Here is a 46796-nt window from a genome sequence, read left to right on the forward strand (position 1 = left end):
GCAGAAGTCGCTGTATCATGCGTGTCGCGTCTCAATTGCGGGAAGGTGGGATGGTGAGTCGGGAACGACTGTGCAGGATGCAGGCGGTGCTGGATCACCGTCAGCCCGACATGACCGTGATCATGGCGGGGGTCCACAAGGAACACAATGTTTCCGCGGTGCTGCGTACCGCTGATGCGGTCGGTGTGTTGGAGGTCCATGGCTTCGGCACGCAGTCGGTACCGGCACTCAAGCGCACGGCGCATGCCGGCGTCGGGCAGCGGGTCCGGCTGCATCACAACCCGCGGATTGCAGACGGTTGCCGCAGCCTTCGGCAGGCAGGCCTGCGCATCGTCGCCACGGCGCTGGCGCCCGGGGCCCGGGATTTCCGCGAACTCGACTACACGCGGCCGTTCGCCTTGATGCTCGGGGCCGAGCTGGAGGGGGTCCCGGACGAAGGCCTGGCGCAGGCGGACGAGGTGGTCACCATTCCGATGCTGGGCCTGACCGACTCGCTGAATGTCTCGGTGGCGGCCGCAGTCATTCTTTACGAGGCACAGCGTCAGCGGCTTCAGGCCGGGCTGTTTGATTGCCGACGGCTGGATTCGGCGACCTGCGAGCGCCTGTTGTTCGAATGGCTGCACCCGCGCATGGCGCGGCTCTGTCTGCGGCGCGGGTACTCCTATCCAGCACTGGATGCCGATGGCGATTTGCTGCATGCGCCCGGGCAGCCGGCGCCGCAGGAATAGGCGACAGCCTGGCGTCGGCTGATCAGGGATGCCAGCGTTCGGCCAGGGACTGGTACACCCGATCTGGATACCAGGTTTGCCCCAGGCTGCCGTTATAGCGGGCGAGGGCGCGGGTCAGGTTGCCGTTTTCCAGGTCCAGGTAATGTCGGAGGATGGTGCAACCGAAGCGTAGATTGGTGCGCACACGGAACAGGTTGTCGGTGCCATTGCCCAGAGTTTCCAGCCAGAAGGGCATCACCTGCATCAGCCCCCTGGCGCCGGCATGGGATAACGCGAAGCGGTCGAAATTGCTTTCCACCTCGATTACCGCGAGTACCAGCTCCGGTTCCAGGTTCGCCAATCGCGCCTCCTGGTAGAGCGCCTGCAGCATGGCTTCGCGGTAATCGGACTCGGGGACCCTGTTGCGCAGACGCTCCGACATCTCGGCCAGCCATTCGGCATCGGGCTGCCGGTGATCGCCGCCGTCGCGACTGGCCGCAATGATATCCCGCATCGCCTGGTAGAGACGCTCGCTGGTCTGCTGCTGCGCCGAATAGGCCGTCGCCGACCCCGGGAGCAGGATGCCGAGCAGCAGAACGACCAGGCAGATTCGGGGATTCATCGCGCAAGTCGCTCCTGAAGGCGATCCAGAACGCGTTCCAGCGGCCAGTCCTCGGATGTCTCGGCCTGACGTTGGCGATATTCAACATGGCCGTTTTCGAGGCCGCGGTCGCCGATCACGATGCGATGCGGGATGCCGATCAGCTCGATATCGGCGAATTTGACGCCGGGACGCAGGTCGCGATCATCCCAGCATGCATCAATGCCGGCCTCGCGCAATACATGGTAGAGCGTCTCCGAAGCGTCTCGTACCGCGTCCGATTTCTGCAGGTTGATTGACACGATGGCGACCTCGAACGGCGCGATCGGCGCGGGCCAGGCAATCCCCTTCTGGTCGTGATTCTGTTCGATGGCCGCAGCCACGATCCGGGACACGCCGATACCGTAGCAGCCCATCGGCATGGCCACGCTGCGACCATTTTCGTCCAGCACCGTGGCCCCCATCGCCTCGCTGTACTTGCTGCCAAGCTGGAACACATGACCCACCTCGATGCCGCGCGCGATAGCAAGCTGGCCTGTTCCATCCGGGCTGGGGTCACCGGCGACGACGTCCCGCAGGTCAGCGATTTCCGGCAGCGGCACATCGCGATCCCAGTTGATGCCGAACAGATGCTGTTCATCCTGGTTGGCGCCTGCGGCGAAATCGGCAAGTACGGCAACGCTGCGATCCACGACGCACGGCAGCGGCAGCGCAACAGGCCCCAGCGAGCCGGCGCCGGCGCCGATGGCGGCGCGGATTTCCGCGTCTTCCGCCATGGTCAGCGGTGCGGCCACCAATGGCAGTTTCTCCGCCTTCAGCGCGTTCAGGCCGTGGTCGCCGCGCACGATCAGCGCCACCAGCGGCTGTTCACTGCCGTGTACGATCAGCGTTTTCACGGTCCGTTCGATCGGCAGGTCGTGGTCCCGCACCAGATCATCGATGGTCTTCACGCCAGGTGTGTCGACCCGGCGCATCTCCTCTGCCGGCGCCGGCCGCGCCAGCTGCGGCGCGGCGGCTTCCGCCAACTCGACATTGGCCGCGTAGTCGCCGCTGTCGGAGAATGCGATCGCGTCCTCACCCGAATCCGCCAGCACATGGAATTCATGCGAGGCGGTGCCGCCGATGCTGCCGGTATCGGCATGCACGGCGCGGAAGTGCAGTCCGGTCCGCTCGAAAATGCGGGTGTAGGTATCGAACATCACCTGATAGGTCCGCGCCAGGCAATCCGCATCCAGATGGAACGAGTAGGCGTCCTTCATCAGGAATTCGCGGGCGCGCATGACGCCAAACCGCGGTCGTACCTCGTCCCGGAACTTGGTCTGAATCTGGTAGAAATTGACCGGCAGCTGCTTGTAGCTGCGCAGTTCGCGTCGTGCCAGATCGGTGATCACCTCTTCATGGGTGGGGCCAAGGCAGAAATCCCGCTCGTGCCGGTCCTGCATTCGCAGCAACTCGGGACCGAACTGCTCCCAGCGCCCTGACTCCTGCCACAGTTCCGCGGGTTGCACCCCGGGCATCAGCAATTCCACCGCACCGCTGCGATCCATCTCCTCGCGGACGATGGCCTCGACCTTGCGCAATACCCGCAGCCCCAGCGGCATCCAGGTGTAAAGGCCCGATGCGAGGCGCCGGATCATACCGGCCCGCAGCATGAGTTGGTGGCTGATGATCTCTGCGTCGGCGGGTGTCTCCTTGGTCGTGGCGAGCGGGAAACGGGACAATCGCATGGTTTCGGTTTTCCTTGTTGTTGCTTCTGCGCCGGGCTGAGCCTACCCGAACTGCCCGGTCATTCGCACCAGTCATCAATGAATGCGCGGGTCTCGGCGATCCGGCGGCTGCGCTCTTCCTCATCCAGCACGACGACTTCATCGTCTCCCACCTGAATGCGACGCACCGCAGGGTCCTCCAGGACCGCAAGGTTTTCCTGGTAGGCCACGCAGGCTTCATCAATCTGCTGGCGGCTGGTCTGCCCGGCATCGTCAGCGGTCTCTTCCTCGGCCGCTGGCTCGGTCTCGGCTGCCTGTTCATCCGCTGCGTCATCCGGCTCGGGCTGCTCGACGGGCCCGTCACGGGCGGGCCCGGATTCCGTTTCCAGGGGCACCGCCTCCACGCCCTCGGGCGGCAACTGGCCGTAATGCGTGCTGCCGTCGCTACCGGTCCACTTGTAAATGGTGGCGGCGTTGACGCTCCCGCTGACCAACAGGAGCAGAGCGGCAAGAATTGTCAGACACCTTTGCATACGGTGTTCCCCGGCGGTTGTGAGGTCGTTGTCGGCTATGGCCTGATTCTTGACCTCGTGGGTATTCCTGAGTAGTTTTGCAGCCTTTCGGCGATCCGTAGCACAGCATAACTCCGATGGCCGCGACGCTCGATGGCATCACGAAATCGGCACGCGCGCGCCCGGGTTGCTGATTGGGTCGCGATTCCACTGGCCCCTGGCGGGGCACCGGACGGTCTTCTCGCTATGCGGCATATCATTTCCATACTCGTCGAGAACGAGTTCGGCGCGCTCTCCCGTATCGCCGGGCTGTTCACGGCCCGTGGCTACAATATCGAATCCCTGACCGTCGCACCCACCGACGATCCGACCCTGTCGCGGATGACCCTGGTGACGGTCGGCAATGATCGGATCATCGAGCAGATCATCAAGCAACTGAACAAGCTGCTGGACGTGGTCAAGGTCATGGACATGACCGAGGGTGCGCACATCGAGCGCGAGATGATGCTGGTGAAGGTGTCGGCCGCCACTGGCGACATGCGGGAAGAGATCAAGCGGCTGAGCGACATCTTCCGTGGCCGCATCCTCGATGTCACCGATCGGATCTATACCATCGAACTGACCGGTATCAGTAGCAAGCTGGATGCTTTTCTCGAGGCGCTGGGCCAGACCGCGATTCTCGAGGTCGTGCGCTCCGGGGTGATCGGCATCACCCGTGGCGAAAAGCACATGCGGATCTGAGCGAAGGCTCGACGCCGTAGCGACCGCGGGCGGATCGACGCGGTCGGCAATCGTTTCATCTTTAAGGACATCGGGGCGCGCTGCGTTTCCCGGGTCATCCATTGAACGGGGGCAACATGAAAGTCTATTACGATAAGGACGCGGATCTCTCCATTATCCAGCAGCGCAAGGTGGCGATCCTCGGTTACGGATCCCAGGGGCACGCCCATGCCAACAACCTGAAGGAATCTGGCGCCTCGGTGGTGGTCGGGCTGCGCGAGGGTTCGGCATCGGCCGACAAGGCGCGCAATGCCGGTCTCGAGGTCGCGACCGTCGAGGATGCTGTGGCCCAGGCCGACCTGGTCATGATCCTGACGCCGGATGAGCATCAGGCGCGGATGTACCGTGACCAGATCGAACCGAACCTGAAGCAGGGCGCGACCATCGCCTTCGCCCACGGCTTCAACATTCACTACGGCCAGATCGAGCCGCGTGCGGACCTGGACGTGATCATGATTGCGCCCAAGGGCCCGGGGCATCTGGTTCGCTCCACCTACACCGAGGGTGGCGGTGTGCCGACCCTGATCGCCATCCACCAGAACAGCTCCGGTCAGGCCAAGGAAGTGGCGCTGTCCTACGCCTCGGCCAACGGTGGTGGCCGTGCAGGCATCATCGAGACCACGTTCCGTGAAGAGACCGAAACCGATCTGTTCGGTGAGCAGGCGGTTCTCTGCGGTGGCATCACCTCGCTGATCCAGGCCGGGTTCGAGACCCTGACCGAAGCCGGTTACAGCCCGGAGATGGCCTATTTCGAGTGCCTGCATGAGGTCAAGCTGATCGTCGACCTGATCTACGAGGGCGGCATCGCCAACATGCGTTATTCGGTGTCGAACACCGCCGAGTACGGTGATTTCGTCAGCGGCCCCCGGGTCATCAACGAGCAGTCCCGCGAAGCCATGAAGGGCATCCTCGAAGATGTCCAGAACGGCACCTTCGCGCGCAACTTCATCCTTGAGAATGCCGCCGGCGCCCCTACGCTGAAGGCGCGTCGTCGCCTCAGCAGCGAACATGACATCGAGGTCGTTGGCGAGAAGCTGCGCGACATGATGCCGTGGATCCGCAAGAAGCAGCTGGTCGACAAGAGCCGCAACTGAGTTAGCGCGGCTTCAACCAGTGTTTTCTGGAAGCCGCTGGCCTCTCGGCCAGCGGCTTTTTTCATGGAGAACGACATGCCGTGGGCCGGGCTGCTGTGCTACTTTGTGCAGCCACTAGGGCAGCCTTGAAGATTGCGACAGCCATGCAAGATGATGCGTCGCCCACGGGGCGAAAGCCGCGCCGTGGGATCTACCTGCTACCGAATCTGCTGACCACGCTGGGCCTGTTCTTCGGTTTCTACGCAATGATCGCGGGCATCAACCAGGATTTCCGTCTTGCCGCCATCGCCATTTTCATTGCCATGGTGATGGACAGCCTGGATGGGCGTGTCGCGCGCCTGACGAACACCCAGAGTGACTTCGGCGTGCAGTACGACAGCCTGTCCGACATGGTCTGTTTCGGCCTGGCACCGGCGCTGGTGGTGCACCAGTGGATGTTGGGCGACATGGACAGCCTGGGCGGCATCTGGAATCAGCTGGGCTGGATTGCGGCATTCACCTTCGCTGCCTGCGCAGCACTGCGCCTGGCCCGCTTCAACACCCAGGCGGGCGTGGCGGACAAACGCTATTTCCAGGGCTTGCCGAGCCCGGCTGCAGCGGCGGGGCTCGCCAGCCTGGTCTGGCTGGGCGAGCATCTCGGCGTCAGCGCCGGATACAGTGCCAGCGCCTTCGTCATCCTGGTGACCCTGTGCACCGGGCTGCTGATGGTCAGTAATGTCCGGTACTACAGCTTCAAGGAGTTCGATTTCCGCTACCGGGTGCCGTTCGTCGTGATCGTCGCGCTGGTGCTGGCCGTGGCCTTCCTGTCGCTTTACCCGCCGGTGGTGTTGTTCGCCGCGTTTCTTGTTTACGCGGTCTCCGGACCGGCCATGACCATTGCCAGCCGGCGTCGGCATCGGCTGGCGCTGCGTCGGCGGCGGGCACAGCAATAGGTTTCCGGATGGCGGATTTCATCCCGACCTGGTGGCAGGGGGCAGGCTGGCAGGCATGACCGTGTCCGCGCGACAGGCCCTGTATCTACGGCGTATGGGCATCGACCTGTGGCGCCAACGTGATCCGGCTGCGGCGCCCGCTGCCCCGGGCGCTCGGGTGGTAGCCGGGGAACCGGATCGTGGGCTGCCCGACGAGCAGGCCGATGACTGGACCGCCCTGCAGCAGCGCGTCAGCGGCTGCCGACTCTGCGATCTGTGCGAGAGCCGCCGGCAGACGGTGTTCGGTGTCGGTTCACCGAGCGCGGATCTGTTGCTAATCGGCGAGGCGCCGGGAGCCGAGGAAGATCGGCGGGGCGAGCCTTTCGTCGGCGCCGCCGGGAAGCTGCTGGACAACATGCTGCGGGCCATCGACCTGGACCGGCAGCGCGTGTTCATTGCCAACGTGCTGAAGTGCCGGCCGCCGAACAACCGCGATCCCAAGCCCGAGGAAGTCCGTTCCTGCATGCCGTATCTCGAGGCCCAGATCCGGCACCTGCAGCCGCGGGTCATCCTGGCGCTGGGCAAGGTTGCTGCCCAGTCCCTGCTGGAATCCGGTGCGCCGCTGAAGGCCATGCGCGAGCGCTGGCACCAACTGGGGCCGTTACAGGTGCCGCTGCTGGTAACCTACCACCCGGCCTATCTGCTGCGGCGCCCCGAAGACAAGGCGAAGGCCTGGCGCGACCTTTGCCGGATCCGCGACCGCCTGGGTGAGCGGACATGAGTGCGGTATCGCGCGAACCGGACATGATAGATGTCCGCCTGATGACCGATTCGGACCTTGCGGCAGTCCTGCGGATCGAGCAGGAAAGTTATGGCTTTCCGTGGTCCGAGTCGATTTTCCGGGATTGCCTGGGTGCCGGCTATGCCTGCTGGGTAGCGGAACGGGACGCACGTCTGCGGGGGTTTCTGATCATGTCCACGGCGGCTGGCGAGGCGCATATTCTCAATCTGTGTGTCGGTGCCGATGTGCGTCGCTCGGGCGTCGGACGACGTCTGCTGGTTCATGCGCTATCCGTGGCCGTGCGCTGCGGTGTCGACAGCCTGTTTCTCGAGGTGCGGCCATCGAATGTGGCGGCGGTGCGGTTATACACGGAGAACGGCTTCCATGAAGTCGGTCTAAGACCCGGCTACTACCCGCTGCCCGGCGGTCGTCGCGAGGACGGGCTGATCATGGCCCGCACACTGCGGCAGCCCGGCTCCGAGTCCCGGGGCCACCGTGGATCGTGAGCATCGCCGGTAGGCTGACTATTCCGATGAGTGGGGATTCCGAGATGTTTGCGAAGATATCGAAGGGGCGGGGGGACGGACCGCGGCAGGACCAGGACGAGACGAAACGTCCGGGTGTTCTTGCCGTTATCCAAAGCACACTCGCTGCTGCCTTCGGCGTCCAAAGCCAGAAGGCGCGGGAGCGCGACTTCAAGTACGGCCGGCCGCTGCCCTACATCATTGCCGGCACGATCTTCACCGTGGCGTTCATTCTGCTCCTGGTGCTGATCGTCCGGCTGGTCCTGAGCAGTGCAGGCCTGGACTAGGAATACGCAGAAGGCTGCGAGTGGTTTTCGGCTGGGTGGCCATGAGGCTCCGAGAACGATTCAGTCTTACAGCCGCTCAATCTTTTCGTACTGGGCCTGCAGCTTTTCCAGTGTGGCCTTGAACTCACCGAGGCGGGCCCGTTCCTTGTCGACCACCGCGGCGGGCGCCTTGTCGATGAAGTTCTGGTTCGCCAGCTTTTGTTTGGCCCGCTGCAGGTCACCGCTGGCGCGCTCCAGATCCTTGCCCAGGCGCTTGAGTTCGGCCTCCTTGTCGATCAGGCCCGCCATCGGCAGCAGCAGTTGCATCTCGCCGACCAGGGCGATGGCCGATTCCGGCGCCTCGTCCTTCGGCTCCAGCCAGGTGATGGACTCAAGGCGCGCCAGTCGTTCCAGGAACAGCCGGTACCGGGACAGACGCTGGCGATCGCTGTCGTCGCCGTTCTGCAGCAGCACCGGCAGCGGCTTGCCCGGGGCGATGTCCATCTCGCCGCGAATCCGGCGCAGGCCGAGGATGAAGGTCTGGATCCAGGCCACGTCGGCCTCGGCCTCCGCATCCTGTCGTGAAGCCTCGGCCTGCGGAAACGGTTGCAGGCTGATGCTGCTGCCGCGGACCCCGGCCAGTGGTGCGATCCGTTGCCAGATTTCCTCGGTGATGAACGGCATGAACGGATGCGCCAGGCGCAGAATCGTCTCCAGCACCCGCACCAGCGTGCGCCGCGTGCCGCGCAGTGCTGCGGCGTCGTCGGCACCGTTGAGCACCGGCTTGGCCAGTTCCAGGTACCAGTCGCAGTACTCGCTCCAGACGAAGTCGTACAGGGCCTGCGAGGCCAGGTCGAAGCGGTAGCCGTTAATCTGTCGTTCGACGGTTTCCTCGACGGCCTGCAGCCTGGAGATGATCCAGCGGTCGGCGACGCTCAGCGCGCAGTCGTCCCCATCCTGGCCGCAGTCCTCGCCTTCGGTGTTCATCAGCACGAAGCGCGAGGCGTTCCACAGCTTGTTGCAGAAGTTGCGGTAGCCGTCGACGCGGCCCATGTCCAGCACCACGTCGCGGCCGGTGGTGGCCAGCGACGCGAAGGTGAAACGCAGGGCATCGGTGCCGTGCGCGGCGATGCCGTCCGGGAAATGCTTGCGCGTGGCCTGCTCGATGCGTTTTGCCATCCGCGGCTGCATCAGACCGGCGGTGCGTTTCTGTACCAGGGTTTCCAGGTCGATGCCGTCGATGATGTCGATCGGGTCCAGCACATTGCCCTTGGACTTGGACATCTTCTGGCCATCGCCGTCACGCACCAAGCCGTGGATATAGATCTCGCGGAACGGCACCTCGCCATCCATGAAGTGCATGCCCATCATGATCATCCGCGCGACCCAGAAGAAAATGATGTCGAAGCCGGTGACCAGCACGCTGGTCGGATAGAAGGTGCGCAGCGCCTCGGTATCCTCGGGCCAGCCCAGGGTCGAGAAGGGCCATAGGGCGGAGGAGAACCAGGTGTCCAGCACATCGGCATCCTGCTGCAGCGGCACATCGCGGCCATGGTGCTCGCGTGCCTGGGCGAGGGCTTCCGCCTCGCTGCGGGCGACGAAGATGTTGCCCTCGGTGTCATACCAGGCCGGGATGCGGTGACCCCACCAGATCTGGCGTGAGATGCACCAGTCCTCGATCCTGCGCATCCAGTCGAAGTAGGTGTTCTTCCAGTTGTCCGGCACGAAGCGGACGTGGCCATCTTCCACCGCGCGAATTGCCGGCTCGGCCAGCGGCGCGGTGCGCACGAACCACTGATCGGTCAGGTATGGCTCGACCACGGCGCCCGAGCGATCGCCGCGGGGCACCATGAGCTTGTGGTCGTCAATCCGCTCCAGCAGGCCCTGGGATTCCAGTTCGGCGACAATCCGCTTGCGTGCCTCGTAACGGTCCAGGCCACGGTAGGCCGCGGGCACCGCGTCATTGAGCGCGGCGTCCACGGTCAGGATATTGATCATCGGCAGATCGTGGCGCTGACCCATCGCGTAGTCATTGAAGTCATGCGCCGGGGTGATCTTGACGCAGCCGGAGCCGAACTCGGGATCGACGTAGTCATCGGCGATCACCGGGATCTCGCGGTCGGTCAGCGGCAGCCGCAGCGTCTTGCCGACCAGCTCCCGATACCGCGCATCCTCCGGGTGCACCGCCACCGCGGTGTCGCCGAGCATGGTCTCCGGGCGGGTCGTGGCCACCACCAGGTGGCCGCTGCCGTCGGTCAGCGGGTAGCGCATGTGCCAGAGGTGGCCGTATTCCTCCTCCGACACCACCTCCAGGTCGGAGACAGCGGTGTGCAGCACCGGATCCCAGTTGACTAGGCGCTTGCCGCGGTAGATCAGTCCCTCCTCATGCAGGCGTACGAAGGTCTCGCGCACCGCCTCGGACAGGCCATCGTCCATCGTGAAGCGTTCCCGCGACCAGTCCACCGAGGCGCCCATGCGGCGAAGCTGATTCTGGATCGTGCCGCCGGATTCGGCCTTCCATTGCCAGACCCGGTCGATGAACGCCTCGCGTCCCAGGTCATGCCGGGTCTTGCCCTCGGCATTGAGCTGCCGCTCGACCACCATCTGTGTGGCGATGCCGGCGTGATCGGTGCCGGGCTGCCACAGGGTGTTGTCACCCCGCATCCGGTGATACCGGCTCAGGATGTCCATGATGGTGTCCTGGAACGCATGTCCCATGTGCAGCGTGCCCGTGACATTGGGCGGCGGGATCATGATGCAGAACGGTTCGCCGGCGCCGCTGGGAGCGAAGCAGCCATCGGCTTCCCATTGCCGGTACCAGTGCTGTTCGATACTGCCGGGGTTGTAGGTCTTCTCCATGAACTGCCTGTTCCGATCCGGGCGTCATCCTCCGGCGCCGGGGCGCGGGTTGAACGCAATGCCAATAAAAAAGGGCCGCAAAGTATACAACTCAGCGCCCCGGCGGTGAGAACGGTGGCCGGAACGCTCCGGACGCTGCGTCAGTATCGACGTGGTCGCGGGTTTTTACGGGTTTCGAAAAACGTCTTCAGGGCCTGGTCAATCCGTGCCTGCACCCGATCACGCAGCGCCGCCGAGCGATGGTGCAATTCATACGGCATGGCTCGGGACCAGTCCGGATTCCGTGCCTGCCCGTCAGCGGATTCGCCCGGGGCATCCCGCAGTGGCAACCAGAGCCCGTGGTCACGCAGTTCCTCGCCGGGGCAGGCGATCCGGGTCAGGGTCGGGACATCCGTCTGGCGCCTGCTCATGCCGGCGACTGCACCTTGTGGTTGGCCGGCTCGACGCCCTGGCTACGGTAATGCCGAAACCGATCCCGGGTTCGCGCCAGGCGCTGCGGTTCACGGCTGCTGATCTCGGCGATACGCTTCCAGCTGGCGAGATCCGCGGCTGGTGCATCGTCGAGATTGACCAGCACCTCGAAGCCGGTGGTCACCGTGTCCTCGGCGCCGGCGATCAGGATGGGCGCATCGATGCCGGAGGTGGCCGTGGCATGGGGCAGGAAGCTTTCCTGGCGAAAGGTCCACAGCAGGCGATCGAGACGGGCCTGCTGTGCATCGTCCCGACTGCGTACAAGCACCCGATGGCCGCGCGACCAGGCCTTGTCGATCAGGCTGCAGGCCACCGCCTCGGCGGCCTGCTCCGCCTGGCTGTCGACAATATAGAAGTCGATTCGGCAGTCCGCTGTCATGATCCGTTCAGGCTCCGGCCCGATCTTTCAGGTACTGCACCAGCAGCGGCACCGGGCGACCGGTGGCGCCTTTCTGATCACCGGATTTCCAGGCCGTGCCGGCGATATCCAGATGCGCCCATTTGTACTTGCCGGTGAAACGCGCGAGGAACTGGGCGGCGGTGATGGTGCCCGCCGAGCGGCCGCCGATATTCGCCATGTCGGCAAAGTTGCTCTTCAGCTGCTCGTCGTATTCCTCACCCAGCGGCAGTTGCCAGGCCTCGTCGGCTGCGGCCTTGCCAGCCGCCAGCAGTTTGTTGGCAACAGCCGTGTTGTTGCTCATTAGGCCGTGCTTGTGATGGCCCAGGGCGATGATGCAGGCACCGGTGAGGGTCGCGATATCCACCACACTGACAGGTTTGAAGCGTTCGGCGTAGGTCAGCGCATCACACAGGACCAGGCGGCCCTCGGCGTCGGTGTTCAGCACCTCAATGGTCTGCCCGGACATGCTGGTAATGATGTCGCCGGGTTTGGTGGCGATGCCGTCCGGCATGTTCTCCGCAGACGGTACAATGCCCACCAGGTTGATCGGCAGTTCCAGCTCCGCCACAGCCTGCACGGTGCCGAACACGCTGGCCGCACCGCACATGTCGAATTTCATCTCGTCCATGGCTGCGCCGGGCTTGAGCGAAATCCCGCCGGTGTCGAAGGTGATGCCCTTGCCGACCAGAACATGGGTGTCTGCATTCTTGCCGCCGCCCTTGTACTGCATGACGATCAGTCGGGACTCCTGGCGGCTGCCGTGCCCCACGGAAAGCAGCGAGCCCATGCCGAGCTTTTCCATTGCCTTTTCATCCAGGGCCTCGACACTCAGCGTCTTGAAACGCTTGCCCAGCTTTTTCGCCTGCTCGGCCAGGTAGACCGGGGTGCAGATATTGCCGGGCAGGTCGCCCAGCTCGCGCGCCAGATTCATGCCCCGGCCCGTGGCCAGGCCGAACTTGCAGGCATCGCGTGCCGGCGCAACATCCGCGGTGCCGGGAACCAGGAAGGTGATCTTCTTCGCATTCGGCAGCGAATTGCCTTTCTTGCTCTTGCAGGTGTCAAAGCGGTACAGCAGCGTTTCCACCTGCTGCACGGCGTCGCGGATCGCCCAGTTCCGGTCGCGGCCCTTGGGCGCAGTTTCTCCGAGGGCGCACAGGACATCGCGGGCACCGCTGGCCGACAGTACCCGGAACATGGTCTGCAGGGCCTGGCGGTAGGCGCGCTCGGTGAGTTCCTTCTCCTTGCCGAGCCCCAGCAACAGGACGCGTTCGGCGCTCACGCCCGGGATCCCGTGCAGCAGCAGGCTCTGGCCGGCAGCACCGTCCATGTCACCCTTGCCCAGAATGGCAGTGAGTTGCCCCTGGCTCGCGGCATCGACTTGGCTGGCGGCCTCGCTGAGGCGGCGCTTGTCGAACACACCGAGTACCAGGCAACCGGTGCGCTGGCCTTCCGGCTTGCCACTCTTGACCAGATACTCCATGACAATCTCCTCGTTGCGTGATGCGTACCGCCCGACGTGGCGGCCGACTGGTATGCTGTGGCCGCGCGGTGGATACCCCGAGGTATTCCGCAGCGGCCGGCGCCAGGCCGAAGTGTAAAGTATTCCCGCCGCAAGGGGCGAAACAGGCGCCCCTTGCGCCCCGATACTGCAGTGCAGACAGTATTGACCCAGAGCCGATTCAGTCCGAGGTCCGTGCCTTGCCGGAAAGCCTGAAGCTGTCGATCGTCAGCCGTTACCTGATCCGCGAGATTGGCCTGGCCTGGCTCGCGGTCACCGCGGTGCTGGTGGTCGTGTTGTTCGTCAACCGGCTGGTCCGTTATCTCGGTGAGGCGGCCGCGGGTAACCTGCCTGGCGACATGGTGCTGGTGCTGATGGGCTACAAGGCGCTGAGTTACACGGCGCTGGTGCTACCCGGCAGCTTCTTCCTCGGCGTCATCCTGGCACTAGGTCGCCTCAACCGGGATAGCGAGATGGCTGCATTGGGGGCTTGCGGTATCGGGCCGCGGGAGCTCTACAAGGCGCTGATCCTGTTGCTGATTCCGCTGACCCTGCTGGTGTCCTGGCTGGCCTTCGACGTCCAGCCCTGGGCCGCACGGGAGGGGCGGGTCGCCGAGCAAACGGCCCGTGAAGCGGTGGAGGTGCAGGCGATTCGCCCTGGTCGCTTCCTGCAGTCCTCGCGCGGCGACGGCATGATCTACATCGAGGGATTCAGCAGCGATGGCGAGGAGATGCGTGACGTTTTCCTTTCCATCGACGGCGAACGTGAGCAGACCCTGATTCGATCCGAACGTGGGCGCATCGAGGTGGACGCCGAGAGTGGCGACCAGATCCTGGTGCTGAAGGACGGTTACCGCTACGACGGCATCCCCGGCCAGTCCGACTGGCGACTCACCAGCTTCGGCCGCCATGGCGCGAGAATCAGTGAAGGCGAACCGCCCGACGTCAGTACCCGGCGTGACGGCATGGCCACCCGCGAACTGATCGGTGCCAGTGATCCGCGGGAGCATGCCGAGTTGCACTGGCGGCTGGCGATGCCGGTGATGGCGCTGGTGCTCGGCTTCATCGCCATTCCCCTGAGTCGAGGGTCGCCGCGCGACGGCCGGTATGGCCGCCTGTTGCTGGCTGTGCTGATCTATGCGGTTTATTCCAACGGGCTCACGGTCACGCAGGGCTGGCTCGAGGATGGCGCATTGCCGCGCCAGGCCGGGCTCTGGCCTGCTCATCTGCTTGCGGTCGGTGTTGGTCTGGCGATGCTCTGGCACCAGGCGGGTGGTTTCCGCCGACGGAGGCGATCGTGAGGCTTTGGCCGGGAATCCTTGACCGTTACATCGCCCGGGCGGTGATCGCCGGTTCTCTGGTGGTGCTGGTGATCTTTGTCTCGCTGGAACTGGTTTTCTCCTTTGTCGAGGAAAGCGCTGACATCAGCGACGATTATTCTGCCTTGCAGGCCCTGGTGTATGTGGCCCTGAGTGCGCCGCAGCGGGCTTACGAGGCGTTTCCGGTGGCGACCCTGATCGGCAGCCTGATGACCCTTGGCGGCATGGCGGCACGCAGCGAGCTTGTGGTCATGCGGGCTGCAGGTGTCTCGGTGCTTGGAATCGGGCGCGCAGTTGCCTTGGCCGGTCTGATGCTGGCCCTGCTGGCCGCACTGTTGGGTGAACTGGTGGCGCCGCCGGCGGAACGCATGGCGAGTGATATTCGTGCCCAGGCCCGCGGCGGTGACGTCGCAATGCTCAGTGACGAGGGCTTCTGGGTAAGGGACGGTCGCCGTTTCGTGCAGGTGGGGCGGGCCGGCAGCGCCACCGAATTGCAGGATCTCAGCATCTATGAGTTCGATGGCGAGCACCGCCTGAGCAAGGTGACGTCGGCGGCGCAGGCGCGGCACCTGGAGGCTGGCGACTGGGCGCTGCGTGATGTGCGTATCGAGTCGTTCAGAGAGCGCGGTGTAGAGAGCCAGCGCGAGGATGAGGCAGTCTGGTCCGGCGGATTGACCCCGGACATTCTCGACGTGGTGGTGGTGGACCCGACCACGCTGTCGGTGCGCGATCTACTGACCTACATCGCCTACCTGGATGCCAATGAGCTGGAGAGCGAACAGTATCGGCTGGCGTTCTGGCTCAAGCTGGTGACGCCGATCGCCACGCTGACCATGCTCCTGCTGACAATCCCGCTGGTGTTCGGCTCATTGCGTTCGGTGGGTGCCGGACAGCGGATTTTCGTCGGCATCATGCTGGGCATTGCCTTCTACCTGGCGAATCGCTTGCTGAACCATATCGGGCTGGTCTACGGTCTGCCGCCGTCGCTCAGCGCCCTGCTGCCGACCCTGCTGTTTCTCGTTGTCGCCCTGGTGGCGACGGCACGGGTTCGCTGAGCTGGCAACTGCAGGCCTCAGCGGGCCGGTATCAGGACCACTTCGGTGCTGCTCAGCCGGTCATGCAGGGCCAGCCGGTCGCGGTCGAACAGCAGCCAGAACAGACCGATGCCGCCGAGCAGCACGGCGGGAATTGCAAACAGGAAGCGGCGCAGTGCATCCGTCAGCGTCAGGCCGGTACCATCCGGCCGCTGCACGCGGAGCCGCCAGGCCTTCATCCCCAGGGTCTGACCACCGCGGACCCAGAACAGGGCGAAGAAGCCGAAGCTCAGGCCGGCGAGATACAGCTGAAACAGGGGACGCCAAACACCCTCGATGGCTTCGCCGCCGGTTAACGGTAACAATACCGCCGTCCCGATCATCCAGACCGAGGCCAGCAGCAGCGTGTCGTAGATCAGGGCACCGAGACGGCGCAACAGGCCACCGCGGGGAAAACCGGTTACCGGGGCTGTATCAGGCATGGTATTTCAAGGTTCTGGCAGGAGAGCAGTTTGATTTCACAGGGAAGCGCGCGCCGGTTGTCCGCAAGGGGCCTGAAAAGCCTGACCCACCTGGTCTGCAGGGCCTTCAGGCGAATGGTATTATACGGTCAGTCAAAGACCTCTCAAGCATGGATCCCCGTGACGCAAGAACAGCTTCCAACGCCGCTGCCGAAGGCTCGCGTCATCCCCCGGTCGGATCATCCAGTTTCCCGTGCCAGCATCAGTGACAACGCCCTGAAGGTTCTCTACCGGCTGAAGAACGCGGGCTACCAGGCGTATCTGGTCGGCGGCGGTGTGCGCGACCTCTATCTGGGGCGGGAGCCGAAGGATTTCGATGTTGCCACCGATGCGCACCCGGAGGATGTCCGCGAGTTGTTCCGCAACTGTCGCCTGATCGGCCGTCGCTTTCGCCTGGCGCATGTGCATTTTGGCCGCGAGATTATCGAGGTCGCGACGTTCCGGGCTCTGCACGACGGCAACGGCGACGATGTCGATGGTGACGTCAAGATCGAGGACGGCCGCGTGCTGCGGGACAATGTCTACGGCACCGTCGAAGAAGACGCCATGCGGCGGGATTTCACGATCAATTCGCTCTACTACAACATCGCCGACTTCTCGATTGTGGATTTTGCCGATGGCATGCCGGACCTGGACGCCGGCGTGCTGCGGCTGATCGGCGACCCGGAGGCGCGTTATCGCGAGGACGCGGTGCGCATGCTGCGCGCGGTGCGTTTCGCCGCCAAGCTGGGCTTTCGCCTTGACGAGGCTACCGCCGCGCCGATCCCGGAAATGGCCGGCATGCTCGAACATATTCCGCAGGCGCGCTTGTTCGAGGAGGTGTTGAAGCTGTTGATGGGCGGGCATGGTGTCGCGACCTACCAGTTGCTCCGCCGCTATCAGTTGCTCGGGTACCTGTTCCCCGAGACCGAGGCCGCGTTGACCTCGGAGGCCTCAATGGTTCCCATCTGGGAACGCTTCGTGATGCGTGCAATTGAGAATACCGACCAGCGTATTGCCGAGGACAAGCCGGTGACGCCGGCCTTCCTGTTTGCAGCGCTGTTGTGGCCCGCCATCATGCGGCGGATGGATCGTGGTGACGATGTCACAGAGCCGCTGGCCGCCGACGAGCTGCAGGAGGCCTCCAGCGATGCCCTGGTGCAGCAGTTGCAACGCGTCTCGCTGCCCAAGCGGTTCAGTATCCCGATGCGGGAAATGCTGTTGTTGCAGGCGCGCCTGGAGCGCCCCAGGGGCAAGCGTGCAATGCGGCTGTTGTCGCATCCCCGGTTTCGCGCTGCCTACGACTTCCTGTTGCTGCGTGCCGAGGCCGGCGAGGTCGAGACTGGGCTTGCCCAGATCTGGACGGATCGCCAAACCTCGGCCGGCGGTCCGGTTGCCGAAGGCAAGCTGGAAGAGCCGCCGGTCAGGCGCCGCCGGCGTCGGCGGCGGCCGCGCACCAGGCCCCAGGCATGAGCGATCGGCTGGTGGCCTTTATCGGCCTGGGCAGCAATCTGGATGATCCTCACCGGCAGTTGTCACGCGCCCGTCTGTCGCTGGCCAGCCTGCCGGGCAGCCGCCTGCGTGACAGCTCACCGATTTATCGCAGCGCGCCCATGGGGCCGCGCGACCAGCCCGACTACCTGAACGCCGTTGTTGTCCTGGAGACGGTGCTGGGGCCACATGAGCTGCTGCGTGAATTGCAGTCCATTGAACAGCAGCACGGGCGGGTACGGCGGCGGCACTGGGGTGAGCGCACCCTTGATCTGGATATTCTGTTGTATGGTTCGGAGCAGATCGGCGATCCGGTGCTGACAGTGCCGCACCCCGGGATCGGGCAGCGGGAGTTCGTGCTTTACCCATTGGCGGATCTGGCGCCGGATCTCGACATTCCCGGCCTGGGCGCCGTTCAATCATTGCGGGACCGGGTCGAGGCCCAGGGGCTGCAGCGAACGGACCTGGTTTGGCTGGACGCAGGATGACAGGAATGGAAGACCGCAACCTGGCTGCATCGTACATCGTCGTTGAAGGCCCGATCGGCGTCGGCAAGACCAGCCTCGCGCGCCGCCTGGCCGAGAGCTTCGCCAGCGACCTGCTGCTGGAGGGTGCTGACGAGAATCCGTTTCTCGAACGCTATTACCAGAATCCGCGCGATGCCGCGTTTGCCACCCAGATGTATTTCCTGATGCAGCGTGCCGAGCAACTGGGCCGCTTGCGTCAAAGCGACCTGTTCTCGGCCACGCGCGTCGCGGATTTCCTGTTCGAAAAGGATCGCTTGTTCGCCCAGTTGACGCTGCGGTCGGAGGAATACCACCTGTATCGCAAGGTCCATGACGCCCTGGCCGTGGACCTGGTGACGCCGGACCTGGTGATCTACCTTCAGGCCCCGGTGGAAGTGCTGCTGGAGCGCATCCGGCACCGCGGTATCAGCTATGAGCAACGCATCAGCGTGGACTATCTGTCTCGCCTGTGTGATGCCTACGTTGAATTTTTCTATCATTACGAGCAGGCGCCGCTGCTGATCGTCAACGCCGCCGAGATCGATCTGGTGGGCAATGATGCCGATTACCGGCAGTTGCTGGAGCGGGTGCTGGATCTGCAGCCCGGGCGCCACTTCTTCAATCCGTCACCGATTGCGTTGTGATGAGACGCTGAAATCCGGATCTCCCGACAGGATCTGTAACCGCCCCGAGGAACCGGAAACGCTTTCGGCCTCTGGCACGGCCTTGAGTCGGCGTTTCCCGCGGCACCCGGACATCGCTTGAAAAACCCTATAACCGCATCCACTATGCGCTTCCGCCGGCCGAGCCCCGGCCTGGTCCAGGGTCTGACACGGAGTCCCGCATGACACAGTCGTCGCCCCGTCGCCCACTCACCGTTGCCTCGCTTGCTGCGATGAAGCAGCGAGCGGAACCCATCGTGGCGCTGACCGCCTACGATTTCAGTTTCGCGCGCGCTTTGGATGAGGCAGGCGTGGACCTGGTTCTGGTCGGTGATTCCCTGGGCATGGTGGTGCAAGGGCACGACACGACTCTGCCGGTGACCATGGACGAGATGATCTACCATTCCCGGTGCACCGCGGCGGGACTGGAGCGTGCCGTGTTGATGGTGGACATGCCGTTCATGAGCCATATCAGTCCGGACGAGGCGCTGCGCAATGCCGGCCGGCTGATGAAGGAGGGCGGCGCGCAGATGGTCAAGCTCGAGGGTGGCCAGGAACAGGCGGAGGTCGTGCGTCGGCTTGCGGAGAACGGCATACCCGTGTGCGCCCATCTCGGTCTGCGGCCACAGTCGGTGCACAAGCTTGGCGGCTATCGGGTGCAGGGGCGCGAGGCCGGAACGGCGGAACGCATGTGCCAGGATGCCCTGGCGCTGCAGCAGGCAGGGGCCGACCTGCTGCTGCTCGAATGCGTGCCGGTGGAACTTGCCGGCCGCATTCGCCGCGAAATCCGCTTGCCGGTGATCGGCATTGGCGCCGGTCCGGATATCGATGGCCAGATTCTTGTACTGCACGACATGCTTGGTTTGACACCCGGCCGGGCACCGCGATTCGTGCGTAATTTCATGCTGGATGCCAGTAGTATTCAGGAGGCTCTTGCGCGCTATGCCGATGCCGTTCGCAACGCCGAGTTCCCGGCAGCCGAGCACTGCTTCCAGTAAGCCGCTGGTGCTGCGTGATGCGGACTCGCTGCGCGCGGCATTGCGTCGCCTGCGTCGCGGTGGCGCTCGCCTTGCCCTGGTGCCGACCATGGGCAACCTTCATGCCGGGCACCTGGAGCTGGTCCGGCTGGCCGCACAATGTGCCGACGAAGTCGTGGTCAGCATTTTCGTCAATCCGCTGCAGTTCGGGCCGGGCGAGGATTTCGACCGCTATCCGCGCACGCTGGACGCCGACCTGGAAGCGCTGGCGGGTCTGGGTCGGCCCCTGCAGGTTTTCGCGCCGGGTACCGCCGTGCTGTATCCGGATGGTCCGGAGCTGGCCTCACAGGTCCAGGTCGGCGGGCTGTCGGATATTCTCTGCGGCGCCAGCCGGCCCGGGCATTTCACCGGCGTTGCCACCGTGGTCCTGAAGCTGCTGAATCTGGTGCAGCCCGAGGTGGCCGTGTTCGGGCGCAAGGATTACCAGCAGTTGCAGGTGATCCGGCGCATGGTCCGTGACCTGGATGTGCCGGTCGCGATCGAGGCCGGCGCGACCGTGCGTGAGGCAGACGGATTGGCCTTGAGTTCGCGCAATCGCTACCTGAATCAGGCCGAGCGGCGACAAGCACCCCGCCTTTACCGGGTGCTCGGCGAGCTGGCAGCTGCGATGAAAGCCGGAGAAGGCGATCTGGCGGCGCTGGAACAGCGTGGTCGCGAGACCTTGATTGCTGCCGGAATGCGCCCGGATTACGTCAGCATCCGTTGCCAGCGGGATCTGCGGGTGCCGGGGGCCGAAGACCGGGATCTGGTCGTGCTTGCCGCGGCCCGGCTGGGCGAAACCCGCCTGATCGACAATCTCGAGTTCCAGCGGCCACGCTGAACGAGGGTCCCTGCGCTGTTGCTTCCCAACGACGGCAGGGCATACCATGCCGCACTGCAGAAAAGATCGAGGATAGTCCCATGCAGTTGACCATGCTCAAAGGTAAGCTCCATCAGGCCTGTGTGACCCAGACAGAACTGGATTACGAGGGTTCCTGTGCGATTGATGCCGAGCTGATGGATACCGCCGGACTGCTGGAGTATGAACAGATCCAAGTCTACAATCTGACCAACGGCGAGCGTTTCACGACCTATGCGATCCGTGGCGAAACAGGCTCCCGCATGATCTCGATGAACGGTGCCGCGGCCCATAAGGCCAGTGCCGGCGACCGGGTCATCATTTGCGCCTACGCTCAGGTGGACGAAACCGAACTGGCCGATTTCCGGCCGCGTCTGGTGTATTGCGATGGCGATAACCGGATCACCGGTACCCGTAGCGAGATCCCGCTGCAGGTTGCCTGAAACCCTCCCGCTTCAATCCGATGGTGTTGCCGCCGCTCGGCCGCCGCGCCGGGCGGCAATCAGTTCCCGTACCAGCGGTTTCATGAAATAGCTCTGTTCGGGTTGCAGGTCGGCGCTGATCCCGTGCCGCGCCAGGGCATCGGTGACCACCGGCCCGATCGAGGCCAGCAGCACGCGGGACAATGCCTGGCGCAGTTCCCCGACTCGGCCCGCATGCTCCGCCACCGTGAACAGGCGGCTGACCTGCGATTTGCTGGTGAAGGCGATGCAGTCCACCTCGCCGTCGCGCAGCCGATCCAGCAGGGTCAACACCGCCGGATCGTCCAGATCGTCCGTGTAGATGTAAGGTGACACCGGGTCCGCCTCGGCGCCGGCGTCCAGCAGCGCCTGCATCAGGGCGGGATTCGGCTCCTGACCGTACAATTGCACGGCAACCCGCGCTCCATCGAGTTCCAGTGTCTGCAGAGAGCGAATCACGCCGGCCGTGGTCGGTGATTCAGCCAGCAGATGGGGTTTCAGGTCCAGGGGCCGGAGGGCCCGGCCGGGTTTCGGCCCGCGCGTCAGCGTTGGCGTAGTGGCCAGTGCCTCATGAAAGGCGTCCAGCAAGCCGGCCCGCTCGGCGAAGCCGTTCAACCGTCTGAGCCCCTCGCCGGTGAGCAGAATCAGCCAGTCCGGGCGTTGCTGGATGAAACGCTGCAACCAGGCCTCGACCGCAGCCCTGTCCGGTGTGTCGCGAATCGTCACCAACGGGCACCGCAGTGTCTCTGCGCCCCGGCACCTGAGCATGTCCGCAAACAGGTCCAGCTCACGGCTTTCGGCCAGTGCCACACGGAGGCCGGTCAAGGGTGCATCTGCTTGCGTCATTGCTCGCTTCCCATCTGTTGATCAAGGCCCCAGCGCACATGCTCCCGGACCATTTCCGAGGGGTGGTCCAGCCGCTGGCGCAGCGCCTCGCGAACTGCCTCGCTGGGCGCCGCGTTACCCAGTGCCACTGCCAGGTTGCGCAACCAGCGCACATGTCCAAGCCGGCGAATGGCCGACCCCTCCGTGCGCGCCAGGAAGGTGTCCTCGGTCCAGCCGAACAGGCGCCTCAGGCTCGCCGTATCCAGGCCATGCCGTGGTGCGAAATCCGGCTCAGCGGAGAATTGCGCGTAGCGGTTCCACGGACAGACCATCTGGCAATCATCGCAGCCGAACACCCGGTTGCCCATTGCCGGGCGCAGCTCCGGCGGGATCGCCTCGTGGGATTCGATGGTGAAATAGGCGATGCAGCGTCGGGCATCCAGCACGTATGGCGCGATGATCGCTTGCGTGGGGCAGATCTGCATGCAGGCGCTGCAGCTGCCGCAATGATTGCTGACCGGCGCGTCCACCGGTAGCGGCAGATCGGTCAGCAATTCGCCCAGGAAGAACCAGGATCCGGCATGCCGGTTGAGCAGCAGCGTGTGCTTGCCAATCCAGCCCAGTCCGGCCTTTGCCGCCAGGGGTTTTTCCATGGCCGGCGCGCTGTCGACGATTGCGCGATAGCCGAATGCGCCATGCGTTTCGCGGATTCGGTCTGCCAGCCGTTGCAACCGCTTGCGCATCAGTTTGTGGTAATCCCGGCCCAGCGCGTAACGGGCGATGAAGGCGCGCTCGGGATTCGCCAGGGTCTCGCCGGGGTCGGCCGCCGGCGCCGGCAGGTAGTCCATGCGCACGGAGATGACGCGCCGGGTTCCTGGAACCAGTTCGGTCACCCGGCTGCGTTTGCTGCCGTGATGCCGCATGTAGTCCATGTCGCCGTGGTAACCGGCGTCCAGCCAGTCAGCCAGATGCCGTTCTGCCTCCGGCAGGGCGCCGTCGCTGATGCCGACCTGCTGAAACCCGAGTTCGCGGGCCCAGGTCCGGATCTGCCGGGTCAGATCCCGCATCGCGGCTGGAGATGTGTCGCTGAGATCCGTCATGGACCACAGCTTACGGAAACACGCATTCCTTCACACGCGCCGGTTCGTCATACTGCGGCCCATGACCGCACTGCCAGATGCACTGTTCCGTCCGGATCAGGTCGCCGACATGGATCGCCGGGCGATCCAGGATCACGGCGTGTCCGGCCTCGAGTTGATGCGCAACGCGGGCCGCTGTGCGTACCGCGAATTGCGCCGGCAGTGGCCGGATGCCCGTCGGCTTCGCGTCTATTGCGGCACCGGAAACAACGGCGGGGATGGTTACGTGATTGCCCGTGCCGCGCTGGCTGACGGGCTCGCGGTGACGCTGCACCAGCTCGGCGATCTGTCCCGGCTGCAGGGTGATGCGGCCACGGTTGCCGAGGAATATCTGGCGGCAGGTGGCCAGCGTTCGGAACCAGAACCAAACCCGCCGGCGGACGACGGCGTGATTGTCGATGCACTGTTCGGTACCGGGCTGGATCGCCCGCTGGGCGGTGCATGGCTGCAGGCGGTGGAAGCCATCAATGCCTCCGGGCAGCCTGTCCTGTCCGTGGATATACCCTCGGGCCTGCATGGCGGCAGTGGCCAGGTGCTGGGTGCCGCCGTGCGTGCCGACATGACCGTGACCTTCATTGCACTGAAGGCCGGTCTGTTTACCGGTGATGGCCCGGCCTGTCGCGGCTGGCTGCGGTTTCACGATCTGGCACTGCCGGAATCGCTGCGCACCGCAGACAATCCGGTCGCCCGACGATACCGCCATGGCGATGGCGCACCGACAGTGCCGGAGCGATCGACGGGGGCCCACAAGGGTGACAGCGGCCGCCTGCTGATCATCGGCGGCAATCACGGAATGGGTGGGGCAGCGCTGCTGGCCGGCAAGGGTGCGCTGCGCGCAGGTGCCGGCCTGGTTTCGGTGCTGACACGTGGCGCACATGTGCCGGCGCTGCTCGCCGCCCAGCCGGAATTGATGGCGCATGCGCTGGAAACCGGTGGCGTGCCCGAATCCCTGCTGCAGCGGACCGACGTAGTCCTGGCAGGCCCCGGCCTGGGCCAGGATACGTGGGCCCGGGAATTGCTCGCGTCGCTTGCCGGGCACGATGTTTCGCTGGTGCTGGATGCCGATGCGCTGAACCTGCTGGCGGCGGAGCCGGGGTTGCTGCGACCCACCGTGATGACGCCGCACCCCGGGGAGGCAGCGCGCCTGCTGGGCTGCACGACGGCGGAGATCCAGCGCGACCGGCTGGCGGCTGCGGCGCGTCTGACCGAGCGCTGGCAGTCGGTGGTGGTGCTGAAAGGGGCCGGTACCATAGTGCAAAGCCCCGGTGAGTTGCCCTGCATCTGTGATGGTGGCAGCCCGGCGTTGGCAACGGGAGGCACCGGCGACGTGCTGGGCGGCGTCGTCGGCGCCTTGCTGGCCGCCGGTATGGCGCCCGGGGCGGCGGCCCGGGCGGCAGTGGCAGCGCATGCCGAGGCCGGTGAGCAACTTGCCGCTCGTGACGGAGTGCGCGGGATGGTGGCGTCGGATCTGCCGGCCGCCATCCGGGGCCTGCTTCAGACATGAGTGCCTCGTCGCTGGAACGGCTGCTGCCGGACCCCGCCGCGACCGAGCGCCTCGGTGCGGACCTCGCCAGGGCGTTGGGCCAGCGGCCGATTGTGATCCACCTGCAGGGCGATCTCGGCGCCGGCAAGACCACCCTGGCGCGCGGTCTGTTGCGCGCGTTGGACCATGCCGGACCGGTGCGCAGTCCCACCTACACGCTGATGGAGCCCTACAGCCTGGGCTGCAGGCGGGTGCTGCACCTGGACCTTTACCGGATGGCCGACCCAGAGGAACTGGAGTACCTCGGCCTGCGCGAGGAGGTCGGCAAGGCCAACCTGATCCTGGTGGAGTGGCCCGAGCAGGGCGGTGAGCTGCTGCCGGCTGCGGATCTGCTTGTTGCGCTGCGTGACCAGGATGAAGGCCGCATGGCCTCGGTGCAGGCGCTGACTCGGGAGGGACTGAATCTCCTCGCGCGGCTGGCTGGCACTTCAGCTGACGTTCAGTAAATTCTGGAGTTTTTTTCTATCCTCTTGCCAATCATCGTTTTTCTTGCTTTTTCGGGCTGACGCGGTATACCGTAAGAAGCATCTTGTCCCGAGGAGCGCTCGTCGTGTCCATCCTGGCTCGCAATCTGTTTGTTGTGCTCGGTCTGTGCTGTGGTGTCATCGCCACGGCATCGGCTGCCGTCACGGTCGACAATGTGAGGGTCTGGTCGGAAGACGATCAGACACGGGTTGTGCTCGACCTCTCGGCCGAGGCGGAGCATCGGCTGTTCACCCTGGATGATCCGGATCGCGTCGTCATCGATCTGAGCGACACCCGGCTTGCCGACGGGGTGCGGGCCCCGCAGCGTGGGGTGCTCGGCGGCATGCGCAGTGCCAATCGGGATGGCGGCGAGCTGCGCCTGGTGTTCGACCTGAAGCAAGCCAGCCGCGCCCAGAGTTTCCTGGTCAAGCCGAATGGAGACCAGGGGCACCGCCTGGTTATCGACCTGCGCCATCAGGAAGGCAGGAGCCAGCCGCAGCAGACCGTACGCTCGGCAGCGTCGGCCGAGCGGCGCGAGTTCGTTGTTGCGATCGATCCCGGACATGGCGGCCGCGACCCTGGTGCGATCGGGCCCAGCGGCACCCAGGAAAAGGATGTGGTGCTGGAGGTGGGCAAGAAGCTGGCCTACCTGCTGGAAAAGGAGGAGGGTGTGCGGCCGTTGCTGATCCGGGACAGCGATACCTTCGTGCCGCTTGCCGAACGCCGCGAGCGGGCGCGTTCCAACCAGGCCGATATCTTCATTTCGCTGCATGCCGATGCGGTGGCCAATGGCGGCCCGCGCGGGTCTTCCGTCTACACGCTGTCGCAGTCCGGTGCCAGTTCCCAGGCGGCCCGCCTCGTCGCACAGCGGGAGAACGCCGCAGACCTGATCGGCGGTGTGTCGCTTTCCGACAAGGATGATCTGGTGCGATCCGTGCTGGTGGACCTGTCACGCGCCTCGACCCAGGAATCTAGTATCGAACTGGCGGCCGAGGTGTTGACCGGCCTGGCCGATGTGGGGCCGATTCACAAGCGGGACGTGGAACGGGCCGGTTTCGTGGTCCTGCAGTCGCTGGATATGCCGTCGGTGCTGGTGGAACTGGCCTTCATTTCCAATCCGGTGGAGGAGCGCCAGCTGCGCAGCCCCGATCACCAGTGGAATCTGGCCCGCGCCGTGGCCGACGGCGTGGTTCGCTATCGCGAGCGGCATCAGCCCGCGGTACGGGTGGCATCCAATTCCTCGGCGGACAGCGAGGCGCGTGAACACGTGGTTCGCAGCGGCGAGACGCTGAGCGGCATTGCCCGCCGCCATTCGGTCAGCGTGCAGAAGTTGCGCAGCGCCAACGACCTGAATGGCGACCGCATCATGGTGGGCACCACGCTGCGCATCCCGCAGTAGGGTTCGGTCCCTGGGGAAACACGGATCTATTCTCGCGCCTGCGCCCGAGACCGGTTTTGGTCATCTGGCAAGGCGCGGTGCCGGTTCGGTAGCCAGAGCTACCGGGCCGGTGACGCAACACAGCCAGGGGCCAAAACCGGCCGGGCCCTTCGGGTTGGGCCGCATTTTTCCCGATTGCTGCGTTGCGCTGCTTGACCGCAGAATGACTGCGGCGCTGCGCAGCGCGCCTTGCCTCGGAGAAAATGCGGACTCCAACGCAGGCGTGCGAATAAATCAGTGTTTCCCTGGGGGCATTACACGGATCGACGGCCGGTTTCTGATCGAGCCGCCGTGTGCTGGCCGGCGGCACCCCCGATAACGCATACTCTGCGTCAATCCGATGTTCCTCACGCTCGTTCGCAGCCCTGGCGCGCCGATGTCCCGAATCCGTTTGTTGCCCGATCAACTGGTCAATCAGATCGCCGCCGGCGAGGTCGTCGAGCGGCCCGCGTCGGTGGTCAAGGAACTGGTGGAGAACAGCCTGGATTCCGGTGCGGCACGCATACAGCTGGATCTCGACGCGGGAGGGCGCAACCGGATACAGGTGCGGGACGACGGTGCCGGCATGGGCCGCGACGAACTCGCGCTGGCGCTGCAACGTCACGCCACCAGCAAGATCGCCTCGCTGCATGACCTCGAACGGGTCGCAAGTCTCGGCTTTCGCGGCGAAGCCCTGCCCAGTATCGCCTCGGTATCACGGCTCAGCCTGACCTCGCGCGAGGCTGCAGCGGATGCCGGTTGGTGCTTGCATTGCGACGGCGGCAAGCCGGACGGCGAGGTGGCGCCGGCGGCACATCCGGTGGGTACCACCGTGGAGGTGCGGGATCTGTTCTACAACACGCCGGCACGCCGCCGCTTCCTACGCACCGATCGCACCGAGTTCGGGCATGTGCAGGAGTTGCTGCGGAAACTGGCGATGGCGCGTTTCGATGTGGCGCTGCAGTTCCGGCATAACCAGCGACAGGTGCTGGATCTGCCGGCGGCGCAGGATCAATCGGCACGGGAACAACGACTCGCCCGCCTGCTGGGCAGCAATTTTGTCGAGCAGGCCCTGTATCTGGAGCGTGAAGCGACCGACCTCCGTCTGACCGGCTGGATCGGCCTGCCGACTGCCTCCCGTGGCCAGCCCGATATGCAATACCTGTTCGTCAACGGCCGCGCCGTGCGTGATCGCAGCGCGGCGCATGCGGTGCGCCGGGCCTATCAGGACGTGCTGTTCAAGGAGCGCCACCCGACCTACGTCCTGTACCTGCAGGTCGATCCCGGACAGGTGGATGTCAATGTGCATCCGGCCAAATCCGAGGTCCGGTTCCGGGATGGACGTCTGATCTACGATTTCGTGTTCCGTACCGTGTCCGAGGCGCTGGCCGGCGTGCGCCCGCAGGCCGTGGCCGAGGACAGCCCGGCGGTTCCGTCCGCTGTGGAACACGACTGGCCCCGGCAGGCGCCGGTGCGCGACCCGGCCCCGCTACCAAGGGCCTCTGGGCTGGCCCTTGGCGAGCCCGATGCGCGTTACGCCCCGGCCACGCTGCCGCCCCGCCCGGTATCGGCCGGTCGGCAGCCGGAGAGCAACGGGCACGCAGTGCCCCGGACGGATTCCCCGGTGCCGGCTCTGGGCTATGCCCTGGCCCAGATCCATGGTGTCTATATTCTGGCCGAGAACCCGGCCGGACTGGTGCTGGTGGACATGCATGCCGCCCACGAACGGATTGTCTATGAGCGGATGAAGCAGCAGTACGCGGCCCAGGGCGTGCAGGTGCAGAACCTGCTGACGCCGGTCAGTCTTGCGGTCTCGCAGGCCGAGGCCGATCTGGCCGAAGCGCAATGCGAGAGTTTCGCCGCCGTCGGCCTGGAAGTGGATCGCAGCGGGCCGGAGACCCTGGTGGTGCGGGGACTTCCGGCGCTATTGCGCGGGGCGGATGCGGCCCAGCTTGTGCGTGATGTGCTGGCGGATATCCTGGCCGAAGGCGACTCCCGGCGACTGACCGAGCGATTGAACTACATCCTGGCGACCATGGCCTGTCATGGATCGGTGCGTGCCAATCGGCAGCTGGAACTGGCTGAAATGAATGCCCTGCTACGGGATATGGAAAACACGCCGAATGCGGGCCAGTGCAATCACGGACGGCCGACCTGGACCCAGCTCGACATGCAGGCGCTGGATCGCCTGTTCCTGCGTGGTCAGTAAGGTATAGGCGGTCGTGAGCGAGGCGTGGAAACCGGTTATCTGCCTGATGGGGCCAACCGCCAGTGGCAAGACCGATCTGGCGGTGGCGCTGGCAGCGCTGCGGCCGCTGGATCTGATCAGTGTCGATTCGGCCATGGTGTTCCGTGGCATGGATATCGGAACCGCCAAGCCCGAGGCATCTGTCCTGGCGCGGGCACCGCATCAACTGATCGATATCCGTGATCCGCTGGAATCCTACTCGGCGGCCCGCTTTCGGGAGGACGCCCTGGAGGCCATCCGGCGCAGCCATTCCAGCGACCGTATTCCATTGCTGGTGGGCGGAACGATGTTGTATTTCCGCGCCCTGCGAAGCGGGCTGTCGGATGTGCCCGCCGCCGATCCGGACGTCCGCCGCGCGCTGCTCGAGGAGGCGGCGCGTCGTGGTTGGGAAGACCTGCATCGTGAACTGGCCGGGGTCGATCCCGCGGCGGCGGCACGGATTCACCCGAACGACAGCCAACGTATCCAGCGTGCCCTCGAGGTGTTCCGGATCAGCGGACAGCCGTTGTCGAAATTGCAGACCCGCCGGCAGCCGCCGCGCGGGCTGCGGTTCCTCAACCTGGCGCTGATGCCGCCGGACCGGGACATATTGCACCGGCGTATCGAGCAGCGGTTTCGGGCCATGCTGGCGGCCGGCTTCGTTGACGAAGTACGTGCTCTTCGCAACATTCCGGGGCTTGGACTGGACCATCCCTCGATGCGGGCGGTCGGCTATCGGCAGGTCTGGGATTACCTGGACGGCAAGCAGGATGTGGAGGCGATGACCTGGCGCGGCATTTATGCGAGCCGGCAGTTTGCCAAGCGCCAATTGACCTGGCTTCGAGGTGAACCCGAACTGCGTAGCTTGTCGGCCGATGGCAGTGATTTGACCACGCAGGCGCTATCGCGGATCGATCGGTTTCTCGAGGCGGCTTGAAACCGGCAGCCCCCGCCCGCATGTCCGCTTCACGTCGGTGGCCGAGGCCTATGCTAGACTCATTTTCTCGGTGGCGGATGTTCCGCGGGCAGGTTTTCCCGGTCTGTTTCAGGTCGCCATTGACAACAACAAATGATCGGTATTTCAAGGGGTCACACACAATGTCCAAGGGGCAGTCGCTGCAAGAACCGTTTTTGAATGCCTTGCGCAAGGAGCGTATTCCGGTGGCCATCTACCTGGTCAACGGCATCAAGCTGCAGGGCCAGATCGAATCCTTTGATCAGTTTGTCGTGCTGTTGAAGAACACCGTCAGCCAGATGGTTTACAAGCACGCCATCTCGACCGTCGTCCCGGCGCGCAACGTCAAGCTGGCGCCCGCCGAACCGGAGAAGGCCGGTAACGACCTTGGTAATAGCTGACAAGCGGACATCGGGAGCCTCCGAGCTCCAGTTTTTTGACCGCCCGACGGGCGGAGAGGGCGCCCTGCTGGTCCATCTGGACAACGGTGCGCCGGATGATGATCTGGCACGTCAGGAGATCGTGTCGCTGGCGCAGTCGGCCGGGGCGGAAGTCCTCGAGCTGATCAGCGTGCGACGTCAGCGGCCGGATCCCCGGACCTTCATCGGCCGGGGCAAGGTGGAAGAACTGGCCGCGTTGGTGCAGAGCCACGAGGCCGCCCTGGTCATCGTCAACCAGGCCCTGTCGCCCAGTCAGGAACGAAACCTGGAGCGGGCCTTGGGCTGCCAGGTGCTTGATCGGACTGGCCTCATTCTCGATATCTTCGCGCAGCGCGCACGCACCCACGAAGGCAAATTGCAGGTGGAACTTGCCCAGTTGCGCCATGTGGCGACGCGGCTGGTGCGCGGCTGGACCCACCTGGAGCGTCAGAAGGGCGGTATCGGCATGCGGGGGCCCGGTGAAACCCAGCTGGAGACCGACCGCCGTCTGCTCGGTATCCGTATCAAGCAGTTGGAGCGGCGGCTGGCCAAGGTTCGGCAGCAACGCGCTCAGGGCCGCCAGGCACGGCGGCGCCGTGAACTCCCGACCGTTTCCCTGGTGGGCTACACCAACGCCGGCAAGTCCACGCTGTTCAACCGTTTGACCGAGGCACGCGTCTACGCCGACGATCGCCTGTTCGCGACCCTGGACACGACGCTTCGACGACTCGAGCTGGGTGGCGACGAGGCGGTGATACTTGCCGATACCGTGGGCTTTATCCGGGACCTGCCGCACCAGTTGGTCGCGGCCTTTCGTTCGACCCTGGAAGAAGCCAGCGAGTCGGATCTGCTGTTGCATGTGATTGACGCCGGGGACGAGCAGTGGCAGGAAAGCGTGGCGCAGGTGGAATCCGTGCTTGCCGAGATCGGCGCAGCGGATTTGCCGCGCGTGCTGGTGTTCAACAAGATCGACCAGGTTGGGGCCACCGCCGCACGGCGGCAGGTGGAACCCGGCGCCATCGAAGAGGTCTTTGTCTCTGCAGTGCGTGGCGACGGCATGGATCTATTGCGTGACGTCATCCGGGACAAAGTGGGCGACGACAGGCTCTACGGTGAGCTGGTACTGGGGCCCGAGCAGGGGCGCCTGCGGGCCAGGCTGTATGATCTGGGCGCAGTCCTGGACGAATATTCCAGGGAAGACGGACGGATGGCGCTGAAACTGGCGGTCAAGCGGCGCGACTACCAGCAATTGAGTCGCCAGGAAGGCTTCTCGGCGCAGCTCGATTCGGGATCCCCGGCTTGAACGGGTATCCTGCCTTGTCCTGGTCTCCGCGCACTGGGTAGAATTACTGGAGGGTGAGAGGCCTTGTGCCTCGTTTTCATGCGATCCCGGTCGCAGGAGTCAGCAGGTTGATCCGGTCCCACCAGACGAATGCAGCCCCGGCAGGGGCGTAGCCGCGCGTCGAGGTGCCCACCACATTCAGTTTGCGACAGCCGCCCTCTCGGGTCGCGGCCGCCATGATCGGCTCGCCGAGAAATCGATAACGGAGAACATTTATGTCCTGGAATGAACCCGGTCGCGGCAACCGCGATCCGTGGGGGGGCTCCGGCAACCAGGGTCCGCCGGATCTCGACGAGGTCGTGAAGAAGCTGCGCGGCAAATTCGGCGGTCTGTTCGGTGGTCGCGGGAGCGGTTCCGGTGGTGACGAGGAATCCGGCTCCGGCGGCGGTATGGGCTCCGCCGGCATCGGCATCATCGTCGGTATCGTCGGCCTGGTCTGGCTGGCATCGGGCATTTACATCATCGACGAAGGCTTCCGCGGCGTTGAATTGCGTTTCGGTGCCTACACACGGACCACGACGCCCGGCCCGCACTGGCACCCGCCGTATCCCATCGGTTCGGTCGAGCGGGTAAACGTCGAACAGCGGCGTGTGGCCGAGATCGGTTACCAGAGCACCTCCGGCGACCGGACCCAGAAGGTGGCCCGGGAAGCCCTGATGCTGACCCAGGACGAGAACATTGTCGATGTCCGCTTGGCGGTTCAGTACCAGGTCAGCGATCCACGCCAGTTCCGCTTCAATTTTCGCGACCCCGACGACACCCTGAAGGACGTTGCAGAGAGTGCGTTGCGTGAAGTGGTGGGCAAGCGTCGACTGGATTTCGTACTCACCGAAGGCCGTACCGAAGTGGCCCAGGAAACGCGGCGAGTGCTGACCGAGACCCTTGACCGGTACGAGGCCGGGCTGGAGGTGGTCAGCGTGGACATCCAGGACGTGCAGCCGCCGGAGCAGGTCCAGGGGGCCTTCGAAGACGCCATCATGGCGCGCGAGGACGAGCAGCGGAAGATTAACCAGGCCAATGCCTACCGCAACGAAGTTCTTCCCCGGGCCCACGGTGAGGCAGCACGGATTCGCGAGGAAGCCGAGGGTTACAGGCAGCAGGTGGTGGCGCTTGCCGAGGGTGAAAGCGCCCGCTTCATGGCACTGTTGCAGGAATACGACCGGGCACCGGAAGTCACCCGCGAGCGACTGTACCTGGACGCCATGGCTGAAATCATGGGTCGCAGCAGCAAGGTGATGATCGATTCCGCCTCGGGTGACCCGTTGCTGTACCTGCCGCTCGACCGTCTGCGTGGCGGCGCGGAGCAGCGCCGCAGTAACGAGGGTGCCAGCAACGATCTTGACAGCGACGTCCTGAACCGTCGTCTCGGCACCGGCATGGATCAGCCGTCCCGCAGGTCGGCCGACCGCAGCCGTGGTGATCTGCGCAGCAGGGGAGGCAACTGATGTCGCCGTTCAAGTCTGTTATCTCAATGGTCATCGTCGGCGCGTTGGTGCTGGCCTATTTCTCGATGTTCCAGGTCCACGAGGCGGAACGCGCAATCAAGTTCCGGCTTGGTGAAATCGTGCGCGCGGACTACGAGCCCGGGCTGCACTTCAAGCTGCCGTTCGTGAACAACGTGCGCAAGTTCGACGGCCGGGTGCAGACCCTTGACGCTGAGCCCGAGCGCTACCTGACCGGGGAGCTGAAAAACCTGATTGTCGACGCCTTCGTCAAATGGCGGGTCAGTGATGTGCGTCAGTACTACACCACGGTGCGGGGTGATACCCGGCAGGCGAACATGCGTCTGAATGAACACATCAAGGACACGCTGCGCAGCGAGTTTGGCCGCCGCGACATGCAGGACGTGATTTCGGGAGAGCGCACGCAGATCATGGATATACTGCGCGAGCGGGGTAACGAGTATGCCGAGTCCATTGGGGTCGAGGTGGTTGATGTGCGGCTGAAGCGGGTTGACCTGCCGCCGAACGTCAGCGAATCGGTGTTCGCCCGGATGGTCGCCGAGCGTGAGCGTGTAGCCCGCGACATACGGGCACGTGGTGACGAGGCATCCGAACGTATCCGTGCGGATGCCGATCGCCAGCGGACGATCGTCGTCGCCGAGGCCAACCGTGACAGCGAAGAGCTGCGTGGTGAGGGTGACGCCAGGGCCACCGAGATCTACGCGTCGGCCTTTGACCGTGACCGGGAGTTCTTTGGATTCGTCCGTAGCCTGCGTTCCTACGAGAATGCGTTCCGCGGCGAGGATGATGTGCTGGTGCTGTCGCCGGATTCGCACTTCTTCCGCTACTTCGAGCGCAGCGAACTGGACGATTGACGAGTTGGCGGGGGCGCGCGGCAAGTGCCCCCGCCCGACAGGCTGATTCAGGCCGGGCGGGGACGACCGCCCGGCTTTTTTGTGGAGGCGGAATGGGTGCCTGGGAACTTCTCCTGACAGCGCTGGGATTGATGCTGGTGCTGGAAGGCATCAGTCCGTTCCTGGCCCCGGGCCGCTTTCGTGGCATGTTGCAGCACGTGGCGCGGCTGGATGACCGCACACTGCGGATCGCGGGATTCTGTGCCATGCTCGGCGGCCTTTTCTTGTTGTATCTTGGGAAACACTGATTTATTCGCACGCCTGGGTTGGAGTCCGCATTTTCCCCGAGGCAAGGCGCGCTGCGCAGCGCCGCAGTCGCTCTGCGGTCAAACGCCGCAACGCCGCAGGGCGGTGAATCCGGCGGTCACCCGCAGGGCTCGGGCCGTTCTTCCGCCTGGCGGTGTCGCAGGCCACCCCGGGTAGCACCACTACCCGAGGCGATCTGCTCCTGGCCAGCCGCAAGAACGGCACACGAGCGCGGCAGCGTGCGACGGTGCATGCTTGCCTAAGGCCCGGCCGGTTTTGGCCCCTGGCGGCGTTGCGTCGCCGGCCCGGTAGCTCTGGCTACCGAACCGGCACCGCGCCTTGCCAGATGACCAAAACCGGTCTCGGGCGCAGACGCGAGAATAGATCAGTGTTTCCCTAAGCGGGGCATGAGGATTTGGCATGAAGGAAGTGGATTTCTCCAGGGATGATCGCTGGTTGCTGCCCGAGGCAGTGGACGAGGTGCTGCCGCCGGACGCCGCTGCGCTGGAGGGCTTGCGGCGGCGGATCCTGGATACCTGCAAATCCTGGGGCTACGAGCTGGTCATGCCGCCGCTGATCGAGTTTGTTGATTCGCTGCTGGTCGGCATGGCCGATGACCTTGATCTGCAGACGTTCCGGGTTACCGACCAGTTGAGTGGCCGGATGATGGGCGTTCGCGCGGACATGACGCCGCAGGCCGCGCGCATTGACGCGCATCAGTTGCGGCGCGATGCGGTCACACGCCTTTGCTACCTGGGCACGGTGCTGAATACCCGGCCGGAAGGCCCCGGTCACTCCCGCAACCCGGTGCAGCTCGGCGCCGAGATCTATGGTCACGACGGGGTCGAAAGTGACGTCGAGATCATCGCCCTGATGCTTGAGACGCTGGCTCTGGTTGGCCTGCAGGATCCGATTCTGGATCTTGGGCATGTGGGTATCCTCCACGGCCTCGCGCAGGAGGCGAAGCTGGATCCCGCACAGGAGACCCAGTTGTTCGACAGCCTGCAGCGCAAGGCCACCGGTGAGTTGCGGGAGTTGCTGCAGGACATTTCCGATGCGGAAGCCCGTCAGCGGCTGGCTGCCCTGGTCAATCTCAACGGTGACATTCAGGTTCTGGACGAGGCGGCGGAGCACTTTGCCGGTGCCGGTGAACCGGTCCTGGCAGCCCTGGCGCGGCTGCGGGATCTCGCGGCGGCATTGCGGCGGCAGGTGCCGGATGTGCGCCTGCATTTCGATCTGGCGGAACTCAGCGGCTACCGTTTTCACAACGGGGTCGTGTTCGCGGCCTTCATGCCCGGGCATGGCAAGGCGCTGGCCCGTGGTGGACGGTACGACGGCATCGGTGCGGTGTTTGGCCGCTCGCGGCCCGCCACCGGGTTCAGCGCCGATTTGAAGGCGCTGGTCCGGGCGTCGCGGGGCGTCGGGGCCGCACCGGTGCGCGGCATACTGGCGCCATGGTCGGACGATGCCGATTTGTTGACCCGGGTGCGGCAATTGCGGCAGGCCGGCGAGCGTGTGGTCATGGCCATGCCCGGGCGGAATGACAGCCCCCGGTCGCTGGGTTGTGACCGGCACTTGCTGGCGCGCGACGGCCGCTGGCAGGTCGAGGCGATCGACTGACGGGGCATGCGGTGCCGGGGAACGGCGCCGCAATCGGGGAGAGGCCGCGGTCGCGGCAAGCAATCAGTGTTTCCTTAAGGACAGGTGGAACATCGCGCATGGCGAAGAATGTAGTGATCATCGGCACCCAATGGGGTGACGAGGGCAAGGGGAAAGTCGTCGATCTGCTGACCGAGCAGGCCCAGGCAGTGGCTCGATTCCAGGGTGGGCACAATGCAGGCCATACACTGGTTATCGATGGCGAAAAGACGGTCCTTCACCTGATCCCTTCCGGCATCCTCCGGGAAGGGGTGCATTGCCTGATCGGCAACGGCGTGGTGGTCGAGCCGGAATCGCTGCTGAAGGAAATCCGGCAGCTGGAGGGGAAGGGGATTCCGGCGCGGGAACGGCTGCGAATCAGTCCGGCCTGCCCGGTCATACTGCCGACCCATATCGCGCTGGATGTCGCCCGTGAGGCGGCGCGGGGGGCCGCCAAGATCGGAACCACCGGCCGGGGAATCGGGCCCTGTTACGAGGACAAGGTCAGCCGCCGGGGGCTGCGCATCGCGGATCTGCTGGACAAGCGCCTGCTGGAGCCGAAACTGCGCGAGCTGGTCGGGTTTCACAATTTCGTCCTGGCCGAATACTACAAGGCCGCGCCCTGCGACCTCGACAGCGTGATGCAGGCCTGCCTGGACCACGCCGAGGAACTGCGGCCGATGGTGGAGGATGTGGTCAGCATCCTGCACGGTCACCTGCAGGCCGGTAATCGCGTTCTGTACGAGGGTGCCCAGGGCGCCCTGCTGGATATCGACCACGGCACCTATCCCTACGTGACCTCGTCGAATACCACCGCCGGCGGCGCCTCCTCCGGTACCGGTATGGGGCCGCGGCACATCGACTATGTGCTGGGTATTACCAAGGCCTATACGACGCGGGTTGGTGGCGGTCCGTTTCCGACCGAACTGGATTGCGAGATCGGCCAGGGCCTGGCGAAGCGCGGTAACGAGTTCGGTTCCACCACCGGCCGGCCGCGGCGCTGTGGCTGGTTCGACGCCGTTGCCATGCGTCGCGCCGCGCAGGTCAACAGCCTCTCCGGCCTGTGTATCACCAAGCTGGATGTGCTGGACGGTATGGACGAGGTGCGAATCTGTGTCGGCTATGAATGCGAGGGTCGCTGGTTTGATGTGCCACCCAACGGCGCCGAGGCGCTGGCCTGTTGTACCCCCGAATACATCGAGATGCCGGGCTGGTCCGGCTCCACGGCCGGGATCACCGATCGCGAGGCATTGCCGGCCGAGGCGCTCGCCTACCTGGGCAAGCTGGAGGAATTGGTCGGTGTGCCGGTGGACATCATCTCCACCGGGCCGGACCGCAACGAAACCATCATTCTGCGGCATCCGTTCGAGGACTGATCCGGACATAAAAAAGGCGAGCCGATGGCTCGCCTTTTCCATTCGATGTGGTGCCCAGGAGAGGACTTGAACCTCCACGGGGTTGCCCCCACTAGCACCTGAAGCTAGCGCGTCTACCAATTCCGCCACCTGGGCTCAGGATCAGTCGACCCCGACAGGCGGCGAACTTTACCGACGCCCCCGGGGGCTGTCAACAATCCTGCGCGAGGCCGCGCGTTGCATGCCTTCGGCATTCGCGTATCCTCCGGCGACAACACAATTTTCTGCCCATACAGGAGTTTCTCCGCACTCATGGCAAAGACTGGCAAACGGCCTGCCGCAAAGGACGATCCCTACCTCGCCCGCGAGGCGAAGAAATACGACCGCCCGGTGCCAAGTCGTGAATTCATCCTGCAGCGGCTCGAGGAACTGGCACAGCCGTTGAGCCGCGAAGACCTGGCGGCGCACTTCGAGCTGACCGACGAGGAAGGGCTCGAGGGTCTGCGCCGCCGCTTGATCGCAATGGAGCGCGACGGCCAGCTGGTGCGCAACCGGCGGGGTGGTTACATCCCGGTGGATCACGAGGAGCTCATCCGCGGACGGATCATCGGTCACGGCGAGGGCTACGGCTGGTTGGTGCCGGATGTCGGCGGCGAACGAATCTTCCTGTCGCCGCGGGACATGCGCCGCGTCCTGAACGGCGACCGCGCAGTGGTGCAGCTGGTCGGCCTGGATCAGAAGGGGCAACCCGAGGGCAAGCTGGTCGAGGTCCTGAGCCGCGCCAACCGGACCCTGGTGGGACGCTATTTCATGGAAAGCGGGGTTGGTTTCGTGGTGCCCCAGAACCGGCGCCTGCACCTAGACGTGATCGTCCCCGAACAGGACGCGGGCGGTGCCCGCTCGAATGAGCTGGTGCTGGTCGAGCTGCAGCAACAGCCCAGCCAGCGTTCGCAGCCCGTGGGCCGGGTCATGCAGGTACTGGGCGAGCATATCCGGCCCGGCGACGAGATCATGACCGCCGCGCTGACCCACGATATACCCACCGAATGGCCGGAGGTGGTCCTGCATGAAGTGGCCGGGATTCCGGACACGGTGCAGGCCAGCGCGCTTGGCGACCGGGTTGACCTGCGTGAGGTACCGCTGGTGACCATCGACGGTGCCGACGCCCGCGATTTCGACGATGCCCTGTATTGCGAGCCGACAGCCACCGGCTGGCGCTTGCTGGTGGCGATCGCCGATGTCTCCCATTACGTCAGGCCCGGGTCAGCGCTGGACCAGGAGGCGCGCAACCGGGGGAATTCGGTCTACTTCCCTGGCCAGGTGGTGCCGATGCTGCCGGAGAAACTGTCCAACGGCCTGTGTTCACTGAACCCGGACGTGGACCGACTGTGCATGGTCTGCGAAATGCTGATCAGCAAGTCCGGCGAGATCCGCCGGTCACGTTTCTTCCGCGGCGTCATGCGCTCCCACGCGCGCACGCTGTATGACGTGGTCGCGCGCGTTGTGGCGGATCGGGACGAGGAAATGCGTTCCCGCTACAAGGCACTGCTGCCGCAACTCGATAACCTGTACCAGTTGTTCCTTGCCTTGCGAAAGGCCCGCGAACGCCGCGGGGCCATCGATTTCGACAGTACCGAGACCCAGATCCTGTTCGATCCCGAGGGCGGTATCGAGGACATCGTCCCGACCGAGCGCAATGATGCGCACAAGCTGGTCGAGGAATGCATGCTGGCGGCCAACATGGCCACCGCGCGCTTCCTGCGCCGGCACCGGATACCGACGCTGTTCCGGATCCACGAAGGGCCTGACGGCGACCGCCTCGACAACCTGCGCCTGTTCCTCTCCGGCGTCGGCCTGTCGCTGGGCGGCGGTGACACGCCGCAGGCGGCCGATTACGCCCGCCTGATGGAGCAGATCAAATCGCGTCCCGACCGGGCGCTGATCCAGACCATTATGCTGCGGTCCCTGCAGCAGGCGGTTTATCATCCGGACAACGCCGGTCATTTCGGGCTGGCGATGCAGGAATACGCGCACTTCACCTCACCCATCCGGCGCTATCCCGACCTGCTGGTCCACCGCGCCATCGGCCATGTGCTGGACGGCGGCAAGGCCTCGGACTTCCCGATCCTCAAGGACGAGATGCTGAGCCTTGGTGAACATTGCTCAATGACCGAGCGCCGGGCCGACGAGGCCACCCGCGATGCGGTGATGATCATGAAGTGTCATTACATGCGCAACCAGGTGGGCGAGGCCTTCGACGGCGTTGTCACCGGTGTCACCGGCTTCGGCATCTTCGTCGAGCTGGATGACGTCTATGTCGACGGGCTGGTGCATGTGACATCGCTGGATAACGACTTCTTCCATTTCGATCCGGTCAATCACCGGCTCAGTGGCGAGCGCAGTGGCATTACCTACAGCCTGACGGATCGGGTCCGCGTGCAACTGGCAAAGGTTGACCCGGATGAGCGCAAGATCGATCTGGAGCTCATCGGCCGTTACGACCGTGCCGGCAGCTTGCAGCAGGTCCAGCAGGGCCACGATGGCGACGGTCGCAAGCCCAGGCGTGGCCCGCGCAAGGGCGCTGGTCGGAAACCCGGCCGGCGGCGATGACCGGAAGCCAGCATCTGGTGCATGGTCTGCATGCGGTGCAGGCGGCCCTGAATCGGCCCGAACTCACGATTCGCGGGGTCTGGGTAGAGCAGGGGCGCCGGGATCGACGTATGGCAGCGGTGCTGGCCGCCTGCGCCGAGCGGGGCCTGACCGTGCAGCGCGTCGACCGTCGGGAGCTGGACCGGCTCAGTGGCGGGGCGGCGCATCAGGGGGTGGTGATTGACTGCCCGCCGATGCCGGCCGGGGACGAGGTCGGCCTGGAGCGGCTTCTGGACGGATTGCACGGCGACCCGTTCCTGCTCGTGCTGGATCAGGTGCAGGATCCGCACAACCTGGGTGCCTGCCTGCGGACCGCCGATGCGGCCGGCGTACAGGCGGTGATCACGACCCGGGATCGTGCCGCCGGACTGACGCCCGTGGTGCACAAGGTGGCCAGCGGTGCGACCCGCAGCGTGCCATTCATCCAGGTCACGAACCTGGCGCGCACTTTGGACCGGCTGCGGCAGCGGGGCATCTGGCTGGTCGGTGCGGCGGGCGATGCGCCGACCCTGGTGCATGCGCTGGATCTCAAGGGGCCGCTGGCCGTGGTGATGGGCGCCGAGGGTGGGGGCCTGAGGCGGTTGACCCGCGAGCGGTGTGATCACCTGGCGAAGATACCGATGGTGGGCACGGTGGAGAGCCTCAACGTCTCGGTGGCGACCGGTGTAATGCTGTTCGAGGCGCTGCGCCAACGTCTCGTCTGAGGTTCCACTTTTTCTTGCCGGCTCCATGCCTTATACTGCCGCGCTTCCCGCGGCCACGGCGCGGGAAGCCCTGCCTCACGGCGCTGATGCCGGAGGCTTCATCGGGGTGCGTGCCCCGGGTATCCGAAGGGAGTAACAATGCGACACTACGAAATCGTTTTCCTGGTTCATCCGGACCAGAGCGAACAGGTTCCGGCCATGATCGAGCGCTACCGCGCCACGGTCGAGGCCAACGGCGGCAAGACGCATCGGCTGGAAGACTGGGGCCGCCGGCAGCTTGCCTATCCGATCAGGAAGATTATCAAGGCGCATTACGTGATGATGAACGTGGAATGCGGCAAGACCGAGCTCGACGAGCTGGTTTCCGCTTTCCGCTTCAACGATGCCGTGATCCGGCATGCCGTGTTGTCCCGTGACGAGGCTGTCACCGAGGCCTCGCCGATGATGAAGGATAAGGAAAAGGAAGAGAGTGGCCGTGGTCGACGGGATGAGTCCCGTGACGAGCGCCCGGCGCGCCGTTCCCGCGAGGACGACGACAGCGCCTCCGATTCCGAATCCAGTTCCGACACGGAATCCCGGGCTGAAGCCTGAGCATCCAGCACAGATTAGGAGACACGCGTCATGGCACGGTTCTTCCGCCGCAGAAAGTATTGCCGATTCACCGCTGAAGGCGTCAAGGAGATCGATTACAAGGATCTCAACACGCTGCGCAACTACGTCACCGAAACGGGCAAGATCGTCCCCAGCCGGATTACCGGTACCAGTGCCCGCTACCAGCGCCAGCTCGCCGCGGCGATCAAGCGTGCACGGTACCTGGCCCTGCTGCCCTACACCGACCGGCACTGAGCTGGAGCGGCGCCGTCAGGTGCTGGCGGCGTAAATCGCAATGAAGGGGCTTGCCAGCTTCATCATGCGCAGCCGCGTAACGGCTGCGTTGTTCGTCGCCGGAACCTCGCTGGTTCCGTTTATGGCTTGGTTGGCCAATGCGGCGCTGGCACTGGTCAGCCTGCGGCGTGGCGCGCTCGAGGGTCTGATCGTTGTCGGCGGCGCGGTAGCGGTGCTGGCGGTGATCGAGTTGATCCTGACCGGGCAGCCCGGCGGTGTTGTGGCACTGCTGTTTCTGGTCTGGTTACCGATCCTGCTGGTGACGGCGGTCTTGCGCAGCACCGTATCCCTACCGCTGGCGCTGACGGTTGCCAGCGGCATGGCGGTGATCCTGTTGCTTGGCTGGTCCTTGACGGTAGCCGATCCGGAGGCGTTCTGGCAGGCCCAGCTTGCCGAGCTGGGCGCGGAAATGGAGCCGGAGCAGCGTGAGGAGATCATGCAGTTCTTCGGCCGCCACCTGGCTGCGTTCCTGGTGATCGGCTTGTGGCTGAACATACTGATCGGGCTGCTGCTGGGGCGGTACTGGCAAGCGCTGCTGTACAATCCGGGCGGTTTCCGCGAGGAGTTCCACGGCTTCCGGCTTGATTGGCGACTTGGCCTGGTGGGGATCGCGGTGTTTCTCGCCAGCCTGGTGGCCGGTGAAACCGGCGGCTTGCTGAGCGGGCTGACGCTGGTGTTCGGCGCGTTGTTTCTGGTGCAGACGGTGGCCGTTGCCCATGCGCTGGTTGTGGCGCGCGGCTGGGGCTGGTGGCCGCTACTGGTGGTCTACGCTCTGATGCCGTTTGCGGCAATGCCGATGGCCCTGCTTGGCATGCTGGACACACTGATGGATTTCCGGCGGCGGCTTGCTCCTGCAAGCGACGAGTCGTCGTAACATGGGCACTGACTGGGCCCGAACTCGTTGAATACAGAACAACCCTGAGGTTGAAACGATGGACGTTATTCTTCTTGAAAAAGTGGACAACCTGGGCGACCTGGGTGACCAGGTGAAGGTCAGAGCCGGCTACGGCCGCAATTACCTGCTGCCCCAGGGCAAGGCCAAGCCGGCCACCGCCGAGAACATCAAGTATTTCGAGGAGCGCCGTGCCGAGCTGGAACGCCAGGCCGCCGAGGTGCTGGCGGCTGCGGAAGCCCGCAAGGCCAAGCTGGACGGACTGACCCTGACCATTCCGGCCAAGGCCGGGGACGAGGGCAAGCTGTTCGGCTCCGTGGGAACGGCCGATATCGCCGAGGCCGCTGCCGCGGCCGGCGTCGAGCTGGATCGCGCCGAGGTGCGTATGCCGGAAGGGCCACTACGGGTCGTTGGCAGTTACGAGATTGACGTGCATCTGCACAGCGACGTGGATACCGTGATCTCGGTGGTGGTCGAGGCCGCAGCCGAGTAACGCGGGCGCAGGTCTGCATCCGACGGCCCGCGTTGCCCTGCAGCGCGGGCCGTTTTCGTTTCGCGTTAATGCAGGGGGCGCGGTACCGGTCTGCATCGCCAGCACGGGTCTGGCGTTGCCGCCCATCGACGTGTTTTGCTAGATGTTTCGCGCCCGACTCGGGCAAACAGGCAGGGGCCACATGGCAGAGACTGGATCCGCACTGGGTGATACCGCCGCGCTGCGCGTGCCTCCGCACTCGCTGGAGGCGGAACAGGCCGTGCTTGGCGGCCTGATGCTGGATAACGAGGCCTGGGACAGGGTTGCCGATCGGGTTCAGGAGTCGGATTTCTATCGCAAGGACCACCGCTTGATCTTCCGCGGGCTCGCCGCCCTGGCCGAGGATCAGAAGCCGATGGACGTGGTCACCCTGTCGGAATGGCTGCGTTCCGCCGGCGAGCTGGAGGGTGCCGGGGGGCTGGCCTATCTCGGCGCGCTGGCCAAGGACACGCCGAGCGCCGCCAACATCGCCGCCTATGCCGATATCGTGCGCGAGCGCTCGGTGCTCCGCCAGATGATCCGTGTCGGCACCCAGGTGGTCGGCGATGCCTTCGAGACCGACGGCCGTGACAGCAAGGAATTGCTGGATGCCGCCGAGCGGCTGATTTTCGAGATCGCCGAGAACAGTGGCCGTTTCCGCAAGGGCTTTGTCGGCATGCAGGACATCCTGCCGACCGTGGTGGAACGCATCGATACGCTGTACCAGCAGGACGGCACGGTCACCGGGCTCGCCAGCGGATTCAGCGATTTCGATGACCGCACCTCGGGCCTGCAGCGTGGCGATCTGGTGATCGTGGCGGCGCGGCCGTCGATGGGCAAGACCACCTTCGCGATGAACATCGCCGAACATGCGGCGCTGAAAAGCGGCGAGCCGGTGGCAGTGTTCAGCATGGAGATGCCTGCGGATGCACTGGCCATGCGCATGCTCGCCTCGCTGGGCCGGGTCGAACTCCAGCGCATCCGCACCGGCAGCCTGGATGACGATGACTGGCCGCGGCTGACCTCGACCATGAGCCTGTTGAACGAGGCAACGCTGTTCATTGACGACTCGCCCGGCCTGTCACCGCAGGAAATGCGGGCTCGCGCGCGCCGGCTGAAGCGCGAACGCGGACTCGGCCTGGTGGTGGTGGATTACCTGCAGTTGATGCAGATTCCCGGTTTCAAGGAGAACCGGACCGGCGAGATTTCCGAGATTTCTCGCTCGCTGAAATCCATGGCCAAGGAACTGGACGTACCGGTGGTGGCCCTGTCGCAGCTCAACCGCAGCCTGGAACAGCGGCCGAACAAGCGACCGGTGATGTCCGACCTGCGGGAGTCCGGTGCCATCGAGCAGGACGCCGACGTGATCGTGTTCATCTATCGGGACGAGGTCTACAACGAGGACAGCCCCGACAAGGGCATGGCCGAGATCATCATCGGCAAGCAGCGTAACGGCCCCATCGGCACCTGCCGCCTGACCTTCCTGGGCAAATACACGCGCTTCGAGAACTACATCCACGATGTCTACCGTGACGAGGGTTACGGGTGACGCGGCGCACACGCGCCGTGATCCATGTTGAGGCCCTGCAGCATAATCTGGCGCAGGCTCGGCAGGCGGCTCCCGACAGCCGCGTCATGGCCGTGATCAAGGCCGATGGCTACGGCCATGGACTGCTCCGCGTGGCGGCCGCCCTGCGTCACGCCGACGCCTTCGCGGTAACCTGCCTGGAGGAGGCGATCCCGCTGCGCGAGGCCGGTTACGCGCATCCGATCCTTTTGCTCGCCGGGCCGTTCGAGCCGGTGGAGCTGGAGGCCTGCCGCCGTTATCGGCTGGATATCGTGGTGCATGCGCCCTGGCAGGTGGCCCTGCTGGAGTCGGCGCCGGCTGGCCGGGCGCTCACGGTCTGGCTCAAGATCGACAGCGGCATGCACCGCCTGGGCCTGATGCCGGAGCAGGTGCCGGAGATGCATCGCAGGCTGACACGCTGCGCCGCGGTGAACCCGCATATTCGGCTGCTGACCCATATGGCCTGCGCCGATGACCGTGAAGACCCGCGCAGCACACCCGACCAGATGCAGCGATTCATGGCCGTGGCCGAGGGGCTCGGCGGCGAGCACAGCCTCGCCAATTCGGCCGCCGTGCTCGGCTGGCCGCAGACCCACGCCGACTGGGTCCGCCCCGGGGTCATGCTCTACGGCGTCGATCCGTTCTGTGACCAGCGTGCCGAGCGCCCGACGTTGCGCCCTGCAATGACGCTGTGCAGTCCGCTGATTGCGATCCGCCACGTGGCTGCCGGTGAACGGATCGGCTACGGCGGCACCTGGACCTGTTCCGAGGACACGACCGTTGGCGTGGTTGCCATCGGCTACGGCGACGGCTATCCGCGCCATGCACCGTCCGGCACGCCGGTGCTGGTGGCCGGTCAGGCAAGCCAACTGCTGGGTCGGGTGTCGATGGACCTGATCTGTATCGATCTGACCGGTCTGGAGCAGCAGGTGCAGATCGGTGACGACGTGGTTCTCTGGGGCAGGGGCCTGCCGGTCGAGCAGATCGCCGCTCGCTGCGGCACCATTGCCTATGAATTGTTGTGCGGGGTCAGCCCCCGCGTGCACCGCGAGCTGGAGACCGGCCATGGCCCGGGCACGCAGTGAATTTGCCTGCACCGCCTGTGGCGCGGTCACGCCCAAATGGGCGGGCCAATGCCCGGATTGTGGTGCCTGGAACAGTCTTGAGGAGAGGCGCGCCGTTGTCTCCAGCGGCAAGGCGGGGGCCGCGCCACGGGGACAATATGCCGGCGACCAGGGGGTGCAGCCGCTGGCCGACGTGCCGCTGGGCGAAGAGGCACGCTTTGCCACCGGCGTCGGCGAACTCGATCGGGTGCTGGGTGGCGGCCTGGTGGCTGGCGGTGTGGTGCTGCTCGGCGGCGATCCGGGAATCGGCAAGTCGACGCTGCTGCTGCAGACCACGGCGGTGCTGGCGGCCGAGTCGCCCGCGCTGTACGTCACCGGCGAGGAATCACTGCGCCAGGTTGCCTTGCGGGCCTCCCGCCTCGGACTGGCAACACCCGGATTGGAGGTGCTGGCCGAGACCTGTGTCGAACTGATCGTCGAGCAGGCCCGGCAACGCCGGCCCCGCGTCCTGGTGATCGATTCGATCCAGACCATCTTCACCGAGGCGCTGCAATCCGCACCCGGCTCGGTGGCACAGGTACGGGATGCGGCGGCGCAACTGGTCCGCTTTGCCAAGCAGACCGGCACCGCGGTGTTCCTGGTCGGCCACGTCACCAAGGACGGGCAGCTGGCCGGACCGCGGGTGCTCGAGCACATGGTCGATACGGTGCTCTATTTCGAGAGTGACGGCAGCAGCCGCTTTCGTCTGCTGCGGGCAGTGAAGAACCGTTTCGGTGCCGCCAACGAGCTGGGCGTGTTCGCGATGGATGACGCCGGACTGAAGCCGGTGCGCAACCCCTCGGCGATCTTTCTGTCGCGGCACGAGGAGGCGGTCAACGGCAGCACGATTCTTGTCACCCGTGAAGGAACGCGGCCACTGCTGCTCGAGGTTCAGTCGCTGGTTGCCGAAAGCCCGCTGAGTCATCCACGGCGCGTGGCCGTTGGGCTTGATCCGAACCGGCTGGCGATGCTGCTGGCGGTGCTGCACCGCCATGGCGGCGTATTCACCGCCGACCAGGATGTGTTCATCAATGTTGTGGGCGGCGTCCGTGTCGCCGAGACGGCCAGTGATCTGGCGGTGCTGCTGGCGGTGCTATCAAGCTTCCGCGACCGGCCGGTCCCCCTGGGCACGGTGGTCTTCGGCGAGATCGGGCTGGCCGGTGAAATCCGTCCGGTGCCGAATGGCGAGGAACGCTTGCGGGAGGCTGCCAAGCACGGCTTTCGGCGCGCCATCGTACCGGCAAAAAATGCACCGCGCGGCAAATCGGCGATCGAGGGCATGGATGTGGTCGGGGTGTCCCGCCTGGGCGATGCCCTGGAAGCCGCGTTCGAGAACTGAGCCGCAACGTGTGCCTGCACAAGGTTGCCCTGGTGAACGGGCCGCCTAGGGAAACACTGATCTATTCGCACGCCTGCGTTGGTGTCCGCATTTTTTCCGAGGCAAGGCGCGCTGTGCAGCGCCGCAGTCATTCTGCGGTCAAGCAGCGCAACGCCGCAGTCGGGAAAAATGCGGCCCAAGTCGAAGACCCCGGCCGGGTTTTGGCCCAGGCGGCGGTGCGCCCCCGGCCCGGTAGCGACGGCTACCGAACCCGCCCCCCCC

General features: G+C 65.0%; 47 protein-coding genes and 1 tRNA gene (1 of these 48 running past the window's edge). 36 read left to right on the plus strand and 12 right to left on the minus strand.

The features are described from left to right. Window positions 1-16: the start of an SDR family oxidoreductase gene (locus tag M0534_RS07100; protein ID WP_248567773.1), read on the minus strand. The gene continues 848 nt to the left of window position 1, outside the view; only the first 16 of its 864 coding nucleotides appear in the window; it begins with the start codon at window positions 14-16; the stop codon falls past the left edge of the window. 1 nt (window position 17) lies between these two features. Here M0534_RS07100 and trmH point away from each other — a divergent pair, with 1 nt between their 5' ends. Continuing rightward, window positions 18-728: a tRNA (guanosine(18)-2'-O)-methyltransferase TrmH gene (gene trmH / locus M0534_RS07105; protein WP_248567714.1), complete on the plus strand. Its 711-nt coding sequence runs from the start codon at window positions 18-20 to the stop codon at window positions 726-728. Between the two features lie 22 nt (window positions 729-750). Here trmH and M0534_RS07110 read toward each other — a convergent pair whose 3' ends face one another. The 3 genes from M0534_RS07110 to M0534_RS07120 are packed head-to-tail and all read right to left on the minus strand — an operon-like array spanning window position 751 to window position 3547. After that, window positions 751-1329 carry a lytic transglycosylase domain-containing protein gene (locus M0534_RS07110; RefSeq protein WP_248567715.1) on the minus strand — a complete coding sequence of 193 codons (579 nt, stop codon included), beginning with the start codon at window positions 1327-1329 and terminating at the stop codon, window positions 751-753. Then, complete coding sequence (locus M0534_RS07115; RefSeq protein WP_248567716.1) at window positions 1326-3035, minus strand: proline--tRNA ligase; 1710 nt, start codon at window positions 3033-3035, stop codon at window positions 1326-1328. Before M0534_RS07115 ends, M0534_RS07110 begins: the two co-directional genes overlap by 4 nt. Window positions 3036-3094: 59 nt before the next feature. Beyond that, window positions 3095-3547, minus strand: a complete 453-nt coding sequence (locus M0534_RS07120) for a DUF4124 domain-containing protein (RefSeq protein WP_248567717.1) — start codon at window positions 3545-3547, stop codon at window positions 3095-3097. 225 nt (window positions 3548-3772) lie between these two features. On the opposite strand from M0534_RS07120, the gene ilvN reads away from it, so the two are divergent. The 6 genes from ilvN to M0534_RS07150 all read left to right on the plus strand — a co-directional run bounded on the left by ilvN (window position 3773) and on the right by M0534_RS07150 (window position 7903). Continuing rightward, window positions 3773-4267 (plus strand): acetolactate synthase small subunit, encoded by a 495-nt coding sequence (ilvN, locus tag M0534_RS07125; protein WP_248567718.1) that lies wholly within the window; start codon window positions 3773-3775, stop codon window positions 4265-4267. Window positions 4268-4383: 116 nt separating this feature from the next. Then, window positions 4384-5400 (plus strand): ketol-acid reductoisomerase, encoded by a 1017-nt coding sequence (ilvC, locus tag M0534_RS07130; RefSeq protein ID WP_248567719.1) that lies wholly within the window; start codon window positions 4384-4386, stop codon window positions 5398-5400. Window positions 5401-5543: 143 nt separating this feature from the next. After that, a complete protein-coding gene (gene pssA / locus M0534_RS07135) occupies window positions 5544-6332 on the plus strand; it encodes a CDP-diacylglycerol--serine O-phosphatidyltransferase (protein WP_248567720.1) in 789 nt (262 codons plus the stop codon). Between the two features lie 55 nt (window positions 6333-6387). Next, window positions 6388-7092, plus strand: coding sequence for a uracil-DNA glycosylase (locus M0534_RS07140; protein WP_248567721.1), 705 nt, complete (start codon window positions 6388-6390; stop codon window positions 7090-7092). Then, the gene (gene rimI, locus M0534_RS07145; protein ID WP_248567722.1) at window positions 7089-7598 is read left to right on the plus strand and encodes a ribosomal protein S18-alanine N-acetyltransferase; all 510 of its coding nucleotides are present in this window, start codon (window positions 7089-7091) and stop codon (window positions 7596-7598) included. The genes M0534_RS07140 and rimI overlap by 4 nt, the downstream gene beginning before the upstream one ends. A 44-nt stretch (window positions 7599-7642) precedes the next feature. Continuing rightward, complete coding sequence (locus M0534_RS07150) at window positions 7643-7903, plus strand: DUF2970 domain-containing protein (protein ID WP_248567723.1); 261 nt, start codon at window positions 7643-7645, stop codon at window positions 7901-7903. A gap of 66 nt (window positions 7904-7969) precedes the next feature. Here M0534_RS07150 and M0534_RS07155 read toward each other — a convergent pair whose 3' ends face one another. The 4 genes from M0534_RS07155 to M0534_RS07170 form a co-directional block, all read right to left on the minus strand. Beyond that, window positions 7970-10741, minus strand: coding sequence for a valine--tRNA ligase (locus tag M0534_RS07155; protein ID WP_248567724.1), 2772 nt, complete (start codon window positions 10739-10741; stop codon window positions 7970-7972). A gap of 140 nt (window positions 10742-10881) precedes the next feature. Next, a complete protein-coding gene (locus M0534_RS07160; RefSeq protein WP_248567725.1) occupies window positions 10882-11151 on the minus strand; it encodes a hypothetical protein in 270 nt (89 codons plus the stop codon). Continuing rightward, a complete protein-coding gene (locus M0534_RS07165; RefSeq protein ID WP_248567726.1) occupies window positions 11148-11591 on the minus strand; it encodes a DNA polymerase III subunit chi in 444 nt (147 codons plus the stop codon). The genes M0534_RS07160 and M0534_RS07165 overlap by 4 nt, the downstream gene beginning before the upstream one ends. A gap of 7 nt (window positions 11592-11598) precedes the next feature. Next, entirely contained in the window at window positions 11599-13092 is a 1494-nt protein-coding gene (locus M0534_RS07170) for a leucyl aminopeptidase (protein WP_248567727.1), read from the minus strand. Between the two features lie 218 nt (window positions 13093-13310). Here M0534_RS07170 and lptF point away from each other — a divergent pair, with 218 nt between their 5' ends. Beyond that, a complete protein-coding gene (lptF, locus tag M0534_RS07175; RefSeq protein WP_248567728.1) occupies window positions 13311-14411 on the plus strand; it encodes an LPS export ABC transporter permease LptF in 1101 nt (366 codons plus the stop codon). Then, the gene (gene lptG / locus M0534_RS07180) at window positions 14408-15484 is read left to right on the plus strand and encodes an LPS export ABC transporter permease LptG (protein ID WP_248567729.1); all 1077 of its coding nucleotides are present in this window, start codon (window positions 14408-14410) and stop codon (window positions 15482-15484) included. Before lptF ends, lptG begins: the two co-directional genes overlap by 4 nt. 17 nt (window positions 15485-15501) lie before the next feature. Here lptG and M0534_RS07185 read toward each other — a convergent pair whose 3' ends face one another. Next, a complete protein-coding gene (locus tag M0534_RS07185; RefSeq protein WP_248567730.1) occupies window positions 15502-15945 on the minus strand; it encodes an RDD family protein in 444 nt (147 codons plus the stop codon). A 159-nt stretch (window positions 15946-16104) separates the two neighbouring features. On the opposite strand from M0534_RS07185, the gene pcnB reads away from it, so the two are divergent. The 6 genes from pcnB (at window position 16105) to panD (ending at window position 20940) form a co-directional block, all read left to right on the plus strand. Further along, window positions 16105-17436, plus strand: coding sequence for a polynucleotide adenylyltransferase PcnB (pcnB, locus tag M0534_RS07190; protein ID WP_248567731.1), 1332 nt, complete (start codon window positions 16105-16107; stop codon window positions 17434-17436). Further along, window positions 17433-17942: a 2-amino-4-hydroxy-6-hydroxymethyldihydropteridine diphosphokinase gene (gene folK, locus M0534_RS07195; protein ID WP_248567732.1), complete on the plus strand. Its 510-nt coding sequence runs from the start codon at window positions 17433-17435 to the stop codon at window positions 17940-17942. Before pcnB ends, folK begins: the two co-directional genes overlap by 4 nt. 5 nt (window positions 17943-17947) lie before the next feature. Beyond that, the gene (locus M0534_RS07200) at window positions 17948-18604 is read left to right on the plus strand and encodes a deoxynucleoside kinase (protein WP_248567733.1); all 657 of its coding nucleotides are present in this window, start codon (window positions 17948-17950) and stop codon (window positions 18602-18604) included. A gap of 200 nt (window positions 18605-18804) precedes the next feature. After that, entirely contained in the window at window positions 18805-19620 is an 816-nt protein-coding gene (panB, locus tag M0534_RS07205) for a 3-methyl-2-oxobutanoate hydroxymethyltransferase (protein ID WP_248567734.1), read from the plus strand. After that, the gene (panC, locus tag M0534_RS07210) at window positions 19571-20479 is read left to right on the plus strand and encodes a pantoate--beta-alanine ligase (protein ID WP_248567774.1); all 909 of its coding nucleotides are present in this window, start codon (window positions 19571-19573) and stop codon (window positions 20477-20479) included. Before panB ends, panC begins: the two co-directional genes overlap by 50 nt. 80 nt (window positions 20480-20559) lie before the next feature. After that, window positions 20560-20940 (plus strand): aspartate 1-decarboxylase, encoded by a 381-nt coding sequence (gene panD / locus M0534_RS07215; protein WP_248567735.1) that lies wholly within the window; start codon window positions 20560-20562, stop codon window positions 20938-20940. Between the two features lie 12 nt (window positions 20941-20952). Here panD and M0534_RS07220 read toward each other — a convergent pair whose 3' ends face one another. Both M0534_RS07220 and queG read right to left on the minus strand, forming a co-directional pair. Next, window positions 20953-21804, minus strand: a complete 852-nt coding sequence (locus tag M0534_RS07220) for a uroporphyrinogen-III synthase (protein WP_248567736.1) — start codon at window positions 21802-21804, stop codon at window positions 20953-20955. Next, window positions 21801-22883, minus strand: a complete 1083-nt coding sequence (queG, locus tag M0534_RS07225; RefSeq protein ID WP_248567737.1) for a tRNA epoxyqueuosine(34) reductase QueG — start codon at window positions 22881-22883, stop codon at window positions 21801-21803. Before queG ends, M0534_RS07220 begins: the two co-directional genes overlap by 4 nt. Before the next feature lie 61 nt (window positions 22884-22944). Here queG and M0534_RS07230 point away from each other — a divergent pair, with 61 nt between their 5' ends. From M0534_RS07230 to M0534_RS07285, 12 genes are all read left to right on the plus strand, one after another. Further along, window positions 22945-24426 (plus strand): NAD(P)H-hydrate dehydratase, encoded by a 1482-nt coding sequence (locus M0534_RS07230; protein ID WP_248567738.1) that lies wholly within the window; start codon window positions 22945-22947, stop codon window positions 24424-24426. Next, window positions 24423-24911, plus strand: coding sequence for a tRNA (adenosine(37)-N6)-threonylcarbamoyltransferase complex ATPase subunit type 1 TsaE (gene tsaE, locus M0534_RS07235; protein WP_248567739.1), 489 nt, complete (start codon window positions 24423-24425; stop codon window positions 24909-24911). The genes M0534_RS07230 and tsaE overlap by 4 nt, the downstream gene beginning before the upstream one ends. A 104-nt stretch (window positions 24912-25015) precedes the next feature. Then, window positions 25016-26329, plus strand: a complete 1314-nt coding sequence (locus tag M0534_RS07240) for an N-acetylmuramoyl-L-alanine amidase (RefSeq protein ID WP_248567740.1) — start codon at window positions 25016-25018, stop codon at window positions 26327-26329. Between the two features lie 415 nt (window positions 26330-26744). Beyond that, complete coding sequence (mutL, locus tag M0534_RS07245; RefSeq protein WP_248567741.1) at window positions 26745-28556, plus strand: DNA mismatch repair endonuclease MutL; 1812 nt, start codon at window positions 26745-26747, stop codon at window positions 28554-28556. A 46-nt stretch (window positions 28557-28602) separates the two neighbouring features. Continuing rightward, on the plus strand, window positions 28603-29511 hold the full coding sequence (gene miaA / locus M0534_RS07250; RefSeq protein WP_248567775.1) for a tRNA (adenosine(37)-N6)-dimethylallyltransferase MiaA: 909 nt from the start codon (window positions 28603-28605) through the stop codon (window positions 29509-29511). A 161-nt stretch (window positions 29512-29672) separates the two neighbouring features. Continuing rightward, on the plus strand, window positions 29673-29930 hold the full coding sequence (gene hfq, locus M0534_RS07255; RefSeq protein ID WP_248567742.1) for an RNA chaperone Hfq: 258 nt from the start codon (window positions 29673-29675) through the stop codon (window positions 29928-29930). Next, the gene (gene hflX / locus M0534_RS07260) at window positions 29917-31251 is read left to right on the plus strand and encodes a ribosome rescue GTPase HflX (protein WP_248567743.1); all 1335 of its coding nucleotides are present in this window, start codon (window positions 29917-29919) and stop codon (window positions 31249-31251) included. Before hfq ends, hflX begins: the two co-directional genes overlap by 14 nt. Before the next feature lie 254 nt (window positions 31252-31505). After that, window positions 31506-32735: an FtsH protease activity modulator HflK gene (gene hflK, locus M0534_RS07265; RefSeq protein ID WP_248567744.1), complete on the plus strand. Its 1230-nt coding sequence runs from the start codon at window positions 31506-31508 to the stop codon at window positions 32733-32735. Then, entirely contained in the window at window positions 32735-33607 is an 873-nt protein-coding gene (gene hflC / locus M0534_RS07270) for a protease modulator HflC (RefSeq protein ID WP_248567745.1), read from the plus strand. Before hflK ends, hflC begins: the two co-directional genes overlap by 1 nt. A gap of 92 nt (window positions 33608-33699) precedes the next feature. After that, a complete protein-coding gene (locus tag M0534_RS07275) occupies window positions 33700-33894 on the plus strand; it encodes a DUF2065 domain-containing protein (protein ID WP_248567746.1) in 195 nt (64 codons plus the stop codon). A 418-nt stretch (window positions 33895-34312) separates the two neighbouring features. Further along, a complete protein-coding gene (locus M0534_RS07280) occupies window positions 34313-35512 on the plus strand; it encodes an ATP phosphoribosyltransferase regulatory subunit (protein ID WP_248567747.1) in 1200 nt (399 codons plus the stop codon). Window positions 35513-35610: 98 nt separating this feature from the next. Then, window positions 35611-36906: an adenylosuccinate synthase gene (locus tag M0534_RS07285; protein ID WP_248567748.1), complete on the plus strand. Its 1296-nt coding sequence runs from the start codon at window positions 35611-35613 to the stop codon at window positions 36904-36906. 48 nt (window positions 36907-36954) lie between these two features. Here the strand turns inward: M0534_RS07285 and M0534_RS07290 are convergent. Further along, window positions 36955-37041 (minus strand) — tRNA-Leu (locus tag M0534_RS07290). Window positions 37042-37197: 156 nt separating this feature from the next. Here M0534_RS07290 and rnr point away from each other — a divergent pair. The 9 genes from rnr to radA all read left to right on the plus strand — a co-directional run bounded on the left by rnr (window position 37198) and on the right by radA (window position 46535). Further along, the gene (gene rnr, locus M0534_RS07295; RefSeq protein ID WP_248567749.1) at window positions 37198-39495 is read left to right on the plus strand and encodes a ribonuclease R; all 2298 of its coding nucleotides are present in this window, start codon (window positions 37198-37200) and stop codon (window positions 39493-39495) included. After that, entirely contained in the window at window positions 39492-40238 is a 747-nt protein-coding gene (rlmB, locus tag M0534_RS07300; RefSeq protein WP_248567750.1) for a 23S rRNA (guanosine(2251)-2'-O)-methyltransferase RlmB, read from the plus strand. The genes rnr and rlmB overlap by 4 nt, the downstream gene beginning before the upstream one ends. 138 nt (window positions 40239-40376) lie before the next feature. Then, window positions 40377-40829, plus strand: a complete 453-nt coding sequence (gene rpsF / locus M0534_RS07305; protein ID WP_248567751.1) for a 30S ribosomal protein S6 — start codon at window positions 40377-40379, stop codon at window positions 40827-40829. Window positions 40830-40859: 30 nt separating this feature from the next. Then, window positions 40860-41084 (plus strand): 30S ribosomal protein S18, encoded by a 225-nt coding sequence (gene rpsR, locus M0534_RS07310; protein WP_248567752.1) that lies wholly within the window; start codon window positions 40860-40862, stop codon window positions 41082-41084. A gap of 40 nt (window positions 41085-41124) precedes the next feature. After that, on the plus strand, window positions 41125-41997 hold the full coding sequence (locus M0534_RS07315; protein ID WP_248567753.1) for a DUF2232 domain-containing protein: 873 nt from the start codon (window positions 41125-41127) through the stop codon (window positions 41995-41997). Window positions 41998-42055: 58 nt separating this feature from the next. Then, entirely contained in the window at window positions 42056-42508 is a 453-nt protein-coding gene (gene rplI, locus M0534_RS07320; protein ID WP_248567754.1) for a 50S ribosomal protein L9, read from the plus strand. Window positions 42509-42689: 181 nt separating this feature from the next. Next, window positions 42690-44075 (plus strand): replicative DNA helicase, encoded by a 1386-nt coding sequence (dnaB, locus tag M0534_RS07325; RefSeq protein WP_248567755.1) that lies wholly within the window; start codon window positions 42690-42692, stop codon window positions 44073-44075. Next, window positions 44072-45178 (plus strand): alanine racemase, encoded by a 1107-nt coding sequence (gene alr, locus M0534_RS07330; protein WP_248567756.1) that lies wholly within the window; start codon window positions 44072-44074, stop codon window positions 45176-45178. Before dnaB ends, alr begins: the two co-directional genes overlap by 4 nt. After that, window positions 45159-46535 (plus strand): DNA repair protein RadA, encoded by a 1377-nt coding sequence (gene radA, locus M0534_RS07335; protein WP_248567757.1) that lies wholly within the window; start codon window positions 45159-45161, stop codon window positions 46533-46535. Before alr ends, radA begins: the two co-directional genes overlap by 20 nt. Window positions 46536-46796 lie beyond the last annotated feature (261 nt).

The sequence above is a fragment of the Methylonatrum kenyense genome, from assembly GCF_023195885.1.
Lineage (GTDB): Bacteria > Pseudomonadota > Gammaproteobacteria > Nitrococcales > Aquisalimonadaceae > Methylonatrum > Methylonatrum kenyense.

Coding starts and splice junctions, on each gene's coding strand:
- trmH (WP_248567714.1), top strand. CDS start 18: ATGCGTGTCGCGTCTCAATTGCGGGAAGGTGGGATGGTGAGTCGGGAA.
- M0534_RS07110 (WP_248567715.1), bottom strand. CDS start 1,329: ATGAATCCCCGAATCTGCCTGGTCGTTCTGCTGCTCGGCATCCTGCTC.
- M0534_RS07115 (WP_248567716.1), bottom strand. CDS start 3,035: ATGCGATTGTCCCGTTTCCCGCTCGCCACGACCAAGGAGACACCCGCC.
- M0534_RS07120 (WP_248567717.1), bottom strand. CDS start 3,547: ATGCAAAGGTGTCTGACAATTCTTGCCGCTCTGCTCCTGTTGGTCAGC.
- ilvN (WP_248567718.1), top strand. CDS start 3,773: ATGCGGCATATCATTTCCATACTCGTCGAGAACGAGTTCGGCGCGCTC.
- ilvC (WP_248567719.1), top strand. CDS start 4,384: ATGAAAGTCTATTACGATAAGGACGCGGATCTCTCCATTATCCAGCAG.
- pssA (WP_248567720.1), top strand. CDS start 5,544: ATGCAAGATGATGCGTCGCCCACGGGGCGAAAGCCGCGCCGTGGGATC.
- M0534_RS07140 (WP_248567721.1), top strand. CDS start 6,388: ATGACCGTGTCCGCGCGACAGGCCCTGTATCTACGGCGTATGGGCATC.
- rimI (WP_248567722.1), top strand. CDS start 7,089: ATGAGTGCGGTATCGCGCGAACCGGACATGATAGATGTCCGCCTGATG.
- M0534_RS07150 (WP_248567723.1), top strand. CDS start 7,643: ATGTTTGCGAAGATATCGAAGGGGCGGGGGGACGGACCGCGGCAGGAC.
- M0534_RS07155 (WP_248567724.1), bottom strand. CDS start 10,741: ATGGAGAAGACCTACAACCCCGGCAGTATCGAACAGCACTGGTACCGG.
- M0534_RS07160 (WP_248567725.1), bottom strand. CDS start 11,151: ATGAGCAGGCGCCAGACGGATGTCCCGACCCTGACCCGGATCGCCTGC.
- M0534_RS07165 (WP_248567726.1), bottom strand. CDS start 11,591: ATGACAGCGGACTGCCGAATCGACTTCTATATTGTCGACAGCCAGGCG.
- M0534_RS07170 (WP_248567727.1), bottom strand. CDS start 13,092: ATGGAGTATCTGGTCAAGAGTGGCAAGCCGGAAGGCCAGCGCACCGGT.
- M0534_RS07185 (WP_248567730.1), bottom strand. CDS start 15,945: ATGCCTGATACAGCCCCGGTAACCGGTTTTCCCCGCGGTGGCCTGTTG.
- folK (WP_248567732.1), top strand. CDS start 17,433: ATGAGCGATCGGCTGGTGGCCTTTATCGGCCTGGGCAGCAATCTGGAT.
- M0534_RS07200 (WP_248567733.1), top strand. CDS start 17,948: ATGGAAGACCGCAACCTGGCTGCATCGTACATCGTCGTTGAAGGCCCG.
- panB (WP_248567734.1), top strand. CDS start 18,805: ATGACACAGTCGTCGCCCCGTCGCCCACTCACCGTTGCCTCGCTTGCT.
- panC (WP_248567774.1), top strand. CDS start 19,571: ATGCCGTTCGCAACGCCGAGTTCCCGGCAGCCGAGCACTGCTTCCAGT.
- panD (WP_248567735.1), top strand. CDS start 20,560: ATGCAGTTGACCATGCTCAAAGGTAAGCTCCATCAGGCCTGTGTGACC.
- M0534_RS07220 (WP_248567736.1), bottom strand. CDS start 21,804: ATGACGCAAGCAGATGCACCCTTGACCGGCCTCCGTGTGGCACTGGCC.
- queG (WP_248567737.1), bottom strand. CDS start 22,883: ATGACGGATCTCAGCGACACATCTCCAGCCGCGATGCGGGATCTGACC.
- M0534_RS07230 (WP_248567738.1), top strand. CDS start 22,945: ATGACCGCACTGCCAGATGCACTGTTCCGTCCGGATCAGGTCGCCGAC.
- tsaE (WP_248567739.1), top strand. CDS start 24,423: ATGAGTGCCTCGTCGCTGGAACGGCTGCTGCCGGACCCCGCCGCGACC.
- mutL (WP_248567741.1), top strand. CDS start 26,745: ATGTCCCGAATCCGTTTGTTGCCCGATCAACTGGTCAATCAGATCGCC.
- miaA (WP_248567775.1), top strand. CDS start 28,603: ATGGGGCCAACCGCCAGTGGCAAGACCGATCTGGCGGTGGCGCTGGCA.
- hfq (WP_248567742.1), top strand. CDS start 29,673: ATGTCCAAGGGGCAGTCGCTGCAAGAACCGTTTTTGAATGCCTTGCGC.
- hflK (WP_248567744.1), top strand. CDS start 31,506: ATGTCCTGGAATGAACCCGGTCGCGGCAACCGCGATCCGTGGGGGGGC.
- hflC (WP_248567745.1), top strand. CDS start 32,735: ATGTCGCCGTTCAAGTCTGTTATCTCAATGGTCATCGTCGGCGCGTTG.
- M0534_RS07275 (WP_248567746.1), top strand. CDS start 33,700: ATGGGTGCCTGGGAACTTCTCCTGACAGCGCTGGGATTGATGCTGGTG.
- M0534_RS07280 (WP_248567747.1), top strand. CDS start 34,313: ATGAAGGAAGTGGATTTCTCCAGGGATGATCGCTGGTTGCTGCCCGAG.
- M0534_RS07285 (WP_248567748.1), top strand. CDS start 35,611: ATGGCGAAGAATGTAGTGATCATCGGCACCCAATGGGGTGACGAGGGC.
- rnr (WP_248567749.1), top strand. CDS start 37,198: ATGGCAAAGACTGGCAAACGGCCTGCCGCAAAGGACGATCCCTACCTC.
- rlmB (WP_248567750.1), top strand. CDS start 39,492: ATGACCGGAAGCCAGCATCTGGTGCATGGTCTGCATGCGGTGCAGGCG.
- rpsF (WP_248567751.1), top strand. CDS start 40,377: ATGCGACACTACGAAATCGTTTTCCTGGTTCATCCGGACCAGAGCGAA.
- rpsR (WP_248567752.1), top strand. CDS start 40,860: ATGGCACGGTTCTTCCGCCGCAGAAAGTATTGCCGATTCACCGCTGAA.
- M0534_RS07315 (WP_248567753.1), top strand. CDS start 41,125: ATGAAGGGGCTTGCCAGCTTCATCATGCGCAGCCGCGTAACGGCTGCG.
- rplI (WP_248567754.1), top strand. CDS start 42,056: ATGGACGTTATTCTTCTTGAAAAAGTGGACAACCTGGGCGACCTGGGT.
- dnaB (WP_248567755.1), top strand. CDS start 42,690: ATGGCAGAGACTGGATCCGCACTGGGTGATACCGCCGCGCTGCGCGTG.
- radA (WP_248567757.1), top strand. CDS start 45,159: ATGGCCCGGGCACGCAGTGAATTTGCCTGCACCGCCTGTGGCGCGGTC.